This window comes from Paenibacillus anaericanus (genome assembly GCF_003994475.1).
GTDB classification, from domain to species: domain Bacteria; phylum Bacillota; class Bacilli; order Paenibacillales; family Paenibacillaceae; genus Fontibacillus; species Fontibacillus anaericanus.
On sequence record NZ_RZNY01000002.1, the window covers coordinates 115344 to 173014 of the forward strand.

The following is a 57671-nucleotide window of genomic DNA, read 5'->3' on the forward strand; positions in this document are numbered from 1 at the left end:
ACCCTCATTTGTCGGCTGAACTAAGGATGCGTAATTTTGTCTCCTTAACAGTGCTTTGATTCTGGCTATTAATTCTAGAGGGTTAAACGGCTTGGTCATATAGTCATCCCCACCCGTGGAAAGACCTGTGATTTTATCAATATCCTCTCCTTTAGCTGAGAGCATGATGATTGGAATTCCTGAATTCTCTCTGATTTTTAGACAAGCTGAAATCCCATCTAAATTAGGCATCATAATATCCAAAATAATGAGATCAAACTGTTCATGCCGCAGGAGTTCAAGTGCTTTGACCCCGTCCTCAGCCTCCACAACCTGATACCCTTCATTGCGGAGATAAATATGTAGGACATCACGAATCTCCGCGTCATCGTCAACAACTAATATTTTTACGCTCATAAATCGGGTCCCTCCAAGGGTCGAAATGTATCCCTGTAATGAACATAGGATGACAAAATCATTTTATTATTCTATAGAAGATACGGTAAGCTACTCTTATAATGAGCTGCTTACCGAAGCTTTATGCTCTGCTTGTATGCTGAACGGGAGCAATTTGCCTACAATGTAATATAATACTTCAACTATAAATATGGCCCCGGCAATATCTAATACATAATGCTGCTTCACAAAAAGCGTAGAAACAACGATAGCCCCCATCATTAGAGTAATTAATGAACGTGATTTGAACGATAAATCCCTACAATTCGATGAGCCCTTCCAAACTAAATAACTGGTCAGGACATGAATACTAGGAAAACAGTTAAACGGTTGATCCGTCATATATATAAAACGCACAAGAGAATATATAATTCCATTGTCATTCACTTGCGGACGCGGTACTGTTGTCTGATAAAAATAATAGATGATATAAGATACGATTAGTCCAAGACAAAAGGTGAGCAGCGTTCGATAATAGGTGTTTTTGCTTTTCAGAAAAATAACAACCAACATTACAATAATAAAGGGATACCAAAGTATATAAGGAATAATAAACGCTGGTACGAAGGGAATTTGCGCATCTAGTTCAGTCATCAAATTATTGGCGCGTACACCCTCATGGTTTAATAATCCGTAACAAATATTCAACAAAGGAATAACTAATATCCATAATAGCGGACGATATTTCTTCAATTTGGAATTAAGTTCTAGCTTCATCAGCTTACACCTCGTTTTCTACAAACATAAACGAAAGCTGGCGGAAAGTTTAAGGCTACAAATTTAATAGTTTCAATATCGAAACGTTCAGATAATTGCTTTTTCATTTGATGCGAATATTGAAAAGCAATGAATAGTCCGCCGTTCCTCAGTGAACCGACAATTTGATCCATTAACTTATCACGCATTTCTTGGGGGAAATTAAAAAATGGTAGTCCGCTGATGACACAATCGAGCCGTTCCATCTTTTCCACACCCATGGAAAATTGTAATCGGTAAGCATCCTTATAACATGGAAACTCCGAATATTGATATTTTAACGAACGATATAAAGTTGGGTCTTTCTCAAACAGCATTATTCGGGTGTTGCTATTAGCTGCTGACCGAATATATTTCGTTATAGCTCCCGTTCCTGCCCCAAGCTCTGCAACATGGTTGACCTCATCCCAAGGAACTGAATCAACCATTGCTCTTGCTAGATATTTAGAGCTTGGTGTTACACTTCCGATCTGCCCTGGTGACTGAATAAACTTATAGAAAAATGTTATCTTTTCTTGAACTTGCCCACTAATACTCATAATTACGGTGTCTCCCCTCTTCAATTTTCACCATCATACTCAAAACTTCTTCAGATAAAGTCAGGAATAATCTGAATTAATTCTGAAGATATGGAGTGACCATTGAGAGATTCAGAGAAGGACGTAAGGTGAAATGCCTAGTGGTACTTGGCACGTTCATAAATATTTTCCAAAAAAAAAAAAAAAGCAGCTCTACTGAGCTGCTCCGAATTTAACCAATATTCTTATTTAAATATTCCTGCAATGCCGGCTGCCAAAACCACAATAGCGAAGATCATTCTGTAGATGGCAAAAACCTTCATTGGTTTCTTTTGCAAGTAAGCGATAAACTTTTTGATAACGGCTAAAGCAACGACAAATGAAACGATAAAACCAGTTGCCAGCGAAATGAGTTCTTCTGATGAAAGGCCGGAAAAGCCACCCATCTTCATAATCTTCAGAAAACTCATGCCAACCATAACTGGGATGGCTAAGAAGAATGAGAACTCAGCCGCTACTACAGTAGTAAGCCCCGAAACCCAACCACCGATAATGGTTGAAGCTGAACGTGACATCCCCGGTATAATAGCTAAACATTGAAACAACCCGATAATAATCGCTTGCTTTACAGTTACGTTCAGCTCACGGTCTTCACTCAGGTTGTTATTTCTAAACTTCGATTCCGCATACATCATCCAGATCCCACCGCCAAACAATGTGAACGCAACGACAACTGGAGTGAATAAGTATTTGTCAGCCATATCGTTAAATAGTATCCCGAAGACGCCCCCAGGAATACAAGCAATCACAATCATTAGCCAAAATTTAAACCCTGATTTTTCATATCCTACCTTTTTAGGAGAGAAATTAACAAGGGTATCTTTTATTTTCCGCCAATAGAGAATTACAACTGCCAGTATAGCTCCAAGTTGAATCACGTAAGTGTACATCTCAACAAAATTTGGGTGTGTACCTGAAAAGCCCATTAATTGTTCAAAGATAATCAGATGCCCTGTAGAAGACACGGGCAAAAATTCGGTTACACCCTCCACAATTCCAAGTATGATTGATTTAATGATTGCTATAATGCTGTCCATCAAATTCTCCCTTCCCTTTTCCATTCGAAGATTAGTCTTTGTATTTTAACCTACTCTAATATACTATACATTAAACCATTAAAAATTAAGAATTTATTAACTATTCAGAATCAATACTAGTAAATCAATCTCTGTATCAAAAATAAATCGAACGATATATTCCATACTGACCAATATACAGTGTAAGACCAAAGGGGGAATGGCGGTTGAACCAACCACAAGAATATACCAAGCTCATTGCGCTTACGCTTGCCGGCAGTCGTGAATCGTACAGTGAGCTATATGAAATGACTATACAAGATGTTTACAAAACCGTTCATTTCCTCGTTGGAGATCCATCTGATGTAGATGATGTCGTTCAAGAGATTTATATGCAAGTGCACAAGTCTCTAGGACAATTTGACGCTAGTAGACCTTTTCGCCCTTGGTTAATGGGCCTCGTCATACGACAGATTCATGCTTTTCGAAGAAAGAGATGGACGCATCTCCGGACAACTAAAAAAGCACAAAACTATGAGAACCCTATAGCCTATGATTTCTCACATGAAGTCGTGGACAAATTATGTAATCGCGCTCTGCTAGCTGCCGTAGAACAGTTACCTTTTAAGTTAAAACAAGTCGTGATTCTACATTATCTAAATGAATATTCGCAAGAAGAGGTGGCAGGTATTTTGGAAATTCCTCTTGGAACCGTAAAATCTCGTATTCATGCTGCCTTACAGAAGTTACGTAAAAAACAGAACAACAATATTATTTTTATGGGAAAGGTGGAGAACCTTCATGAATCTTGAAGAAGAGTTGCGATCAGCACTTCAACAAAAAAGTACTGAATTGTCGGCTTCACCGGAACTGAAGGAAAGAATAATGAATCAAGTTACCGTAAAACAAGGAGGAAAACGAATGAAAAAGTGGATGTTATCAAGTATCATAGTGGCTGCTCTACTTATACCTACTGGAGCCTTTGCTGCTTATAATTATCTAGCGGACTCCATCTATGGATCACAACAAAATGTTGTTCAGATAGGCGGTACAGTTGAAGCATATGAGAAACTCGAATCTAAACTCCAAGAATCCAAACAACTATTAAGCACGGAAGAATTCACGGTCTTTATGTCCCTGCTTAAACAATTAGGTGAATTTAATCTAAAGATCGCAGATTCTGAGGGTACGCTTCACCCAGACCAATTAAGTGCAGATGAACAACAACAATATACAAAGTTGAATACATCTCTGGAGCCCCTGTTCAACAAAATAAACGAGCAAGCATCATCAAAGACAAATCGTAACCCTAATTCGGTTTATCTAGATCTAGATCTAGACAAAGCTGAAAAAGTATTAAGCGAAGAGGAACTCGCCCAATTTGTTAACCTATTTGATGAGAGTAAGGAGATATCTGTTAAGGCCGTCGATGCAAAGGGGAAATTCCATCAAGATCGTTTATCTGACCAAGATAAATCAAGATTAGAGCAAATCCAAGAACAGCTTCAATCCTATTTAGATAGGTTAGAATAGTAGTAACAAGTTCAAGTAGCAAAAGGCATGCCTGCAAATATGCAGACATGCCTTCTTGTATCTTTTATGCATTTTTCAGGGATGAGCCCTGATAAATAAAGGAAATTAATGGATACTCTTCACCAATTCATTAATTCGTGCGATAGCATCATCAACATGAAGTGACTCTTTTACGTTATGTTTTCGCAGGGTAATTTCAACATGCTCTTGCTCGGCACCTTTACCCACTATGATTCTAATTGGAATCCCGATCAAATCTGAATCTTTGAATTTTACACCTGGACGTTCATCTCTATCATCCATTAACACTTCAATGCCGTTCTCAAGTAAAAGATGATACAACTTCTGAGCTAGTTCGGTTTGTTTGTCATCTTTTATTGAAATCGGAATGAGGTGAACTTGAAACGGCGCTAGTGTTGTTGGCCAAATGACCCCATTATCATCATGGTTTTGCTCAATCACGGCGGACAGTATCCGCGATACTCCAATTCCATAGCAACCCATAATCATTGTCTGTTCCTTACCAGATGGATCTAAGAAAGTGGCGCCTAGTTGCTCACTGTACTTGGTTCCCAGTTTGAAAACATGCCCAATTTCAATACCTCGATTGAATTTTAATATCCCTTCCTCACAACGAGGACATTTCTCACCCTCAGTTACATTACGGAAATCCCCCACATGTGTAAGCTCCAAATCACGTATAGGATATAAATTACGAACATGATGATTTAACTCATTAGCACCTGCTATACCACTCGTCATATGAGCTACAGTGTGATCAACTAATACTGGGAATGGTAAATCCATAGGCCCTATAAACCCAACTGTCACACCAGATATTTTCGCCAATGCTTCCGAATCAGCAATTACAATGTCCTGAGCCCCAAGATAATTCTTCACTTTAATTTCATTGATCTCATGATCACCTCTGACAGCAACAGCAACTACTTTATCGTCTGCTATAAATACAACCGTTTTGATGATATCCATTGGACTGATTTGAAGCGACTGGACAAGTTGTTCAATCGTCTTAATCTCAGGAGTATAGAACTTCTCTACCTCCGTATCATCGTCAGAGATCATTTGACCATCTGGTATATCAGTTGTTCCAGACTCCGCTTTCTCTAAATTTGCTGCATAATCACAGCATGTACAAGCCGCAATCGTGTCTTCGCCTATATCGGCCAATGCCATAAATTCATGTGTTCCACCTTCGCCCCCAATAGTACCTGCATCTGCCTCTACCGCGCGAAAGTTGATTCCAAGTCTAGTGAAAATCCGTTGATAAGCATGAAACATATTCCAATAAGATCTATCTAACCCTTTCCAATCTGTATCAAACGAATAGGCGTCTTTCATTAGAAATTCTCGTCCTCGAAGTAACCCAAAACGCGGACGTCGTTCGTCACGAAACTTAGTCTGAATTTGGTACAAGGTTACAGGTAATCTGCGGTAGGAGTTAATTTCATTTGTCACTAAAGAAGTGATGACTTCTTCATGTGTTGGTCCTAGTGCAAATTCTCGATCATGTCGGTCTCTTAATCGAATTAACTCTGGCCCATACTGGGAATATCGACCCGACTCTTTCCAAAGTTCGGCAGGTTGCATTGCTGGCATTAACAATTCTTGAGCACCTGCCCGGTCCATTTCCTCCCGCACGATTTGCTCTGCTTTGCGGAGTACCCGTCTACCGAGTGGCATATAGGTATAAATTCCCGCAGCTAATTGCCGGATAAATCCTGCGCGTAACATCAACTGATGACTAACTACCTCTGCGTCAGACGGTGATTCACGTAATGTATTATGAAATAATGTACTTTGTCGCATGAATATTTCCCCCCATAATAAGTTGTTCAAAAAAACAAAAAGACACATTCGTCAGGGACGAATGTGTCGTGATACCACCCTATATTTGACCGCAGTAACATTGTATATGTAAGCAGTCCTTATTAAGATAACGGCATATACCGGTAATGGAAAGTAAATTCCATCACAGCTCACAAGATAGGTTAAAGTTCACTCGCTTCAAGAAACCTTTCAGCCCGTGGGTTTCTTCTCTGTACGACGATATATTGAACTCTTTAGTCTTGGTCAAAGCTTTTCATATTATAATTTTTATTTACATTACATGATTAAAATATATTAGTCAAGCAACAGATTGTTTGCAAAATCAATGACCGTTTTGTTTGTTAAGTTAGTTTCATAACATAAGCTCTAGGTGTAGTAAGGGAAATGGTTTGCCCGATCCATCTAGTTCAGAGCACCCAATCAGCTCACAATTATATCGCTTATAAAAAGCATACGCCTGTTCGTTTTGCTCGTTGACGTCAACTTGTAGTTTATTCCCTTTGATTTCTCCTGCATGTTTCACTAAATGAGAACCTATACCCTGACCACGGTACTTTGGATCCACAAATAACATCTCTATTTTAGTTCCATCAAGGCCAATAAATCCTATCGGTTCTTGGTCTGCGTTTATTTCTACCCAGAGCTCAACCTCCTTTAATGCACCATTTTGAACCATATGATGGAAATATTGAATATCCTCTTCTTCTAAAAAAGTGTGGGTCACGCGCACTGCTCTATGCCAAATATCTACCAACTTATCATGGTACTTTTCTTCGAAAGCGACTATTTTTGCTTGCATTATTATCTCCTATTTGTTCTTTTAAATGTTAAACTAATTCAGCGTTAGATTATCTGTAATCGTTCATCTTTTTATTCTTGATCCCATTTAACCACTTCTAATTCAGGCCACTTGGCTGTCCATTTCTTCACCTTGCTATTGTATACAGCTTCACTAATTAAAGATTTATTAGGCCGAATTACCATATTAATAAGATCGTCTAATCCAAACGGTGCATATAACGTCCAATTCTGAGTATGGTCAAGTCTTAACCCCAGTGATGTGGCCGTTGTTGGCCAAGTATCAATCGCTGCCTCAATTGTCTGATACGGCTTAATAGCTGTACCAAACTTTTCTTCATACCATAGATGTACCCTGGCTTGGTTCTTCATATCGATCTGAATGGGGATATCTGAGAGTAGTTCTTTCCCCCACGTAATCATCTCATCTTCAGCTTGATATGAAAGGTCGCTGTCATTGAAATATACAATATCAATATCACTAATTCCATAATTTAAGGGCCGGTTCGTCAGTTCATTCCATACGGATTGTACAATACAACCTGCCCCTACATAGTAAGATTCTAACCCAAGTTCCTGTACACGTTCAAAAACTTGTATTAAGATCGGATTCTTTTCTACAATATTCAACAATCTTTCTTTGTTCTTCATCTAAATAACTCCTCGCTACCTAATCACGAATCACCATTTTCCCTAATTTGTGTCCTAACATGACCAAAGGAAGCAGCACTAACCCTACAGGTGCATAAATAAGAACTTCTTTAAACGATACAAGCCCTTCGCTTACCATTCTATTGAACAAGTAAATCGAATATGGCAAAGTAACGAAAAGCGCAGTTACCACTCCCGGAGTATACGATTTTAGGAAGATAGACTGCCCCAGATGCGTAAATACATGGATGAATAATAGCGCATTAAAGCCGATAAAGAATATGTAGTTTTGATGTTCCACGGCTAGATAAGTAACAGGTACAAATACGATAAACTCTAGACACACAGCTACTGCAAATTGCGCTGATGTTACTTCTGACATGTTCTTTACTAGCTTGCGTGCTGGCCCTGGAATTTTATTACTCATTTTGGGGTAATTTCTCTTCATCCAATACTCTACGAATATGATTTCTTCAAAATCATGGATCATAAAGGTAGCTAGAAATAACCACATAACCGATTGGATTGAAATAATCGACTCAGTCATCACTTTGTATGACATCCCCCTCAGCAAATCTTATGGTTCCAATATCCTTTATAGATAATTCAACTGGAAAGAGTCTTGCTTTCTTATGATTCGAGAAGTACCACTCTCGATCCTTTCTGACCACAATCAACAGCCCATGCTCGTCTCCCAGCGGAGCAAAACCTTCACTACCCTCTCTCCAATGCGGTATCCCCATATCATTTAGCTTCCTAGCTAGTGGAGTGACTTCATCCGCAACAATTCCAACTTCACTTATACAAATGAAATCCTTCGCAGAAAATGAATGAGTAGTACTATTGCCAAGATTGTGCCGAGCTATAAACTCTACAATATTACCCGAGGGATCTTCACAATAAATTGAATCAGCATTCCATGAATCAAAGAAAACCTCATCAGCACCATCCTCTTTGATTAGAGGAACTTTGGTAGAGACCCATTCTTTTACCTCACGGAACATATTCTCAGGAATATTAATTGCTAAGTGATAAAAGGGTTCATCATATTGATTTGTAAGCTTAAATGTTAAGTTTGTCGAACCTATCTTTATTGTAAAATACTCACTATCATCTTCTACTAGGGTGCATTCTAATGTATTCGTATAAAAAAGTTTCAGATCCTGAAGTTGACTGGTCAATAAAGTTATATTCTCTATAATCATTTCTGTCCCTCCCGTTCAAAGCAATCGCTAAGAGCATCATACGTAGTTTTAGTTTTAAGTCATTTTTATTTCAAAAAAATCACAACAATCCCGCAGTGTTCTTGGATTAAAATCTAATTGCTCTATAGGTATTCCATGATCCAGACCATATTGAACAACGTCTTCCCAAGTCTGCGAATCCACTGTGGTTTGAAATACTTGATCTTGATATACAACAACCAGAGCATCGTTCTTAAAGAAGTGGTTATACCAACAATCCAAGTCTACATCAATCATATTAGCTTGGAGTTCAATAATCGTTTCATGTAATTGCTGTTCTCTAACTCTTACAAATAAAAAATCCCACGTACCGATCATTTTATGTGCCACGATATCTAAAATATCGGCAGTCTTGTGATCTTTAAGCGATTGTTGTATTACAATCCCATAAAAGTCTTCCATAGAACCAAATCCTTTCTTAGACAGTTACTTTCATCCGGCTCAGCGTATCCTACTTTTGTTCAATAAACTGAGTCCCATTATAGGTATACATTTTAACCGTTGTTGTAGGCTTCCCTTTAACCGTTACTGTATCATCTTCTAGTTCACTTCGTGTTTCCCAGGCATACATAATATCATTTACGATCTGGAAGCTACCCGCAACTACGTAATAGTTGCCACCAAACATCGCATTCATATCTTTCAAAGTACCTTGCCAAGCTTCAATAACTTCCCCATTTTGAATCTCCAATAAATGAGCTATCTGAACACTAACTCCGGAACCACCTGTCATTTCTATCACTTGGAGCAACTTTTTTTCCGCTACCTCAATAGGTGCACCGAAATTAAGTGATGCTACCTTCCAACTTTTATCAAAAATCAAACTATAATCACCTGAAGATGTTTTATCAAAAATAAAAAAAGCACCCAAATGAGATCCACCATCAATCGCAGCTACAACTTCCGGTTCATCATCTCCATCTAGTTCAACCTCTTCATAGGAAAGTGCCTCCCAATAAAGCTCGTCATTAATCCCTTGTTTCATAAGCAACTCTTTCACTTGTTCAAGAGATATGGCCCCCCCGCTGGACTGTTGTACTTCCTCATTTTCTACGGATTCTTCTGGAACACTGGCGAACGCTTGCCCCTGTGCATTCTCGCCCAACTGCCTGGGCTGATCCTTCTTAAATGGACCTATTACGACGATTACTACAATCGCACAGACTAAAAGTATGGATAATTGTAATACCTTATTATTCCTAGTCATAATATGCCCCCTTCATAGACTCTATCTCTTATTTATTCAAATGTTGTACCATTAACACTTGCTCCATAAATACATTGAACCCTAATTGATCTAACAATTCGATCAAAGTGCGATTTGAAGCACGGATATTATGCACGGTTCGCTTACAATTCCGGGTCGGTTGCCATATTTCCCGCAGTGCTGCCTTAACGATAGATTCCCTATCCAACCGATTAGGCGCAGATTCACATCGAAGGAGAGTAATCCCTGCTAAGTTGCCATAAGAATCAAATGTACGCCGAAATAACCCGTACCCAACTGCCTCATCTCCATCGTAAACAGTCACACTCTCACCATCCTTAAGGCTCGGCAACTGCGATTGCCACACTTCACCGGGGGTGTAGAAAAGCAATGTTCCAACTTCTATAGCTAACCCTCTTGTCACCGTATATGAATGTGAAGACCAATCTGTCATATCCAACTTATGTTCATTCGATAATAAAATAAGTCGATCAACAAGCTCATAGTTCATGGTTTCATATAACCGAATCGCTGACTCGTTTGTACTTATCGCTTCTAAATAGGCTACATCCACTACTAGCTCCGCGTATAACTCAAGATTCCGAGCAATCATTGCTTTGCCTATGCCCTTGCCACGGAATGCTGGAACAACAGCCGTTCCACCATTCCATGCTACTTTCTTACCCGAAACCTCGCGGAACCCTCCCATCACGATCCCCGCTTGTTCACCGTTCACATAACACGCAAACGAATGCTCAAGCGATAATCCTTCACTTGCTACTCGTGTAATGAAGCGATCCAGCGGCATAGATGCGTTCACTATATATCCTTCGAACGCTTTGTTCCATAGCTCAGAGACATCCTTTATTGGAAATTCACTCAGTACTTTATAGGTAATCATGTGGTCACTCCTTCTCTAGAAGATTTTCATATGTAGAAAGCAGACACCCGCTATAATCTCCGGGTGTCTGCCTTCACAACGTCGCTCAATATCATGTTAGTTAGAGAACTGTATCATCCACGCTGTCAAGCCAGCTCTCGATACTGCCGATAACTGATGTTACACAGCCGTCCTCAAACGGCAAGATCAGTCCGGCCACTTTTACCAACTCGGTGAAAGACTTGCTTCCACCTTGACGGCAAAGGTTCAAATAATCGGTCCATGCTGCTTCACGATCCTCGTGCATCTTCTTCCAGAATTGGAAGGCACAAATTTGCGCAAGTGTATAATCAATGTAATAGAAGGGGGTGCTGAAGATATGTCCTTGTTTGTGCCAGAAAGCACCTTGTTCTAAGTATTCGTTGTCTGCATAATCGCGGTGCGGCAGATATTTACGCTCTATTTCACGCCAAGCCTTCTTCCGCTCTGCAGGTGTAGCATCCGGATTCTCATAGACAAAATGTTGGAATTCATCCACTGTTACACCATAAGGAATGAAGATTAGGGAACTAGCTAGATGATCAAAACGATACTTATCTGCATCTTCCTTGAAGAAGAGATCCATCCAAGGCCAAGTGAAAAACTCCATGCTCATGGAATGAATTTCACAGGCTTCATAAGTTGGGAAACTATATTCCGGCACTTGGAAGCTTCTGCTCTCATACACTTGGAAGGCATGGCCCGCTTCATGTGTCAAGACATCAATGTCTCCCGAAGTCCCATTAAAGTTGGAGAAAATATACGGTGCACCGTGCTCGCTAATATATGTGCAATAACCACCGCTCTCCTTGCCTTTCTTACTAACGAGATCCATTAGCTCGTTATCTTGCATAAAGGTGAAGAATTCATTCGTCTCCGGTGATAGCTCAGCATACATCTTCTCACCATTTTTTACGATCCAATCCGGATCGCCCTTAGGAATCGCATTACCTGATTTGAAACTAATGTTCTCATCATAATAATACAATTGATCCACATCAATCCGGCCCCGCTGACGTTCCTTCAACTTCGTTGTAACGGGTACAATATATTTCGCAACTTGATCACGGAAATTAGCTACCATCTCGGCGTTGTAATCCGTACGGGACATTCTTGCGTAACCAAGTTCGACGAAGTTCTTATAACCAAGCTTCTTCGCCATTGTCGTCCGCACTTTAACTAAATCGTCGTAGATGCGATCGAATTGTTCCTCATTCTCAGCCATGAATCCCGTCTTTGCTTCCTCAGCTCTCTTCCGAGTGTCGCGGTCGATGGACTGCGTGAAAGGCAAGATTTGCGAAAGTGTTAGCTCCTCACCATCGAAGGGAATCTTCGCAGATGCTATGAGCTGCTTATATTCTGTAGTTAGCTTATTCTCCAATTGCAAGTCCTCAATAATTTCTGGACTAAACGATTTAAGCGCTAACTCAGCCAATTGAAATAGTTGGACACCCCATTTATTTTGCAACTCGGCTCTGAATTTCGATTGAACTAATGCTTGATAATAATCATTAATGAATTCTTGGACGACAGGTCCAACTTCATCAAAAAAGTCATTCTCTTCCTTATAGAACTCATCCGTAGTATTGATAGAGTGGCGGATACTAACGATAGTCTGCATCGAATCGAATTCACTACGAAGTTTGTTAATTTTCGTCATAACGAGATCCTGCTCTTCGTAACTATTAGCGGAATTAAATGCAGTCAAAAGTTCTTTAAACTTCAACTCGAATGCTTGTACATCTGGACGTTCGTAGTTATACTCGGTGAATTTCATAATGTGCATCTGCCCTCTCTCAAATCAAATTACATGCTTATCTGTCCATTATATGCCACTAAATTAAAAAATTCTATCCCGATGCAAGTTAGAATTAGTGACACTGTTAGTATTGAACTTGTAGTAACCCCCTCCACAGCAGTTCATTCGTTTTCATATCATAATCACAATCCGTGCTTGACTACGTATGTTTCGTGACATGCATGGTGCCCTGAGTCCGTCTGCCCACTTCACTTAAAGTGAATTACTCCTGATAAGTTGTTTAGAGAACCCACCAATTATTTGTTAGCTGGAATAACTCCAGTTATTTCAGTCGCCCACCCTCGCTATGGCTTTAAAAAGCTAAATTAGATGGAGAAATTCCAGATAAGTCCTCCCCTGAGGTTGTGTAACTCATATTAACTGGAGAAATTACTGTTATTCATGCATTAACATATTAATTCACTCAGGCCACATCAAGCTCTGCTATCAAGGTGAAGTCTGTAACCCAGCATACAAAAAGGGATAATCATGAACCCCCCTTTGTTTATATGGGTTCTTCTGATTTATCCCTATCCTAGCTACAACATGATTGTCTATCCTAGAGTCAATTCCTCCACCTCAACACCTTGAGGTAGTAGTTCTAGAATCTTATCTCTAACTTTCGTATCCTTCATCTCTGCTCCAAAAATAGTCACGACACCTTGGTCCTCGCGAGTCCGAATCAGACGCCCAATCCCTTGCTTAAAGCGTAGTAGCATATGAGGCATGTCCACATCATCAAAAGGAGACTGCGTATCTTTGCGTTTCGCGGCGAAGACCGGATCGTTTGGAGGGAATGGTAAGGACCAGATCATCACGTGAGAGAGTGATGGCCCTGGCACATCCAGGCCTTCCCATAAGGTTACAGCACATAATATGCTTGCTTCATCGTTCTGGAAATTTGAAATGAGGTGGCTAATTTCACCCGCTCCTTCAAAGATAAAGCGGAAAGCCGCAGCTTTCGGATGGCTGATAATATCTTGTCTAAACTGCTCCATTTCCTCGCGGGATGGAAATAGAATTAAAGCTCTACCTTCTGACTTCTGCAAAAGATCTAAAGCCAGCTCTATTTTCTCAGCCTGTTGATTATTCGAGATGAGCTTCGGTATAACAACCTTCATCTTCTCTTGATAGTCATATGGGGAATCCACAGAAAAGGAGAGATATTTGGTTATCCCCAAATTGTCTGCAATATAGCCAAAATCTCCATTTAAAGAGAGCGTAGCGGAAGAGAACACGATAGGCATACTCTTGGAGAATACGCGTTCTTCCAGCACTTCTTTGACCAATTTAGGCATGATCACCAAATGGAAACCATCCGAAGTCTCTTCTACCCATGAAATAAGTCGATCAGGGTTTTCGAATAATCCCAATGCGAGATGAATCATCTCCAAATGCTCTTCTACAATCTTTAGTTGATACTCATCTAACGAATAAACTCCACTTTCAAATACCAATTCTTCTTCAACGACAGCAATCGTATCTCGGAAACGATTTACTTCCCGCAATAGTTTTTCGTTATAGTCAATTTCTCTTCGATCTGAAGCAGGTACGCTATGACTGTACTGCTCTAGTGAGGAGAACATGAGCTCACTTTGTGAGATCGCATCCTCAATAGCAACGGCTAATTCCTCCCGTACCTCCCCTTCAAGTAAACGAATAACGATACTTTCAAATACGGAGTGCTTTAATTTATAAGTAAGCGCACTTTGTGCAGCTGTTTCTAATAGATGCCCTTCGTCAAAAACAACGGAACTGTGTTCAGGCAGCAAAGGCAGTTGCCCTTCGCGTTTTCTCGCATCATAGGTCCAGACGTGCTCCATATAGAAGTCGTGAGAGCAAATAACCAAATCCGTTGACTTACGGTAATGTTCTCGGGAGATGGTCTGCCCACAGCGATGACGTCTACTGCACACCATACAGTCCTGAAATACGTCCCAGCCTAATTTACTCCATTGCTCATCATTAAGATTCGGATAGTCCTTACGGTTCCCGTAGGGGTGAAAAGATTGCATCGTATCCGGTGAATTTACAAACTTAGGCAGGCTTCTATAGATTTCCTGGGCAACTTCATCATCATCTTGATCGTCCAGGCTCGTTCTGAAATCGTCCAACTTGTTAAGGCACAGATATTGGTCCGGAGATTTACCTAGTCTAGCATCAATGGTAAAGTCCAGATGTTTGGCTAGCTTAGCAATATCACCTTCTGGCTTCACTAGCTGTTCGATCAATGATTCATCCGCACAAGCTATGACAGCCGGCTTCCGCGTGTACCGCGCATAACAGATCGCATAGAGCAGATAAACCATCGTTTTCCCAGTTCCCACTCCAGCTTCTGCAAAAATGGTCTGTTTCTCGTTGTATGCGCGTTCCAGTTGAAAAGCCATATATATTTGTTCATCCCGCAATTCAAGTCCTGCCTCTGGTAATTTCTCATAAAAAACATCCGCAATCCAGTCGCTAGCCTGCTGAACAAACGGTTGTTTCGGGTCAAATGTAAAAGGATAGTTATTCAATATGTCTTGCCTCCAATTTCATGTCCAAACTACAAATTACAAACCCTAATTATACCGCAAAGCGAGGAATTATGCGAATATTAAAAAGAACATCAAGCTTAACTACACTTGATGTTCAATCCTCTTGAATTCACTAAAGCACTGTATCATCTACACTGTCTAACCAGTTCTCGATACTACCAATAACCGACGTAACACAGCCATCCTCAAATGGTGAGATCAACCCAGCTACTTTTACCAATTCGGTAAAGGATAAGCTTCCGCCTTGACGACAAAGATGCAAATAATGTGTCCACGCAGCCGAACGGTCCTCGTGCATCTTTTTCCAGAATTGGAACGCACATATTTCAGCGAGAGTATAATCGATATAATAAAATGGCGATGTGAAAATATGACTCTGCTTGTGCCAGAAAGCACCTTGCTCCAAATAATCATTATCCGCATAATTACGAGTTGGTAAATATTTTTTCTCAATATCCCGCCATGCTTTCTTCCGCTCAGCAGGTGTAGCATCTGGATTTCCATAAACGAAATGTTGGAATTCATCAACTGATACACCATAAGGAATGAAGGTCAAGGCACTGGATAGATGATCGAAACGATACTTATCTGCATCTTCCTTGAAGAAGAGCTCCATCCATGGCCAAGTGAAGAATTCCATGCTCATAGAATGAATTTCTGCCGCATCATTACTTGGAGATAAGTATTCTGGTACTTGGAAATTTCTGCTCACATATGCCTGGAAGGCATGGCCTGCTTCATGTGTTAAGACATCAATATCTGCGGAAGTACCATTAAAGTTGGAGAAAATGAAAGGTGCACCTTGTTCGAATAAGAATGTACAATAGCCACCAAATTGCTTTCCTTGTTTACTTACGAGATCCATCAACTCATGGTTCTGCATAAAAGTGAAGAACTCGTTCGTTTCTTCAGACAACTCGGCGTACATCTTCGCTCCATTATGAACGATCCAATCCGGATCACCCTTTGGCATTGCATTTCCCGATTTGAAACTGAAATTCTCGTCGTAATAGAGTAATTGATCCACACCAATCCGGATCCGCTGGCGTTCCTTCAACTTTGCTATGACGGGAACGATATATTGATGCACCTGATCACGGAAATTTGCTACCATTTCCGCGTTATAGTCAGTCCGTAACATTCTCGCGTATCCAAGCTCAATAAAATTGCTGAAACCAAGCTTCTTCGCGATCTTTGTCCTTACTTTCACCATATCATCATAGATTCGGTCGAATGTCTCCTCATTCTCTGCCATGAATCCAGTTCTTGCTTCTTCTGCTCGTTTCCGAACATCACGATCCATTGACTCAGCAAATGGAGCTAACTGTGCGATGGTCCGCTCTTCACCCTCGAAAAGGATCTTTGCCGATGCGATAAGCTGTGAGTATTCTGTTTGTAGTTTATTCTCTTGCTGTAAATCCTCAATAATCTCTGGGCTAAATGCCTTTAAGGAAAGCTCTGCTATTTGGAATAGTTGCTTACCCCATTTTTTCTCCAGTTCCGTTCTAAATTTAGACTCTACTAATGCCTGATAATACTCGCTACTCCATTCCTCAAAGTAAGGCATGGCCTCGTCAAAATATTGTTTCTCCGCCTTATAGTATTCATCATTTGTATCAATAGAATAACGAATGTAAGCTAATTGATACATCGTGTAGAAAGAAGTGCGAAGTTCGTTAATGCCAGTCATGGCTAAATCCTGTTCTTCGTAACTTCTAGCAGATGTATAAGAGTTAAGTTGTTCTTTAAACTTGAGCTCGAATTCTTTAACAACGGGACGTTCGTAGTGATATTCGTTAAATTTCATAATGTGCACCTGCCCTCTCTGCATTCAAAATACAATCTTATGTATCCAATAGTCCTCGAAATAGATTATATCTTTTTCATGATCCAGTGAAATCCGTCTACAGATGGATTGCTTATAAGACCTAAGGACATACTTATGGCTACAATGATACAATCAAGGGACTAAATAAACCATAAAGTAGAGGACATAACACATGATGTTTCATATAACGTACCTATCCGACGGGTTGAAAGTAAAGGGATATCTTTGCTTACCGCATGGGTTTGAGCTACCTGAGTCTGCTTTATCTGAATTATTGGAATCGATTTATCCGGCTGTTACTCTACCCATAACACAGATTGCGAGTTCAATTAAGCCAAATAAGAAAGATGTTAGGAAACACAAGTTACCTGTGCTCATCTATTGCCGTGGTGGTATTGGTCGAGTGGGAAGCGTCAAGACGGAATGGCTTGAGCAGTTTGCTAATCACGGACATATCGTCTTTGCTCCATCTTACAGAGGAACGGAAGGTGGTGAAGGTCGGGATGAATTCGGAGGACAAGATATTGAAGATGTTCTTTCTGGATACCGTCTGTTAGAGAATCTACCCTTTGTTGATGCCGATAGTATAGCCGTAATGGGCTTCTCCAGAGGTTCAATCAATGCGACACTTGCGGCAGTTAATATGCCTAGGGTTAACAAATGTATCTTGTGGAGTGGGGTAGCTGACTTATCTCAAACATATGAAGAACGTATTGATCTACGTAAAATGTTAAAACGTGTCATCGGTGGGACACCTATGAAGACGCCAGAATCCTACATTGCCCGCTCCCCCATCGCCATGGCTGAGCAAATTAGGTGTCCTGTCCTAGTGATACACGGTACAGGGGATGCTCAAGTTAACTTTAGTCATGGACTCCAAATGACGAAGAAGCTCCAAGAAATCGGTGCAAATGTTACCTTACATGAATATACGGAACTGGGACATCATTTTCCAAAGGGTATTCACAACATGGCGACTGAACGTATGTTTAATTGGATAAACCAAAGTAACACATCATCCACCAGCAGTCCCGCATCACTTAGCTGATGAACCATAGTCAGTAATATTCAAGTTTACGTCGTACGTAATTTCTGATTTACTAAAAGTCTCGTCCCAATCCTCTTTGACCTTTTTCCAAACCCGTGGGTGTTGTATCCGTAACCGATCACGGAATCCTGCAACATCCACACGGTAATCCTCTTGCATCTTATGAACAATCTTATATATCATATTTTTTAGTTCATCCTCGAAATATTGTTCGGTTTCTTTCAAATACTCTGTGTCCGTGGGATCCTTTGATGTATTCCAGTTCTCCATTAGCCGGCCATCCGATTTTATACTTACATGAAACGAAATATCGTCCCCATCCACTTTTGATTTAATTTTGGTATTTACTGATTTAATTTCATATGCGAGAACTTCTCCCGTCTTATCATAAGTTTTAATTAACCCACCCTTAGCTTTACTTGTAATCCAAGACAGCGCTTCGACCTCTTGCTCATTCAAAGATCCAATCCATTTATTAGTTTTTCCTTTAATAACTCCTGCCCCAGCAAATTCTACTTGTCCTTTGGCAGAAATCACATTTTGCAAAATAAAACTTGCTCCTGAGTTCATAATTCCGTCCAATTTCGTAAGTGTAATCTCCGGCAATATTTTATTCGTTCTATTTTGATTTTCTATTAGGCTTTTGAGATGAAACGCTGGGATATCTCCAGGTTGGTTCGTGATTAGAGTGTCACTTGCTTTTCCCGAACTCAGGAGTACAATACAGCTGGGCCTAATATCGTTATCTCTTAAAATAAATTTTAATAACTTTTCAATATCTATTTTTTGAGAAACCTCTGAAGAGATCACAATAACCTTCAAATGATGCCCAATAATCGTGCGATGTTCACTAAGAGCATGTTGACGCAATAATTGAAAGCCCGAATCTCCTGTTTCCGTTGAATTCGAATACATCGAGGATGTGGATTTTCCCTTTTGTTGGCTATCCTTTCCTTTTTGAACAGGGATAATTTGGATCGTTGAAGTAACTAGGTTTTTCTTAGGATAATCCGCACCCTTCTCAGTCAATTCCTGTTCTAATTCTGGTTCTTTTCCAATATCAAGTGCTAGTCCTACATAAACACCAAGACTTTCAATTTCCTTACTACTCCAGCAACCAGTTAGGCAAAGCATTAACAAAAAGGGAAGTACGATAAGAATAAGACGATTTCTACTATTCATTTCACTTCACAGCTCCCTTTTTGAAGACCTTAGTAATTAGAAGAAGCAGTAAAGGAACTATCCCGAACAAATAGATAGAAATATTACCTATCAGTTCACCAAAATCAAATACTTCATTTATATTTTTGGGAAGCATCGCAATAAGAAAAATGATTGACAACAAGAAGTACATCAGAGGTTTAATCTTTATATTGAAGATTTGTGACAAGCCTAATGATGCAGCATAATGACAAATTGAAAAAGTCGAGAATATTTGCATAATCCAAATCACAAGTAAGAAGAACTCAAATCTTTCAAAAAGGAGACCCGTAATTTCAAAACTACGCATAAGATCTAGTGTTGGCCAAGTACTTCTTACAACCCCGTCAACTGACATCGCACCAATAACCATAATTAAGGTAACCAAATACAGAAATAGAGGGATACTCGTACCTATAATCATAGCTTTCACACCCTTTTTAGGATGTTGCATGACCGCCGTTACAATAAACATGATCTCATAGCCTGCAAAAACAAGGATGGTTGACTTCAATCCTTTAATGACTGGAAGGATTCCATCTCCTAACACAGGCCGTATATTATTAATATCGAATATTTTGTAGCTCAAGGTCATCGAAAATAAAAATACAACAATCGTAATCGGTAAAATAATCTCAAACAAACGTGCGATTGGATTGATTCCACCTGACGTCAAATACAATCCAATCCACATGAAGAACATAATAATCGCCCATAAAGGAGTGCCCTCAAGTAAATAGAGCATGGTAACTTCAGCCATGACCCTAATCTCAAAAGCTGATATACAAATAAAATATAGGATCATCAATATACCTAAACATTTCCCAATCCAATTCCCCACAATTTTTCCCGCGAATTGATAAATCGTTTCGCCCGGAAATTGATGACATAGTTTCACGATACATATTCCTGCGAGCATGACCATTAATCCGCCTAATATAATTGCAATCCAACCATCTGGTGTCTTCATAATCTCTGCCAAAGTTCTTGGGAGCGTAAGAATCCCAGACCCTAGCATAAAGCTACTAATGATTACTACAGCTTGCGCAGTTGTTAGCTTATCATCTTTTCGGACAAACACAGGATCATCATCCTCCCTCCCGTTTATTTTTTGCGATCAGAGTCTTTAGTCTTCATCATGATCGGTCTTAATTTCATCACCCCAATGGGCATACGGAAAATAAAGTCCTTCCAATCTTTTATTCTATAAGGCGTTGCTGGGCTTAGGTACGGGACCCCAAAGCATTTTAGTTTCACTAAATGACTGAATAATAACAAGAAGAACAAAACCGTTCCATATATACCAAACATAGCAGCACAAAACATGGCTACAAATCGCAATATACGCAGTGTTATTCCAGCACTATAGGTTGGTATTGCAAATGAAGAGATAGCAGTTACAGCTACAACAATGACAAGAAATGGACTGACGATCCCCGCATTGACTGCTGCATCACCAATAATTAAACCACCTACGATTCCCATTGCAGGACCGATCGGTTTCGGTAAACGTACTCCCGCTTCCCTTAGTATTTCGATGGATATTTCCATAATTAGCGCCTCAATTAGAGATGGAAAGGGCACTCCTTGTCTAGCTTCGATAATCGTTACAACCAGCTTTGTAGGAATTAATCCAGGTTGGAAAGAAATAAACGAAATATACAAAGCAGGAGCAAATAGGGCAAAAAATGTAGCCATATATCGTAACATTCTTAAGAGCGTACCTGGCACCCATCTTTCATAATAATCCTCGGGTGACTGTAACAACATGTTAAAGGTTACGGGTACAATTAATGCAAATGGACTTCCGTCCAGTAGTATACCCACACGACCTTCCAACAGTGAACTGATAACTCTGTCAGGTCGTTCTGTGTTTTGCGCTTGTTGAAACGGACTTAAAGTATCTTCCTCAATCAATTGCTCAACATATCCTGATTCTGCTATATAGTCCAAGTTGATCGTTTCTATTCGGCGTTTAACTTCTTCCACTAATTCCGAATTTGCAATATCGCTCATATAAGCAACAATGAGATCTCTCTTAACTCTTGACCCCACTTCGAATTTAGTCAGTTGCAAGCTTTCATTCTTACCATGTCGTCTTAATAAAGCAGTATTTTCGCTCAGTATTTCAGTGAACCCTTCACGTGGACCTCTCAACACCCCTTCAGATAAAGGCTCTTGTATACCACGTGATTTCCCCTTAGCAGTACCTAGAAGTAATACTTCTGGTATGCCATCAACCAAAAGTGCAGTAGATCCCATTAATATATCTGGTACTAATTCCTCTAAGTTAAGAGCTTCCTTTATTTCACTGATAGGAAGCATCTTATTCATAAGATGCTTTTTGGTAATCTTGGAGTCATAAGACAGATGCTCAATCTCTACGATATCATCAATCATCAAAGACTTTAGGACTTGGGTATCAACAAGCTCTTTATCATAAAGTCCTTCGATATAAATGATTGCTGCCCGTTTACCAACGCTTTTGATCGTAAACTCTCTAAAATGAACATCACTATTTTGAGCTATTCTTTGTTTGATTGCAGCTAAATCAGCTTCAAATTCACCTTTAAAATCTGAACTAGCTTCTTCTTTTACCTTCGATTTATTTTCTGACGGAGTAGCCTGCCAAATTTGGGTACCCAAAATAGATTGAAGTTTGCCTGAGACAAAGTAAATAACTATAGGAACGATCAATATCACTAACGCTTGTAAAAAAACCTTCCAATCTGGAATATAAGTAACAATCGTATGCCACATGTTCATCACCCTAATAGCTTAAAGCCAGAATTGACATGTATGAGTCATGCCTTTAGTAACTGTAGTGTTTCCATAACTCTCCAAAAAATACGGAATCAACTAAACATAAAAAAAATTAAAAGAACCTATCTGTAAGCGTCGTGCCATCTCGAATAAGTGCTTGATTTATGTATTTATCTCTGAGCAAAAAAAGAAGGCAAGACCGAGTTAATTCGGTCTTGCCTTAAAGGCTTGCTTAGGAGTTCCTGTCCTAGGAGGAACAGGAGATAAAGATTACTAATTAACGAGAGATAACGTGAATTGGATGACCTTCAACAAGTTCAGCGGTTTCCATTACGATTTCACCAAGTGTTGGGTGAGCATGGATCGTAAGGGAGATGTCCTCAAGTGTTGCACCCATTTCAAGGGCAAGACCAAGTTCTGCGATCAAGTTGGAAGCTTCGATACCAACGATTTGTGCGCCAAGAACAACATTGTTCTCTGCATTAGCAACAATTTTGATGAAGCCATCAGGAGCATTCAAGGAGACAGCACGGCCATTACCCGCGAACGGGAACTTACCAGCTTTCACTTTGAAGCCTTTTTCCTTCGCTTCTTTCTCCGTGTAACCTACGCTGGAACACTCTGGATCTGTGAAGCATACTGCCGGCATTCCTTTGTAATCGACAACGGATGGAAGTCCGGAAATTGCTTCAGCTGCCACTTTACCTTCGTAAGAAGCTTTGTGAGCAAGCGCCAATCCAGGAACGATATCGCCGATTGCGAAGATGTTCGGGTTACTTGTACGACCTTGATGATCAACTTTAACCAAACCACGATCAGTCAATTCAACACCAGCAAGATCTAGTCCAAGATCACCATCAGTGTTAGGACGACGACCAACAGTTACAAGCAAGTAATCTGCAGTAACTTCTTTGGTTTCACCTTTTGCCGTATATTTAACGGTTACGCTCTTATCGGTTTGCTCTGCGCTCTCCGCTTTTGCGTCAGTTACGATTTCAACACCAGTTTTCTCCATGTTCTTAGCAACAAGACGAGTCATATCCTTATCAAAGCCAGGAAGAACTGCATCCGCGCCTTCAATGATCGTTACTTTTGTTCCGAATTTGGAGAACATTTGACCAAGTTCAGCGCCGATATAACCGCCACCGATTACGATAAGGCTAGCTGGAATTTCTTGCAATTCCAATGCTTCTGTGGAAGACAAGATACGACCGCCAAATGGGAATGCTTTAAGCTCGATTGGACGGGAACCTGTTGCCAAGATGCAATGTTTGAAACGGTAACGTGGTGATTCGTGATCATTGAACGCACGAGCTTCATTTTCGTTGATGAACATCACTTCGCCGTTGAAGACTTCTACTTTATTACCTTTAAGTAGACCGCCAACACCTTGCGTCATTTTTGAAACAACACCGTTTTTGAAAGCTTGTGTTTTTGTGAAGTCAACTTTCACATTATCAGCAGTAATACCGAAGTCACCGCCATGTTGTGCGGACTCATATTGATGAGCTGCGGAGATCAATGCTTTGGAAGGAATACATCCACGGTTCAAGCACACGCCACCAAGCTCAGATTTGTCCACGATAATAACCTTTTGGCCTAGTTGGGCTGCACGAATAGCAGCCACATATCCACCAGGACCTGCACCAACAACCAATGTATCAATATCTAGAGAAGCGTCTCCTACTACCATGTTGTTATACCTCCATTACAAGAAGCTCTGGGTTACCGAGCAACTGTTTAATATAGTTCATGAAGTTTTGAGCTGTTGCACCATCGATGAGACGGTGGTCAAAGCTTAGTGACAATGCCATAACTGGAGCTACGACGATTTCACCATTCTTCACGACTGGTTTTTCACTGATACGGCCTGTTCCGAGGATAGCCACTTCAGGATAGTTAATGATTGGAGTAAAGAACATACCGCCAGCAGATCCGATGTTAGAGATCGAAATCGTACTACCCTTCATTTCGTTAGCGGATAGTTTACCTTCACGGCCACGAATTGCCAAGTCACTGATAGCATCAGCGATCATCCAGATGCTCTTACGATCAGCGTCTTTGATAACCGGTACGATCAAGCCGTTGTCTGTGTCTGTAGCGATACCAATATCATAATGTTTCTTGTAGACAATTTCGTTGTTTACTTCGTCAATCGAAGCGTTAAGTGCTGGGAATTTACGTGATGCAGCAACCAATGCCTTAACGATAAATGGCAAGTAAGTAACCTTCGTGCCTTTTTTCTCAGCGATTGGTTTCATGCGAGTACGGAAAGCAACCAGATCCGTCACATCAACTTCGTCCATAATTGTAACGTGAGGTGCTGTGTAAGCGGATTTGACCATCGCATTAGAAATTGCTTTACGGATACCTTTGAATGGTACACGTTCTTCGTCCGTACCAGCAGGGATTGCTGTAGGAGCAGAAGTTGCAGGTGCTGTTTGTGCAGCTGGTGCATCAGCATTTGCTGCTGCAGGTGCTACTACGCCGCCACCATTTTTGAATGCTTCAACATCTTCACGAGTCACTTTACCAGCGTTGCCGGATCCAGTTACTTGTGCGATATCAACACCTTGTTCACGTGCAAATTTACGCACGCTAGGTGTAGCCAATACTTCATGATTTGGTGCTGCTGGAGCATTACCAGCGCCACCTTGTTTCGCATCAGAAGGGCTGTCAGCAGCAGGAGAATCTTTAGTGTCAGCTCCGCCTTGAGCAGCGTCAGCTTCTTGATGTTCAGGTGCTCCTTCTTGCTCAGGAACTTCACCTTCTGCATCGATAACAGCAACAACTTGACCCACACGGAAGATCGCGCCGTCAGTACCAAGCACTTCTAGTACTGTACCGTTTACTGGACAAGGAACTTCAATTACTGCCTTGTCATTTTGTACTTCCATAACGATATCATCGTCTGTTACTTTATCGCCGACTTTGATATGCATTTTGATAATTTCGCCTTCGTGTAATCCTTCACCTAGTTCAGGGAATCTATATTCAAACTTTGCCACTTGTAGGACCTCCTAGATTGTAATTATTAAAATTCAAGAACTTTATTGACAGCAGTCACGACACGTGCTGGTGAAGGAAGCCATTGATCTTCAATTTGCGCATATGGATAGACTGTATCTGGACCTGCAACCCGAAGTACCGGTGCTTCCAAATGCAGAATAGCTTGTTCATTGATTTGAGCGATAATTTCTGCAGCCATACCAGCTGATTTCTGTGCTTCTTGCACCACGATCGCACGATTTGTTTTCTTAATGGAATTAATAATCGTATCGATATCAAGTGGAACAAGTGTACGAAGGTCGATGACTTCAGCTTTGATTCCGCTCTTCTCTAATTCTTCAGCAGCTTTCACTGAAGTATGAACCATCATACCGTAAGTAATAATCGTAACGTCCGAACCTTCGCGAACGACATTGGCTTTACCAAGTTCAACCGTATATTCGCCTTCAGGAACTTCTGCACGGAATGCATGATATAGATTAAGATGCTCCATGAAAAAGACAGGGTCATTATCGCGAATAGCCGAAATTAGAAGGCCTTTAGCATCATAAGGGTTGGAAGGGATTACGAGCTTGATCCCTGGAGTTTGAGCAATCAAACCTTCCAAAGAGTCTGTGTGTAGCTCAGCAGCCTTAACTCCGCCACCAAAAGGAGTACGGAATACGATTGGTGCGTTGTAGCGACCACCGGAACGGTAACGCAAACGTGCAGCTTGCACCAAGATTTGATCCATTGCTTCAAAGATAAAACCAATAAACTGAATTTCAGCGATTGGACGGAATCCTTGAATCCCAAGACCTAAAGCCATACCACCGATAGCGGACTCTGCCAACGGTGTATCGAAAACACGTTCTTCACCGAACTCTTTTTGTAAACCTTCTGTTACGCGGAATACACCACCAACATTACCTACGTCTTCGCCAAAAATAATTACATTCTTATCGCGCTCAAGTTCCACGCGCATTGCATCACGGATTGCTTCTTTCATATTCATTTGTGCCATTGCTTCATATCCTCCTCATTAGAACAATTCACTTTGCATATTGCCATACGGCTGTAAATCATAAAATTTTATTGAAAATCAGCTTTTTGCTCTTCTAGATATTTAGGTGTTTGTTCGAACATGCTGTCGATCAGGCCGGAAACCGTCATTTTCTCGGTTTTTTCAGCTTTCTTAATTTCTTCATTTACTTTTGCCTTCGCTTCTTCTTTTACACGAACTGTGTCTTCTTCAGTCCAAAGGCCTTTTTTCTCCAAGAATTTAGCGAGACGAGCGATTGGATCTTTTTCGTTCCATTGTCCTTCTTCTTCTTTCGAACGATATTTTGAAGTATCATCAGAAAGGGAGTGTGGACGGAAACGGTAAGTAACAGCTTCGATCAAAGTAGCACCTTCACCGTTACGAGCACGTTCAGCAGCTTCTTGAACAGCGGCGATTACAGCAAATACGTCCATACCATCAATTTTCACGCCACGGATACCTGCAGCAACCGCTTTGTGAGCGATCGAAAGAGCAGCCGTTTGTTTGGAGAATGGTGTCGTAATAGCATAACCGTTGTTTTGTACGAAGAAGATAGCTGGCAATTTATAAACACCTGCATAGTTCAACGCTTCATAGAAGTCACCTTCAGAAGATCCACCGTCGCCTGTATAAGCGATAGCAACTTGTTTTTGTTTCTTCAGTTTAAAGCCCATTGCGATACCCATTGCATGTAGAACTTGAGCACCGATAATAATTTGTGGCATAAGGACATTAACTCCTGCAGGAATCTCACCGCCGTGTTGATGTCCACGGGAATACAGGAATGCTTGGTAAAGCGGAAGGCCGTGCCAAACGAGTTGTGGAATATCGCGGTAACCTGGGCAGATAAAATCATCTTTCTCCAATGCGAATTCACTACCTACCATTGTTGCTTCTTGACCGGATACTGGAGCATAAAATCCAAGGCGACCTTGACGGCCTAAGTTAACGGCACGATCGTCCCAAGTACGGGTAAATACCATGCGGTACATTAATTCTTTCAATTGATCATCAGTTAAATTAGGGGCTAATTCTTTGTTAACAATTTCACCATCTGGCGAAAGTACGGACAAGGCCTCGACTTCCTCCGTATATACTTCATAAGGAATCTTACTCATTTTCTTCACCTCGACAAATAATTTGATTATCATGTACCTCTGTTATAGAATTATTATACAACTGTTTCACTCGTGAAGTCAAAGACATTGGTCATTTTTCCTCAATTTATTTATTTTTGTTTGTATAACAGTGTCGTTTATCGAGTATAACAGTTTGAATTTTAACTATCTGCCAATCCCACAAAAATGATGTTTATTTATCATCATACCGTGGCAACTATAAACAAATCAAATAACTAGGAGTGTGTAAGTCATGACAGATTCGGCCTATTTAAAACGAACCATTGTTAAAGAGGAAATACAGAGTAAACACTTGGGAGAGAGTCGGTTTCTGCGAATTTACCTGCCTCCCGGATACAATGAAATCCTCAGTTACCCCGTAGTGTATTGCCAGGACGGAGAAGAGTTTTTCAATTTCGGACGTATAGCAACCGTCGCTAACAGGCTAATTCTAGATGAAGGAATCGATCCTTTCATTATTGTAGGTGTTGAAGTCGATACTTCTGTACGAACATCAGAGTATGCACCTTTTGGAGATCGCTTTGAGGCCTATACTTCCAGTTTCGTCGAAGAGATTATTCCCTATGTAGAACGTAATTATCCTGTACGCCGTGAGCCAAGCGAAAGAATTCTTGCGGGTGATTCCCTCGGTGGAACAGTATCACTTCACTTAGCTATGAAAAACCCAAAACTGTTTTCCAAAATCATTAGTTTATCGGGAGCTTACTATGAACCCAGTCTGAAACTTCTTGCCGCTGAGAAGGATCTGTCCTTCCTCTCGCTGTTTATGATCGTTGGTTTACAGGAAGACAACTACACAACCGATACGGGAACGTATAATTTTGTCGAATTAAACCGGACAGCCAAATTACTTCTGGAAGAACGTGGCGCCCAAGTTGTCTATTACGAGAAAGATGGTAAGCATCTTTGGGGATTTTGGCAACAGGAACTCCCCCATGCACTGATTCATTTCTTGAAATAACCAAGTTTTACTTTACAGTCATGTCTCAGTTCCTACTCGTATTCACGTTTGCATTTCCAGATTTGCTCAGAAGAGAGATAGCTTCATATCCCTCTTCTTTTTTCTCCTTCATTAAACTATCCGCTAGACTATCCGCTTTTGGATTCCGTTCTATTGATTGCCCCCGTTTTGAGTGAACGTCGAGGTAATCTCCATTTATAATGAACGGATAACATGCGAAAGAACACAATGAACACAAAGAGTAAGGTAAGTTCCAGTGTTGATTTGATAAATCCAAGCCCAATGGTAGCTCCCGCTAACATCGCCCAAACCGCATAAATCTCATCTCGAAGTACAAGTGGCTTACGACCCGCCAGCAAGTCTCGGATGATCCCGCCTCCAATTCCCGTTAACACTGCAGCAACTAGAACTGCATTTAGCGGGTGCTTCATTTCTGTGGCGTAAAGTGCACCCTGGATCGCAAAAGCAGACAAGCCTATCGCATCAAATAACGCCTCTGTTCTTTTCCAATGCTTAATCCAGGTCAGCGGTAAAATAAACGAGACAATAATTGATAATACAGCAAGCGTGATAAGGTCACCCTGGCTCCATAATGTCGTCACAGGTACACCAATGAGCACATTTCGGATAATCCCGCCTCCGAAAGCGGTTACAAGTCCCAGCACGAGCACACCTAAAATATCATATTCCTCTTCCATGGCCACAAAAGCACCGGACATTGCGAAAGCAATTGTACCAACAATACTGAAAATATCAAATATGTGCATTTATTACGCTCTCCCCTACCCTCTCTTTCGTCTTCTACATTCTGCCTCCATTGTAGTCCTGTGATATAAAATTGTGCAACCCCGAATTCTCCATTATACTGTATTGATTACATTATTTTCAGGGCAGGATGAAAGGAAGAATATTGATGACTAGTAAGCGTGTGTTTATTTATGCTGGGGGAGAAATCGATCCTATTTCTATAAAATCAATAAAACAAGATGATTACATTATAGGCGCTGACCGAGGCGCTCTGTTTCTCGTAGATAATGGAATAAAACCTCATATCTCTGTTGGTGACTTCGATTCTGTTAATGCAGAAGAATTTGCAAGAATCCAAGGTTTTAGCGATGAGATACTTTCTTGCGATGCCGTGAATAAGGATCTTACCGATACCGAACTTGCATTTGATATCGCAATAGAGCAACAACCTACGGAAATCATCATGGTCGGAGTTAGCGGTTCTCGGCTTGATCATACCCTTGGAAACATCCATATGCTGCTGCGAGGGCTGGAGCAACAAATATCGTGCTTCATCTGGGATCGCAATAACTATATTACACTCACAGATTCAACCCATATTGTTGAGGATCGTGGGTACACCTACGCCTCCCTATTGGCACTTTCCCCTGAAGTGACAGGGATTAATTTGGAGGGTTTCCTTTATCCCTTGGAGAACGCAACTTTAAAAATGGGCCAGTCTCTAGGTGTTAGCAATCGTTTGGTAGAAGCAAAGGGTACGATACATATCGCTAGCGGTTTATTGCTTGTCATCCAAAGCAAAGATTAATATTTTTAATATAATACATTTTTGTAACCAATAAATTTAACAAATTTTTAACCTAAAAACCTTGATTAATCAAGGTTTTTTCTTTTGTCCCCTCCACTATTAGCTATCATTTTATTAATAATTTGTTAATTTTAATGATATTTTAATAATCCATGTTAAACCCTTGTGAGACAAGCATTTGAGTGTCTATTAGCAAAAATTAGGTGGTTTCAAACCTGTTATACTTCAATCAAGCCGGACAAACAAACAAAAGATTTTGGAGGTATTACAACATGAAACTACACACTTTATTCCAAAAGGTATTGACGATCGGCATCGTGTCAACCATCGGATTCAGCACTTTACTTGCCAGCGGAGCAGGAACTGCACAAGCCGCATCGGTATCAGCAGAAGTTACAGCCGTATCGAAAGGCACCCAAGTTGTTAACTACGGGAAAAAATATATGGGCGTACCCTATAAATTTGGAGCTTCTACATCAACAACTAAAGTATTCGACTGCTCATCCTTTATGAAACACATCTTTAAGAAATACGGAGTTACACTTCCACGTACATCAGTAGCTCAATCTAAAGTAGGAAAAGCCGTTTCCAAAGCTAACCTAAAAGCAGGAGATTTGGTATTCTTCTCAAGTGGAAGCCGAGCTAACGGTAAGAACGTTACCCATGTCGCTGTATACGCTGGAAACGGAAAAATCCTTCATACTTATGGCAAACCAGGAGTTACAATCTCTAACCTGAATTCTGGAACTTGGAAGAAAACCTATCTTAAAGCACGTCGTGTGTTGTAATCTATCGATTTAGTAATAAGTAGTTTAATAGAATATAATCTATCTATTAATGATCTGTAAGAGAGTTGTATCATGGGTTTGTCCCCCCTTGATGCAGCTCTCTCTTTGAGTTTAATAAGATGCTCTTGAGAAAAGCTCATTATATAATCTCAATTTATTAATTTTTAATCGACTTTTAATAATCAGGTTCAAACCGTTGCTGCACTTGGGTTACAGCTAACTGATCCACAATTTAGGAGGTTACAAATCTGTTACACTCTAATCAAGCAAGGGAAAACAAAATCATATATTCTGGAGGTAATACACCATGAAAATACAGAAAGTATTCCAAAAGATATTAACAGTAGGCATTATATCAACTATTGGATTCACTACTTTACTTGCTAGTGGAGCAGGAACTGTACAAGCCCAATCTTTTGTACCCGCTGCTGAATCAACTGCATCACAATCGGTAGGATCGCAAGTCGTTAAATTTGGCAAACAGTTTATCGGAACTCCTTATGAATTTGGAGCATCTACCACAACAACAAGAGTTTTCGACTGTTCGTCCTTCATGAAATATATCTTTAATAAATATGGAGTTACACTCCCACGTACATCAGCAGCACAAGCTAAAGAAGGATATAAAGTTTCAAAAGCCAACCTACAAGTAGGTGACTTAGTATTCTTCTCTAGCGGCAGCCGTTCCACCGGATCGAATATTACCCATGTTGCTGTATATGCCGGAGATGGAAAAATCCTTCACACCTACGGTTCACCAGGAGTCACTTTATCCGATCTCGATTCTGCAAATTGGAAGAAAACTTATGTAACTGCGCGTCGCGTACTATAACGCGTACTCTAAAATAATAATATTCTTATATAAAATGACGGATTATCAAACCAAGGGCTTAGCCAATTGATAATCCGTCATTTAATTAAGGCTCAATCTAGAAATCAGTGGTTGACTTTACGAGCTAACAGAGCGAAGGGTCGGAGGGATTCTGAAGAAACTACAAGCTTTCCTTAGGAAAGCTACATCGAAAGCATAAGCTGTGTTCGCCTTTAAAGTCCTATTTCAACCGATAATCATTTTTCATTTTAGAAATAGGGCTTTAACAGCGATCGCAAGAACCCTCCGATCTGTAGCGATTCATTTAAGAGACGTCGTGAACCACTGATTTTGGCATTGAGCCTTAATTAATAGACCATACATTATAGAAGAACACTATTGCAACATATACCCCGACCCACGTACCGTATGAATCAACTTACGAATTCTTCCCCGGTCCATCTTCTTTCTGAGATGCCGAATATATACATCAACTACATTCGTATTTGTCAGAAAATCATGTCCCCACACTTCCTGTAAAATCGTATTTCTATGGCAAACGGTATTCACTCGTTTTGCCAAGTACAGTAGCAACTCGTATTCTTTCGGGGTCAATTTGATGGGTTCCTCTCCGCGATACACTTTCCGACTCTTCAGCTCGATCACCAAATCTTCGTAAGTAATATTCGTTACACTTCCACTAATCAGTCGCTCAAACAATCGAAGTAGATTATCAATTCTTGATTTAAGTTCCTCGATGGACAAAGACTTCACAACAACATCATTGGCACCTAGCTCAAGTGCAGAAACAATTTCGCTCGTATCCCGCTTTGCTAGCATGACCATGATGGGGAAGTCTCGTGCTTTTCCTAATTGGCGAACCAACTCCATTTGACTTTGATCTGCAAGTTCTGTACCGAGTAGGACTAAACTTGGTTTTTGAAGATTCAGCTCTCTGAGCATCTCAGTCCCTGATTTGAACCAATGTACATTGTAGCCTGCTTCTTCTAATTGCCTCCACCAACGTTCCCCTAATGTTTCATTACCCTCGGCCCACAATATGTGCTCCTTCATATTTTTACCCACCTCTACCTAAGAAGAAATCATTCCCTTTTTAAACTTTAATACTTCAAAAATGAGCTCTTCTGATCAACTTTCTATAGGATTCTCAAGATGCAAAGAAACCATTCTACAACCTAAGAATGGTTTCTAAATAATCACTGTTTGAAATTATTAATTCATATATCGATCATAAATAGCCTTAGCTTCAGTAATGTCCTTTGTACCATGTATTAATGCCCTACCATCTTGAAACAATACGATGCGAAGTTTCCCGACTGTGTAGGATACTAAGAATGGATTATACTCAACTTTGCCTTCCTCAAGCCGCCTAAATATTTCTGCGATTTCTTGTAAATTTAATCTGCGCTTAGTCACAGGTCGTATCTGCACCGTATCACGCCCACACAACACCTCTGTTTTACGTGTACCTGATTTACTCAAGAAAGGATAAGATGGTTCTGTACCACATGACGGGCAATCCTCACGCTTGGCCGATGATACCTTAATTGAGGCCTGTTCGTTCCGCCATAAGTCAAAGGTAAGGATAGTTCCACGCAATGCTTCCAGTTGACCTGTCAATAGTTTTAACGCTTCTGTCATCTGATGAGCAGTGACTGTTTGAACCGCAGGTGAAATGATACCAGCTGTTTCACAAGTATCTCCACCCACTCCAAAGGGCATGGATTCCAGTAGACAATTCATACAAGGAGTTACGCCCGGAAGAATAGTATAAGTAATTCCGTAACTACCGACACATGCGCCATATATCCACGGAATCGCATGTTTTTGTGAAACATCGTTAATGAGCAAGCGAGTATCAAAGTTATCCGTTGCGTCAACAATTAAATTGACTCCAGGTAACAACGACTCGATCTCATCAAGCGTCACATCCATCACATGTCCCTCTATCTTAACTCCACTATTGATCGCACGCAGGCGGTTCTGAGCCGCAACGGCCTTAGGCACCCTATTCACAGCATCTTCCTCACAGAACAACTGTTGACGTTGCAGATTACTCCACTCTACATAATCACGGTCAGCAATGATTATACTGCCGATACCGGCACGTACAAGACTCTCTGCAATGACTGTACCCAGCGCACCTGCACCGACGATCAGTACGGTAGCTTCGGTCAATTTCCGTTGACCCGTGGAGCCAATTGGACCAAATCGTTCTTGCCGTGAATACCTATTATCTCGTTCCGAAGATTCAGAGTTCTTCAAGTGCGATACTGATCCCAAGTGGTCCTCACTCATTTCAATTCATGCCCCTTTTCATAGACATCACAATATTACTTTGTCGACCAAGCCTCTACGTCCCACACCTTGGTTACCCAATCTTCATAGAAATCAGGTTCATGAGAGACGAGTAGTACTGTTCCTTTAAATTCTTTGAGTGCACGCTTCAATTCTTCTTTAGCTACAACATCTAAGTGATTTGTCGGCTCATCGAACAGAATCCAGTTGGTCTCCCGCATCATAAGCTTGCACAACCGCACTTTGGCCTGTTCTCCACCACTTAATGCCTTCAATTGTCTTGTTATATGATCGTTCTTTAATCCACAACGAGCTAAATGACCACGAACTTCATTCTGTGTTAGATTGGAAAATTCATTCCACACATCATCAATCGGCGTCATATTCCCGGCACGAACCTCTTGTTCGAAGTAAGCAGGTGCTAAAAATTCACCTTGATAGGTCCTTCCACTAATTGGAGGAATTTTGCCCAAAATCGTTTTGAGTAACGTCGACTTACCAACACCGTTACAACCCACAATAGCGATCTTATCGCCCCGCTCAATCATCATCGTCATCTTAGGCAATAACGCACGATCATACCCAATTTCGAAATCGACACCTTCAAATACAGTTTTACTACTAGCACGAGTTTCCTTGAAACCGAAGGTTGGCTTGGACATTTCCTCTGGTTTCTCGATCCGATCCATACGATCTAGTTGCTTCTCCCGGCTCTTAGCCCGTCCAGAAGTAGAAGCACGCGCTTTATTCTTCTGAATGAATTCTTCTTGTTTCTTAATTAAATCCCTTTGTTTCTCGTAGGCTTCAATGTGCTGAATCTTATTCATATCAGCCATTTCTAGAAACTTATCAAAATTAGCTGAATAACGGGTCAACTTTGTGAACTCCAAATGATATATCGCATTTACTACCTGCTTCATAAATTCCGTATCATGCGAAATAAGAATAAATGCATAAGGATAGTTCTGCAAATAGTTCGTTAACCATTGGATATGCTCAACATCAAGATAGTTCGTTGGCTCATCCAACAATAGAACATTGGGTTTCTCAAGCAACAACTTCGCAAGCAGAACCTTAGTACGTTGACCACCACTGAGCGACGTGACACCACGGTCTAAACCAATGACAGACAGTCCGAGTCCGTTTGCCATTTCCTCCACCTTAACATCGATTAAATAGAAATCACCAATATCAAGTTGCTCCTGAATATCTCCCATTCGAACTAATAAATCGTCCAATTGCTCGAGAGTAGCATCGCCCATTTGTTCCGTAATCTCTATCATTTCTTTCTCCAGTTCGAGCAGGGGCAAGAAAGCATCTTTAAGGACATCACGGATTGTTTTACCAGGTGTTAGTTTCGTATGCTGATCTAAATAACCATACCGAACCCTTGGGGTCCACTCTACTTTTCCTTCATCTTTCAATACCTGACCTGTCAAAATATTCATTAGCGTGGATTTACCAGCACCATTTGCACCAACCAGGCCCACATGTTCTCCCGCTAGCAAGCGGAAAGATACATCTCTAAACAACGTCCGGTCTCCAAAATCATGTGAGACTTCTTCTACACTTAATAAACTCATATTATTACGTAAACTCCTCTAGTTTGTTAGTTTGCATCATAGGACAAGCAAAAGCAAACACTAATAAACCATTTTAGCACAAGAAGGAGAGCAATCGAAACCTATGTTTTGAAAATGATGAAAAAAGATGGATGATTTTCACAAACCTTGGCGTTTACATGGCGCCTCGAAATAACCCTTAGCCGCAGCATCTCGCTCACTTACAAATACCTCTTCCATTTTATAAGGTGCTGAACAATCCTCCCTGTAGAAATATTTGATACCCGTCGATTCATCATTCCCACCTATAACTGGATACCTCTTAATGAGTCGCCCACCTCCAAGAGCATAATTGTTATAGTAACGATCACCTACCGGAATACCTTGGAGAAATATGAGAACACCAATATCATTCAGTGTATTATTCCACTCCTCCTGGGAGATAACCGGAAGTGTGAACGTATAGGTTACACCCAGTTTAGCTGCATACTCATTATGACGATTAATATAATCAGCCAGATCATCTTCAATACCCCGTACGATAACAGAACGGCGAACTTGCTGGAACATTTCCGAGTCCTGCAGGAGAGGTATTGTGACTATTGAGCTTAATTCCTCCTGCAGTCCACTCACCCATTCTCCACTCACTGCATCATAAGCAATAACATAACTATCCAGGGTAAACGCAACTTGATTACCGATTTCATCAGAGTAGACATAGGGTTTCTTTGGTCGAAAATGATGCTCTGCTAGCACACTACCATCGCTTGCCGTTGATTCATCTACTGCGTAAATCGAGTAACCGTCATACTCAATGATTACAACAGCAGGAATATAGACCATTAATGACCTTTGTGAGACTTTATCATCCGTAATTCCAAAATTCAGAGACAACGATTGCTGTAAAGCCATAATTGCCCCATTCTTATCCGCACGCATAAATTTGGCCGAGCCATATCCTGTCTCATAGCTTTGCAGCTCGTTTATATTCAGTGCGCTACCCCCGTCCTGAGCCGCTGTCCTTAGGGCTGTTGTATATTGAAGTTGCAGTCGATTCACCTCTCGAAGATCTTCGGTATGCAAATGACTAACCCACAACAGTGGAGAGACTATCAGTAGGAAAATGACCGCCCAGTCAGTAATCTTCATTCAGCACCATACCTCCGTAAGTCAATGAATCTGTCCCTTTACCGGAAACCTGACTATGAAGAAAACTCCCCAGCACTTCATATGTAATAACAGAACGTTTCACTAGAGTTACCGTAAAATAATCCCCAATCTCCAATTTATATTTTCGCTCTGCAATATCCCCGTTCCCCATATTCCCGTTAGCAAAAGTCGAATCAGGAAATAGCACCTTCATTAAATCAGCCGTAAAATAACTATCATATAGCACACTGAAATCATCCTTAAAACTCGTGGCATCTGCTGGGTCCTGATATTCTGGGTGATATTTCTTATGCCGATGTTCCATATCGATATCATACATAAATCCAAATGCCTCAATTTCTCTGGCGAAATCCCCATACATTTGTGATGACAAATAGCCTTTATTCCGAACTGCATCCGTAAACTGAACAAGTGTATTGTAAGCAGACAGAACGCGTATATCCTCCTCACGCTCTGCCGCCTGGGAAGCTGGAACCAAATACAGCAGGAGAATTGCCAGCAGCGCTGCCGTTATTTTAGATAAAACATTCGGCATACCGCCCACCTTACTTCCTATGAAATGTGATCTTATTTAATCGCCCTACATCACTGTAAAGTAAAGAGACCTTATATTCAGCGTCTAAGTCGAGAATGGAAGGATCCCGAATGATAGGTGGAGCTACCAAGTTATCTTCCTCCCTATTCTCAACCTCCAGCAACCTACCATCCACCTCAACCACGGCTCCAAGTGCATGAAAGCTGCGCAAGCTAAACAAGATTTGAAGTCCAGAATATTTCTCGGGAACTATCTCTTCACTTCCGGTTACTACACTCCGCTTCTGAATTTGCGTAAACTGTACTAATCCATCTATAACAGCACCTTGTATAGAGATACTGTAAGTCGTGTACAGCAATGCACCAATACAGAACGACACTGAGCAGAGGAGCCACAACATACTCTTAATATTATTGAACATATCAGCAAATGCTCTCTAAGATTCTAATTTGAAGCGACGGTAGTTTGTGTGAAGATCAGCCCGCGCACTACATTAGAATTATCTTTAATCACTTGCGCTTTGAACTTACCGCTGGGATTTACATATTCTTTCAACTTTTCGTTCCATGCATTATTCGTGTTACCGATCTTTGCACCCACTACCGAACCATAATCTTCTGAGGCATCCTGAGTACCGACACTCAGTGTATATCCATACCATTGTCCATCACTGTTCTTGCCCGTTTTTACTTGAATGCCAAACTGATCCCGATCCTTGAATTTACGAAGCGCATTCGTAACCTGAGAACCACTAATCGTCGTATCTTCGTATACAGTAAACGAGGCTTGAGACAACTCAGTCTGGATATCGGAAAAATTATTCTGTGCCGTCTTGGTCGCTTCCTGTGCAGATACGAACAAAATGACAACAATCGTAATCAAAGCAATTGTTAGAAAAATACCGGCCGCTACTTTAAGTGCAGATGATGCATTATTCATAATAAAATACCTCCTGGTTTTATAATTTTTGAATTTGTTGAAAATAAAGGTCCATCTGTTGAAAGCTCATCCATATGAGCGGTATAACTAAATAAGCAAATATTAGAGCATACATTGGTGTAAAACCAATCATCCTTCCAAGTCCGGCTTTGGTGTCCAATGATTTCTCATAATCAAGTCTTCGCTGCTCGAAATGATAGGCCATATCACTATCCAAATCATCAAAAGCTCTCACAATCGTAATCTTCTCCACAGCCAAGAGTAGCTTATCCGCCAGACGCTGGAATTCCTCTAGCTTAACCTCTTCCTTCATCTGCTGAAGTGCAGTCTCGGCACCATGTCCGTAATGAAGTAAGCATTTCTGGATCGGTATTTTAAAAATAACTGCATAAGTGTGTAGCCACTCCAGAATCTCCTCGACAGAAATACGTTCCAATTCCTTTAAAATGGCGATCATTGTCCCGAATTGGTATACTTCATGCCTCATATCCATCAGAATCATTTTTCTGCGGAACCAGAGCATTCCATAAGGAAGGTGGTACCCAAGACACCCGGCAAACAGCGAGAGAACCACTTCCCACCACTTCAAATACTCACCGTTCCAACGATCTAATTTATCTAGAATTCGCAGCACAACTAGGGTCACTTGTTCGTGGCTTGGCTTGCTTCCGTCAGCTATCATGGCCTCAGATGTCAAATCAGCTACTGTTTCAAAGGTTGCTGTGTCCGACATACCTGCCCCCTTCATCACCTCGGCATCTAAATCTGTGGCTTGTCTAGCCTTCTTCATCTCTTCAACAGACATCTTACCGAAAAAAACATACCCGGAAGGAGCTTCCTTCATGATCCCATTCTGACTCATCCGATGCAGCGTAACAGCAGAACCAAGTGTAAATAACATACAGATCATAAAGAGCACGATCCGCCTAACTTGGAGCCATTCAATCCGAAGATGATGGTTGGTATCTTTGATTAATTGAGATAACCGGTAATATGAACCAGATGAGACCGGTGGGCTAAACCACCTTACAAGTGTTCTTACCCAATGCCACCGATACACCAGTGACTCCCAAGGTGCTCGGTCCTCGCCCGCGCGGTATGCGGTTTCTTCCTCACTCTTTAGCTTCTGAAGTAACACGTATGAAATCAAGATAATCAGTAGCAGAAATATTTTGATGATCATACCCACTTTGCTGAGATAGAATTGATCCATCAGTGGAAAATTACCACGCGCCCACATTTCAATAGGTTTCGTGAAAAAGACGGGAACCAGCGCTATGATATGAAGCCCCTTGAGCAAATAATCCAATTTGTTTCGCTTGATTAAATCCAATTGAACTTCACCTGTTAGGGTGGAAATTCCCTGTAAATACAATGAACCATGATTTCGCTTGCGATCGCCAAACTCCATAATCAGACGTGATATGCCTGCGAAGGCTTTGAGGAAACGGTTCGGCGCTGTTTCATAATATTTCTCAAGCGCTTCATCTGGAGAAGCAGCACTCAAAGCTTCGTAGATTTTATTAGCATGTAGCCCAACTTCCTGCCCTACCGCCTCTCCCGCCTCATCAATCGCATCAGTCACCATACCGTGACGATGATACGAATGACGGACAGCAGCAAAAAACTCTAACATTTCCTCAAGTAGCTTCTTTTCCATTCGGTTAACATAACCATCCAATAGCAAGCCTTGAATTACGACTGCAGCTAATAGTAACGTGAGAAAAAATAGGATAGTAGGATTAAACATCACCAGAACGACAATGCCGCCGCCCAATGTACTAAGCAGCGCATACACGATTTGCATGGTCCGCTGTCTTAATTCAAATTCATCATACATATGCATGACAGCTAACCGCCTCCGCACTTTCAATACGTAATAACGAAGCGGCAAAAGCTTCATAAAAACGGCATATGATCTCATCAGGAATGCTAAACATACTCCCTGAAGAAATTGAATGTGCGACTGCGATTGACCTTCTTCTAAGGAATCCTCCCGCCGTCTCCCTAGTTCACGACCGACTCCATACAAAAGAGCGAAGCATAATAAGGACAGACCTAACACCCATAAAAGGACCGACTTAAGCTCCAATGTATTCCCTCCAATAAGCTTGTAAAAACTTATCAAAACGCTCGGCATCTTCCGGAACCATCTCTCGTGTCATCTCTTCCCGGCAACGATCAGATATCGGCTGAACAGTCACATAAGCTCCATTCTTATATTCAATAATGACACGTTCCTCATACCCTCGAATGGCTGAGTGACCGGAGCAATTTACATTAATTGCTTGTGTCTCTTCTCCCCACGTGCCTTCCTTTCGAGAACACTCTGTTATCCGCTCAATATAACGTTGCCCTGAAATATCCCTTCGTAAATGGACATCAAAATCAATCACGCTCGCTACTTGTAATTCGGCGATCCGTTCGTCTCGGAACATCCCTGTTTTGAGTAACGAATTACGTAGAGACTCCATCAAATCGCGGAATGTTTTAGCATGATGAGTGAACAGTGTGAACAAGCTGGCGACCTGCGCCATTTGTACCATCCATGATGCCACTTCATCCGTAGATACCTCGCCTAGAATGTTGACCGTACCATCCGTTTTCTTTTGCAAATCAAGTCCAGCTTGTCCCGTCACATATTCTGTTTCTCGAAAACTTAGGATATTCCGGGAACTGTACATTTTCCGCAAATTCAATTCGAATGACATCTCCTGAACACGAAGTGTGTAGGAAGCATAGATATGTTTGATCATTGCCATCAGTAGCGTTGTTTTACCTGAACCTTGTGATCCTGTAATTGAAGTAATCCGGCTTCCTTTCATCAGATATTTCAACAAGTTAATTGGTAGTTGGGCATTTTCACCTTGGATGAGTTGCTCCAGAACAGCGCCCTTCACATCAAACTTTCTCACAAAAAATGCCCAAGACTCGGAAAAAGGCGGCCTTACGACAACTACCCGCGAACCATCCTTCATTTCGTTAACTTTATAACCATTGGCCTCAGACAATTGCCCGGGTAAGTTAAATTTATATATATTCTGACAGACACGTTTCAACTCAAATGGACTACCGAAGGAGAGAAAAGAGAGTCGTACACTCTTCCCTTTATAAAAAATCCAAACACTGTCGCACGCACGCGAGTATACTTTTCCATCTTCATCTAATGGAGGATCTCCTAGGCTAAAATCTCCCTGCTTCTCTAGCCAACCTGCACCAGTATCGGAAACTCCACTCACCCCTCCACTTACACCATCAATCCTCTGTTCTCGAATTTCATCCACAACAGAAAAACCCTTATACTCCTGATAGATGCGTTGGACGACGATATCCAGTTTCTCCACAAAAGAAAGCGGTCGATATTCCATATAGAAGATATGGTCAATATCTCCTTCGTCGATGTCATAAGTGTAAGTACCATCCTCATCTATTGAGGACTTTGGAGTATCCAGTTCGTACGTCTCGATCAATGTCGGGAGCGCCTCTTCACCATGTTTTAAAATGAAAATGTACAGGATGATATCGAAGCGATCTTGAACCGTCAACTTATCAGGGTCATGAAACGGCAGGATCTTGTCGATATTCTCTTCGTTCACGTCATACCCATTCAGCAACAAATCACGGATGTAAGATTTCACATATTGCTTATCGTTCTTGTCACCAAACGAACACCCTCTTAATGCTTGTCTTAGTTCAGTTCGAGTTTTCGTTCTTCGCTCCCATAATTGCTCACTCATTCCCCAATCATTAGTGCCTAAGCGGCTTAACTCATATAAACTTTGTTTCACATAACTTATCAATGCAGGAAAGGAATAGCGATCTGCGAAATTCTTAATCTTGGTCTGCGTTCCAACAGACGACCTTGCTCTCATCCAGAGATAGATCAAGCAGATGAATATAATCAATATGATTCCAAATAGATTGCTGTAGGACTTCAATCTTCAAGCCCCCTTCACTTTCCGGTCAGGCCAAGCATTGCTTCCAGTCAATTGCAGAATATTGCGACTGAGTTCGTAATAACTGGAGACCAGCTCTTGTTTCTCAGGCCCTCTTCGGGTCAGTAGTCGATATCTCCTGAAGTAGGATAGAATATCTCGCGCGTTCCATGCATCTATAAACCCCGTATGATACGGAATTCCAAACAAAGGGACCTTGCAACCATAGCGGCGTTTGATATTTTGTATAGTCCACCTGGAAGTTGAATCGTAGTGACAGATCACTAAGGAAAAAGGGATTCCAGCAAATGCCGGGGTCTCTATCTGCTCTGCGAAGAATTGATCCAATTGAGTACGACTTTGGCTCAAGGCCGCAACCAAACCATCGTATTTCAAGAAATAATCATTCTGCTGAGGGCCTCGTTCACCCGTTGATTGCAACAGTACAAAATCGTAGTATTTATCTGCAACCTGAAGAATTTCTTCTATTTCACGCTTAGGTTCTACTACCGCAGACGTACCTCCTAGCCTTAGCTTACATCCCGCTACCAAATCAAGTTTGCCTCGTAAAAGCGAAAGTGTGTAATCTGAGATATTATCTGTTGTAAGCCGCTTACTCGCAGCTAAACGCAATAACGCATCCATTCCGTACTCCTCCAGTAATGGAGAATAATCATTCCTATTGGCTCCAGTCGGAAAACCTTCCTCGAATCCCGTTCCGAATTGGCCTTCGTTTGCTAGTAGCAATCTCTGATTGAATTGAAGCGCTAGAGTTATTGCCGTCGAAGCAGCTATTTGAGAGGAGTATCCATGACCGGAATCCCAGAACAAAATTCTACTCATGCTTCTCTCCTCTTCGCCTGACGAAATGCCCTTCTCGCATCCGTTATTCGCAAGCCTACTAGTTGTTGCAATAAGGTGACCAAGGCTCGTTGGTATGAACGCGATATTCGATTCATCCGTAATAAGTTTGAATGTTCATTTTCTAGTTGTATGGCCATATTATTCTCGTTCCATGGTATCCATATAGGATCTTCATTCCAGACAATGGGTAAGTCCTCCATGAAGCCCATAATATATTCCTCATTTAAGTTACTTTCCACAGTCCGAATGTATAATGGCCGCACTTTCATCCCCTGAAGTTCTGGCCATTTAAGAAACAATCTTCGAAACCATTCGCTACTTCGCTCTACTTCATAGCGATCGAATGAAGTGACCCATAGGATCTCATCCGCGGATAACCAAGGATCAATCGAGCTGAGCATCAGGGAATCCATGTCTAGCAGCATATAATCGTAAACTGCGGATTGTTTTCCAGCTTCCGTTACTTCTTCCTCCCACAGTTCAGTGCTAGAAAGGCCTGTCGTCACGTCAAAACCACAGAATTCAGTCAATTGTAAAGTGGGATCTAGGTTTCCAATCGAATAACTATACCTTCTGCCCTCAGTGGCATCTGTCAGGAGAACACGATACTTCGACACTGTCAGTAGTTTGCATAAATACAGCAGCAAATCTCGTTTATCACTTATACCCGCAAAAATCCAACGTTTCATTTAATCGTCACCTTTCATTTTGTTGATTCCCATTCGAAACTATCTTCAGAATCGGATCGAGGCAGTTTTGATGCAGCTGCTGCCTGTGCACCTGAGAATTCGGCAGCGTTCTGTGGCGATATAACTAATAGATCTTGTTCCAATCCGGCTCTTGCAGAAGCATTTAATGCCTGTTCAGCCCGATTCACAATATTTGGATCCTTCTTTATTAGCAACAATACCGCCTCATTTGCGGGGTAGGTAGGAATTGACTTACTCTGCAATTGTGGTTCTACGTAGGAGAGGGCATAAATAGAAGCCTTGTGCAAATACGCATCAACAACCGCGCTAGACAACGATAAAATTTCTGCCTCATTTAAAGTAACCGTTACTGTACCAGACACAAATCGCTCGATTCTCTTCTTGGATAACAAGATATAATCCTGACCCGTAGGAAATTGAATTCGTATGTCAACAGAATCATAAGGCTCCAGTGCACCAGGTAACTGAACAAAGCTCATCTCACGCCACCTCAAATCATCTGGCGTTGGCTCATCTTCAAACAACATCGTATCTGTTAGTAACGTTTGCGGACGAAGCTTAATTTTGGCGATTTTTCCGGTGATTAGATCTCGCGATTTCACCCAGTCCGACGGGATGCTATCAGCCGGTAGATCAATCGACTTTAGATCTTCGCTGCGTATAAGATGTCCGGCTGGTATTTCTCTTACCGGAGCCCATCCGGTAATTGTTTTGTGTACTGCTTCCTCCTGTAATTTCGCAATTTCTGCTTCATATTTAAGTTCGATTGAACTTCGAGTCTCTCTCACCTGGTTAGCGTGACGAACTGCATAACCGGCAAAGATCAATCCCATCACCGCTGCGCCGACCATCCCGGCATAGATGAGATGCTTGGTCCGTTGCCTGATTTTCGCCATTTAATGATTCCCCCTCCTTCTTTTACCTTTCAGTAGTAAACCCCAACGCCCAGAACTCACCGATTGTGGCAATAGATCGCTATAAAGTGACGATAATGCTATAACCATTTCTTCTCTCGGATCAAATGGATCCGGTTCCAAGGGTGCGCTATACACTCGTTGTATTCCCAATTTTCGTTTGAGTCGTTGCAGAATGGCTGGTGTAGCCATCGGAATACAACAAACTAAGTTCCGCTGTGGCACCTCTTCGGAGAATTCTATAAATTTCTCGAGGTCTTCTTGTCTCCACTCAGCACCTGAACCGATTACGACCTGAACATCAGCGCGAAAAAACTCTTCCATTAGGTCTTTTCTCCGGCTTGAGCCTAGGTCGCAAACGACGTAATTAAAATTACCTGCAAGTAGACTGATTAGTTCGGAACGAGAAGGTGCACGAACATACTGAACTCCTCCAAATCGAAAATTCCTGACTGTAGTTACCTTGGCAGACTCTTTCCCATTAATAATTCCAGAAATCCGCTGAAATGCAGTTGCCTTTAGATCCAACTCCGCAATAGCTACCCGATTTCCAGTACGCGCTATTGAATTGGCTAGTGCAATAGCCGTATGGGTTGTACCTACTCCTGAAGATGCTCCCGCTAAGGCGATCACATAACATCTAGCTCTATCCTCAATCTTTCGGGTATGGTTCGCTTTGATTCCATGATCTGACCGTAATTTACGTAGTTCATTTCCTACCTCAGCTGCAGTACTATATCGCTCTTCGGGATGAAACTGGAGCAGTCGATTGATCACAGGGAGCAGCGCCCCATACCCGTTATTCTGAAAATTACCGGTTGCTTCGATCGACCACTCACTATACTGGCAATCTGTCCCTAAATACATCAATACTGCGCCAAGTGAGTACAGATCAGAACGACCATCGCTTTGTCTTCCCCCGTATTGTTCAGGAGCAGCAAAACCAACTGTACCTAACTTCACCGTATCCTCCGGTTTGTTCTCCTTGTAGTTCCGGGCAATACCAAAATCAATAAACCGGATCTCCTGAGCCTCATCCACGAGTAAATTAGCGGGTTTCAAATCCCTATGAATAACGGGTGGATGATGGGTATGTAGGTAGTGAAGCCCTTCACATATTTGCAGACCAAAGATCAAGAGCGTATCTAGTGGCAATCTGCTACCCTGTTTGTTAAGAAATTGATCCAAGTGAACCCCTTGGATAAAATCCATCACCATATAGGAATATCCCGCTGAATCTAGATTAATAAAGTCAACGATTCGCGGCAGACGATGATGATTCAGCGAGATTAGAATGGATGCTTCTTCTTCCATTGTCATCCCAATACTAGCGTGAGCCACACTCTCCTTCACCGCCCATATTTTCCCCGTGAGTTTCAGGTCTGCAGCTAGGTATACCCGACTCATCCCTCCATCTCCAAGTACTCGCTGAATTTGGTACCTATCCGCCAGCACATCCCCTAGTCCAAGACGGGGTTCAAAATTCAACTGAAGCCCTCCTCTAAAGACAACAAAAAAGGGAAAGTCCCACGTCTCTGTCTTCCGGTAGTTAAACCGTAGACAGAGACATGGGATACTTTCCCTAAATGGCCTTTGTATAATTTTGGAATTAGTATATGGCAAGATCGTCCTAAAAGTAAAGCATTATTTTCTAATGTTAAATTCATATCATTAATATTTAATCATGTATAACGTAATCTCATCACGGTTATGAAAGAGTTGTTTTGCCCGTTGTACCTGCAGCCGTGATCCTTGGAAGATCTCGATAATCTCTTGGATTAGTGTCATCGGTTTCTTGTGAAGTAGCTTCACCGTAACGATGGCTGTTCCACCCGGAGCCAATGCATATAGCAGATCTATGACCAACTTGGCCGTTCCTTTCGGACTCCAACTCATATCACATACCAATAAATCAAATTGATTTTCCTTGAACTTAACGTTATCCGCATTCTTCCGTAAATAGGTCAAACGGGGTGAAGATAGTAGAGATCCATCCATCTTGGCCGGGTCTACAGCGGTTACTTTCAACCCTCTATCCAATAGAAAAGATGTCCATCCTCCAGGAGCTGCCCCAATGTCCAGAGCCTCACGGAATGAAGCAAACGGGATACCGAACGCTACCTCAGCCTCTAGCAACTTGAACTTCGCTCTAGAAAGCTGCCCTTCTTCCTTTTGGAAGCGGATAGCTCCGCCATTCCAATCGGAAATATTCTCGTCTGGAGTTGTAATTCCAGCATATAGTCGATCTTTGCCTGCAAAAACAGAAATGATGAATTCAGCTTCTCTCACAACGAATTCAGCACCCAGTTCAAGCAGTCTACTTTGAACAGATTCCTTAAGTTCAGCAGCAGTCCCATTCCACAAAGAGCCTTCCGATTTCCGTACTTGCAACGCAATTTTTGCCCCAGATAACCGGTCATCTCTGAGAATAAAGGCTTTAAGTCCCTCTTGCCAATCCCTTGTCTCGTCGTCATTCAAACTATACTCCCAGCCTACATGAAACATGTGACGAAGAAAGATAGGTTCGGTTCTACTCATTTGTTCACGAACCGCTTCAGCCGGATGTTGCAGTGTCACAGCAAAGACTTCTCCTGGGACGAGCATGCTACTTTTAACGGAACCAAATAATCTATGCAGTTCTTCTTGTGCATAGGGCGCAAATCCATGATTTGCCGTACATACATATTTAGAAGCTGCTCCGACTTCCTCAACTACTTCGTGATGATTTTCCTTACTCACCTTGCCGACCTCCAAACAAATTATCGCGCTGAGAAAAGTGTGGTGAATGCGTCGGGCAATCGGCGTGCTTCGGACTTACGGTCGTTGTTGCTGCGTGATTGTCTTTAATTAATAACCCCGAATAGGGTTACAATCACACAGCAAAGACGAACGCTACGCTCCTTCAGTTCCGAATCACACCTCTTGCCCTTATTCACCACACTTTTCTTTTTTTAAAAAAGTGCACTTGATCCCTTCGATAGGATCAAGTTAATTTAAGTGAACCTGCATTAAGCAGGTAAGCTTCTTTGCTATGCTTACTTAATCCACTAGCTCTGCTTGCTACTTGTTAACTTTATTACCCGAGGTTTTCTTGGCCGCGTGGGCGATTTCATCTAGGCGTTCGAATGGAATCGGTCCATTATGCAGTACTACGTGCTCAGGTTTGTTTTGATATAGTATTTCGTACATCGCTTTCATGCCGTATATGCTTGAAGTATGCAAATATATCTCACGAGCATATAATCCCTCTTGGGCTATTGCAGTCGCCACTTCGGTTCCCGTCTTCTCCCCTGGACCCATGTCATGATCCAACGACAAAATATCAACCTCCATCACCCGCAGCAGCTCTATACATTCATCGACAGAACGCACCAAGGTGAATCCCTTTGGACATCGGCGCACATCATCCATATATACATGAATCAATATCAGTTCTTCCCTTCCCGCGGTTCCAGCTTAGGTCTCCACCCATCGCTTCACCCGTTGAATATCTTCACTATAAGTTCCGTCTTCTCCCGTTTCACTCTCCAAAATCATCGGCTTATCTTTAACTTTCTCCATTTGCAGGAATTGACGGAATCCAGATTCCCCGATATACCCTTGACCTACTCGTGCGTGCCGGTCTTTACGGGAATGAACCGGATACTTGGAGTCATTTAAATGAATCGATACCAAGCCATCCCAGAATCCTAGACTTTCAGCCTTTAACATAAATTGGTCGTCTAGCTCCCCCATCCACATTCCAGCAGCAAAGGCGTGGCACGTATCAAGGCAATAACCAATTTGCTCAGGAGATTGACATAAGCTGCGAATTTGAACCAGTTCTTCCATTGTCATTCCCATATCCCCGTGATCTCCAGCTTGATTCTCGATCAACAGTTTGGCTGCACCCTGCCAGCCTAAGAGCACTTCATTTATACATTGTATAATATTTTGATATCCTTGTAAGGGGTTTATTTCCTTATATGTGCCAAAATGAACAACAATTCCCAACGATCCACAAGCTTCAGCAATTTCTAAATCATTACGTAACGAATTAATCGTTCGTTCATATTGTTCATGCTTTGATTGTTGTCCTACCGCCAAATTACTGGGGTAAGGAGTATGCGCAATCGAGAGGATGTCATGCTTTATGCACAACTCCCGGCACTTAAGTGCATCCTGTGGATCAAAGGTTTTCACCGTAAGACTTCTAGGATTCTTAGGAAAATATTGAAATGCCCCTTCCCCAAGTTGTAAAGCTAATTTAGCTGCCCCAAAGTAACCTGCTCGGATACTATGATGACCTCCGATTTTTAACTCAGCGGTCATGCTGACATCCCGGGCTATAAAATACCTTACGACCGTTCATTTCACCCTTGATGATCATATCACCACAACGAGGACAAGTTTCTCCTTCTCTATCGTAAACACGGCAAAGATCATTTGAACCACCGGTCAATGTGTCACCACTCATGAACGGCATTTCCATATACCCACCTGCTTCAGTAGCAAAGATTAATACTTCCCTCATAGCGTGGTATAGTCGGGATAGATCTTCTTCATTAAGATATTGAAGTTTAGCAGAAGGTTTTAGTCCAGCTGCAAAAGCGATTTCATCTGCATAGCAATTACCTATACCAGCAATAACGTCTTGATTCAAAAGTGCTGTCTTCAGACTTCCACGGCGTTTGCCAAAGATGGTATTAAATCTAGTCTCATTCATTCTACGATCTAAAGGCTCAGGACCCAAGTGTGACAAAATCTCTTCCACTTCCTTGGCGCTATGCAAATGCAAATGACCTAGTCTAAGTCCTATGAAATATAGCACCATATCCTGACCGAACCCAATTTCTATTTGTGTTGTCCGATCGGGACGATCCTCTCTAGAGCCTAAATACATCAATCCCCCCAGCATCAAATGCAGCATGAGACGACGACCATTATCAAGATGGAACAACAAGTATTTGCCACGGCGTTCCACAAATATAACTTGTCTTCTAGTCAATTCTGAACGAAATGTTTCCGTATCTTTGTTTATTGACTTCTCCCTGTTAACTACAACCTCAGTGATGGGGAGATCTAAAATATGTTTGGATAGTTGTATCCGGTAGTTTTCCATTTCCGGTAGTTCCGGCATGGCAATCATCCCTTTCATTGTGCATATTACTTACAGCCAAAGATCACTTTGATCCACATACTAGATCAAGAATTTCCGTAAGATCTTTACATATTACATCTGGTTTTACACCAGAGGAAGTCATAAAGTAATTAAGATTATCCTCCGTCGTCACACCAGTCAATGTCAGAATCGTACCACAACCAGCATGGATACCCGCCGTAATGTCGGTCAGCATATTATCACCGATAACCGCAGCTTGATCATGGCGCAGTCCCAAACGATCAATCGCATGTTTCATTAGGATACCCGATGGTTTCCCAATTACGATCGGCTTAACACCGGTTGCTGCCACGATCGCAGCAGATATCGTCCCTGCTCCTGGCATTAATCCATCATGCGAAGGGAGTAGCAAATCTGGATTTGTTAGCACGTAGCGAGCACCACCGGTAATCCATCGTGTCGCCTGCGTTAATTTCTCGTATGTAAAAGTACGATCAATCCCTTGAATTACAAAATCTGGATTATCCAAATCAAGCTTCAAACCCGCTGCTTTCAACGCTTCAAGTAAACCATGCTCACCGATCGGTGCTACCTTACAACCAGGCATCAATTCAGCAACATACTCCGCCGCCGCAACTGCGGATGTACACACGTCACGTTCATGCGCTGGAATACCCATATCCTCTAAATGTTTAGCAACATCCTCCTGCGTTCTGGACGAATTGTTAGTTACAAACAAGTATGGAATACCGCGGTCTTTCATCGTATTAATCAAAAGTTCTGCACCTGGTATTATACGGTTTCCATGGTATAAAGTTCCGTCCAGATCAATGAGGTAAGCTTCCCATGAACTCTTCAAATCGCTCTTCACCTCTTGAGGTATCTGTGTTTTAATTTCATTGTACATACATACACAAAGTATGCGCAAGTTTCTTCATTTCCTCATTCACAGCATAAATTTCTGTCTAAATAAGTGTTAATGAAGTTGACTAGCGTCGAACGACATCGAAAGTATTGGATAAGGATGTCATTTCCTGCGCTTTCCCGGAAAATAATCAGCCCTTATCCGGTTAATTACCTTACCTATCTACTGGATATAACACATGCTCAACCGCTAGTGTTGTGTCTTTAAAGATCGCTTCTGCCTCTTGCTGAATACGATCCATTTGCTCATTGTTCTTATATCGTGAGCTGAAGTGAGTGAGGAACAATTCCTTAACTCCTGCGTACTTGGCTGCTTCAGCGGCTTGCCTTGCAGTACTGTGATGGTAGGTATGAGCTATCCCAGCAAGTTCGTGTAGGAAGGTGGACTCATGAACCAACACATCCGCATCCTTCGCGAGCTCAAGTGCTGCTGGACAGGGTCTGGTATCTCCGAGAATGGTGACAATCCGACCCTTTTTGGACTTACCTAATACCTCAGCTGCGTGCACGGTCTTATCATTTGGTGCCTGAACGCTTTCGCCTCGTTTTAGCTTCCCATAAAGTGGACCTGGTGAAATACCATATTTCTTGAGTAAGGCTGTATCCAATTTCCCCGGTTGATCCTTCTCGATGATACGATATCCATAGCTTGGTATTCTATGATCCAGTAAAGCCGCCTCTACGCGAAAAGATTCATCTTCAAACACGGTACCTCCATCATGCTCTACAATGTCCATTTTATAGTTAATCCGTGATTCACTTAGTTCTAGAACTGTAGTGATATAACGTTTCAATCCTTGTGGACCGTATATAGTAAGTGGTGTATCCCCTCCTTGGTAAGCTCGGCTAGAAATCAGACCGGGCAGGCCAAAGAGATGGTCACCATGCAAATGTGTTATAAAAACATTCTCAAGCTTGCTGAGTTTAAGCGGTGAGCGTAGAATCTGATGTTGCGTCCCCTCTCCACAATCAAACAACCAAAAGGATCTTCTCTCATCAAGTAAACGTAGTGCGAGCGAGGTGACATTACGCTCTAGCGACGGTACTCCTGCATTGGTTCCCATGAAATATAAATCCATTTCTCATCCTCCTTCCTGCATTCGCTTTATCCTCACATAATACAATCTTCATTATGAAAGTTCAAAACTCCATCTTTTAACCATATATGATTACCAAAACCCTCCGAAAACTCGGAGGGTTTTGCTTAGCCCTGTGATGGATCAGTAACCTCACTTGTAGCTACGAAATATTCACAACACCTCTTCAATACTAAGCTTTATCAACATTGAAATATTGAGCCTGAGGGTGAGCAAATACCATAGCTGACACGGAGGCTTCAGGCTCCATCATGAACCCTTCGGTCAACTGAATCCCAATCTCTTCTGGTTTCATTAATTCGAATAACGGCGCCTGGTATTCTAGATCAGGACAAGCTGGATATCCATAGGATACCCGTATCCCTTGATAACGTGCTCCATGACGCTGTTTCATCGTCATTTCCTGCGGATCAGGGAATCCCCAAGTATCACGCATCATATGATGTACTCGTTCCGCTGTAGCTTCCGCTAATTCAAGAGCAACAGATTGGAGTGCATGGGAATACAGGTAATCTCCTCTTACTTTTGCCTGTTCTGATAACTCACGTATACCTTGACCCGCCGTTACAATTAAGAAGCCAACGTAATCCATGACCCCACTATCTACAGATTTCAAGAAGTCGGACAAACATAGATGCGGTTCAACCCGTTGTCTAGGGAAGTTAAACGTCTTAAGTACTTTAGAGTGATCAAGCGGATCGTAAATAAGAATATCGTTGCCAGACGACTGTGCTGGGAAGAATCTGTACATGATCTGCGTTTGGATAATACCATCCGTTACGGCTTCTAGCAAAATTTGATCGACAGTTTCTTTCAATTGGACTGCCTTGGGATCACCTGCTGCAAGCAACTGCTCGACAGATCCACGAAGTCCCAAATGGTGTCCTAACAACATCTGCCAATTGATGTACGGAATGATATGACCAATCGGATAGTTACGAAGCACATGCCGTTCCAAATCCGGCGGAGTGTAGACCGGCGCATCCGTCGATATCTTGGAAGACACAGCCCGCGTTAATTCTGGTAGCGGCTCAGCAACAGCAACTTGTACATCAGCTTCTTTTTCTGCTTCCATTTCTAGACGCATTTGCTCTCGACTGCTAGGATCCATCAGCTTGTTCGCCAAATCGAGTCCATCCATCGCATCCTTCGCATATACGACCATTCCGTTATACTCTGGACGAATTCGTGTCTTCGTGAACTTCCGCGTCAATGCCGCACCACCGACCATAATCGGTACATCAATTCCGGCATTACGTAAATCCTGAGCGGTTGATACCATTTGTTGCGCTGATTTCACCAAGAGGCCAGACAAACCGATCGCATCCGCTTTCTCCTCACGATAAGCTTCAATAATGCGCTCCGGTGGTACTTTTATACCCAAATTCACGATTTGGTAACCGTTATTGGACAGAATGATCTCTACGAGGTTCTTTCCGATGTCATGAACATCACCTTTAACGGTAGCAAGTAGAATTTTCCCCTTTACAGAAGACTCGTTCTTCTCCATAAAAGGCTCCAAATAGGAAACGGATGCTTTCATCACTTCCGCGCTCTGTAGCACTTCTGCCACAATCAACTCATTCTTATTAAATAAGCGACCTACTTCAGACATCCCCGCCATCAGCGGGCCGTTAATGACCTCTAACGCACTGTACTTCTGCAATGCTTCATCCAAATCCGGAATAAGTCCCTCTTTGGTTCCTTCCACTACATAAGATCCAAGCCGCTCTTCGAGCGACATATTAACGACTTTCTCCTTTTTCTCCACTTTCTTATTACGGAAAGCTGCTACAAAAGCAGCAAGTGTGTCGTCATTCGTGTTATAAATTAGTTCCTCAGCGAGGCGGCGATCTTGTTCAGAAATAGACGCATACCGCTCCACCTTTTCTGTGTTGACGATAGCATAATCTAGACCTGCTTTTGTACATTCATACAAAAAGACAGAGTTAAGCACTTCACGACCCGCCTCCGGAAGTCCAAAGGATACATTACTAATCCCGAGCACCGTGTGACAAGCAGGTAGCGCCTCTTTGATCATGCGAATTCCTTCAATCGTCTCTTTGGCAGATCCGATATATTGCTCATCCCCAGTACCAACTGGGAATACAAGCGGGTCAAATATAATATCTTCCGCGTTCAAACCATACTTGTTCACCAGTAAATCGTGAGAACGTTTGGCAACGGCCAACTTATCTTCACGAGTGATGGCTTGTCCGCTTTCATCGATAGTACCCACGACGATAGCAGCACCATACTTATGGATTAGTGGTGTCACGACCTCAAACTTATCTTCCCCATCCTCAAGGTTAATAGAGTTAATAATCGTTTTACCCTGGCAATATTTCAATGCAAGATCCAGTACTTTGGGATCGGTAGTATCGATCATGAGCGGAACTTTTACTTTTTTAACAACCAGCTCCAAGAAAGCTACAATATCCTCTGTTTCATCTCGATCTGGATCTTGTACGCAGACATCGATAACTTGTGCACCACTCTTGACTTGAGCGCGGGCAATTTCCGATGCCTCCTCATACTTACCTTCAACAATGAGTCGTTTGAATTTACGAGAACCAAGAACATTTGTTCGCTCCCCAATCATATAGGGACGATTGTCATGTTCAACATAGATCGGCTCAATTCCGGATAAAGCAGGAGGATGATGCCCATCAATCGGTCTTGGTTTATATTCACTCATCACCTTAGCTAATGCTGCAATGTGGTCAGGCGTTGTTCCACAGCATCCTCCCGCTATATTTAGCCAACCTTGCTCGGCAAATGCGGAGAGCTTAAGCGCTAATGAATCCGGGGATTCATGATAATGTCCGTTCTCATCCGGTAATCCTGCATTAGGATAACAACTTACACCGGTCTTCGCCATTTCAGACAAAGTTCGAATATGATCTCTCATAAACTCAGGTCCAGTTGCACAGTTGAGCCCAAATGATACAGGCTTTAGGTGTTCAAGCGAGATATAGAAGGCTTCTATATTCTGACCTGCTAACGTTGTTCCCATCGGTTCGATCGTCCCTGAGATCATTAGCGGCAGTTTCTTACCTGTTATTTCAAAAGCACGTGCGATTCCGATACTTCCCGCTTTAACATTTAGCGTATCTTGCGAAGTTTCCAACATCAACACGTCTACACCAGCTTCAATCAACGCGATAACTTGTTCCTCATAACTAGCGACTAGTTCATCAAACGTAACCCCACCAGTAACAGACAAAGTTTTCGTCGTCGGACCGAGTGCCCCAACTACGTATCTAGGGTGTTCTGGAGTGCTATATTTTTCTACAGCGGCAATAGCAAGTTTAGCAGCAGCAAGATTGATTTCACGCGCCTTGTCTTGAATATCATACTCTGCAAGGACAACCGAAGCTGCTCCAAACGTATTTGTTTCAATTAAATCGGCTCCAGCCTCCAGGTACTTCTCATGTATCTCCTGGATGACATCAGGACGGGTAAGTACCAACATTTCATTACAACCGTCCAACTCTTCACCGCCGAAATCAGCAGGAGATAAATCTACTTGTTGGATCATGGTTCCCATTGCACCATCAAGGATCAATATTCGTTCTTTCATTCTAGATTCCAAGCTTGGTTTACTCATGATCTATCCCCTCCCGTAAAACATTAACTTTTAGTTTATCAGAATGTTGCGTTTTAGAAAAGGGATAATAACAATTCATTTCCTTTCCAATCCCTCTCCACGCTTGGATCAGCCCCTTTAAATTAGATGTCGACAACCAAGGTACCTATCAGATATAATGCAATCAAACCTTTTCGAAAGCGGGGTAATCCCATGGCTCAAATAAGAATAAGAAATACGAACGAAATCATCGCAGGAGAAGAGAAAGTTCGTGAATTCCTGAATCAATATGAAGTTATTTATGAACATTGGGATACGAATAAACTGCCTCAAGAGTTAGCAGATAATTTCTCGCTTTCCGATGATCAAAAGTCCGCCATTCTAAATATCTTTCAATCCGAGATTCAAGAACTCGCCTCACGCCGTGGTTACCGTACCTGGGATGTGATTACTTTATCCGAAGCCACTCCAAACATTGAAGAGCTATTGGCGAAATTCGAACAGATTCATACGCATACAGAAGATGAAATTCGTGTAATCGTGGCAGGTGCAGGTACATTTATTATCAAAGGTACTCCGGACACGGGATACTTTGATGTAAACCTGGAGCCAGGTGACCTAATATCCGTACCGGAAAATACACCCCATTTCTTTACGCTAACTGATGAACGTAAAGTCATAGCTGTTCGCCTCTTCGTAGAGGAGAACGGATGGATTGCGCATCCATATGAGGATCATAGTTTCCAAAAATCATAATTTATCATTCGCAATTCAAAATCGATTTATAACAAAAGAGCTGCTCCCCTTCCACTTTGCGGATGGGAGCAGCTCTTTATGTTAAGTTGAGTTGAACCTTAGTTTCTATTTCACCGTAAATTCTGTCATAGGCATGGAATGCTGATCTCGTGCGGTCACATGAGAAATCACATGATAGGTTCCAGACTCAAGGAATGTTTCCCCTAGTTTATAAAGGCCCTGCCCCTCACTCGTTACAGTAACCTTCTTGTGCTTGGCGTCATCGTCGCCTTCCTTCCAATACTCAAATATGACCTCTTTAGCATCATCCACATTTTTACCATCATAAGTTACCTTAGCTTCAAATGTAACGGGATCACCCTTGCTTATATCACTCGGACTAACAAGAAGCTCTACTAGAATGGGTTGTAGATCATTCACCTCTTCATGCATACTGTGATTCTGAGCATCTTTTTTACTACAACCAACTACAAGAATCAGAGTAATAGCTAATGAAAGTATGGACCAACCTTTTCTATTCACGTGACTTCCCCCTTCCCAACAACATTTATGATCAATCAATTTACTTATTAAGAATTAGGCCTTCGAAGCAATAATGTCGTGAAGCTCCGACAAATGCGTAATTTCGTAATCCGGAATGATTCCTTCACTCCGCGGTCTGTCTTCCCGGTTAATCCAAACGGCAGTCATTCCTACACTAAGTGAACCCTTAATATCCGTTGTTAATTTATCCCCAACCATCATTCCTTCTTCAGGTTTAACCCCAAGCAGATCTAGTGCGTGATGGAATATCGATGAATCAGGTTTTCCTTTGCCATATGTACCGGAAATAATAATCTCATCAAAATAAGGAGCTAATTCCGGTACTCCGTCAATCTTCTCCTGCTGTAGTGCAGGACAACCATTTGTGAGCAACAACAGTTTAAAATTTCTTTCTTTTAACTCATTAAGTATTTTGAAAGTCTCCTCATAAACATGCGGACGTGAACGTCTCTCTTGTGCAAATTGCTCCGCAAGACTTGTCGCAAACACTTCATCATCAACACCAACTGCAAGCAGTCCACGTCGCCACGATTCTGTGCGGTATGCAGGTGCTAATTGCTCCAATTTACGAAATTCGGGTTGCTCCCCCGCCGTGAAGTTAGCCCAAAGTCCCTCAAAAGGGTTGATCCCAATCATTTTCGTAAAAGAAATGGTATCGTAGGATTCATAAAGCGTTCTCGCTTCATTCCGTACTGCTTCTTGCAGTTCGACCGGATCAACACCTTTAACTTCCTGTGCCTTATTACAGGTTGCTTCAAAAGCTTCACTTACACTTCGTCCATCCCAGAGCAACGTATCATCCAGATCAAAACATACCGCTTTAATTGTCATCGTAGCCGTCCTCTCTCCTTTAGACTCATTGGTCCGCATTGGGAACTTTAAGGCTCCCTATTTCTTTTCTATTGTAATGTGATGCGTATTACCATATTGTTCAAGCTTAGGCGCCATAGCTTCCGTGTCAAAACGGTTCCGCATCCGATAGAATACCCATTTTGATTGTCTACCTTTAGGTTCAATTACAATCTTGCCACGGCTTAGAATGATTTTGTTGATATTACTTGCATCGAGATACTTGTCACGGTTAAAAGTTGACGTGTATATCTTGCTCTTGTCGATACGTAGATAAGGCTTTCTTAAGAAGATTATTACGGCAAGCAGCAAATACAACCCGATTGTTAACCAAAAAAGTGTTGAGTTTTCTTCTGCAGCTGGACTTAGTAAACCCACAGATCCATACATTATCGCCAAAATGCTAAGTAGCACAGGCAAG

General features: G+C 41.7%; 54 protein-coding genes (2 of these 54 cut by a window edge). 8 read left to right on the plus strand and 46 right to left on the minus strand.

Features of this window, described 5'->3' with window-relative positions; translation table 11 throughout:
* From EJP82_RS02815 to EJP82_RS02830, 4 genes are all read right to left on the minus strand, one after another.
* On the minus strand, positions 1-396 hold the 5' portion of the coding sequence (locus EJP82_RS02815) for a response regulator transcription factor (RefSeq protein WP_127190509.1). It extends 300 nt beyond the left edge of the window; only the first 396 of its 696 coding nucleotides appear in the window; it begins with the start codon at positions 394-396; its stop codon lies beyond the left edge, outside the window.
* A 96-nt stretch (positions 397-492) separates the two neighbouring features.
* The gene (locus EJP82_RS02820) at positions 493-1152 is read right to left on the minus strand and encodes a phosphatase PAP2 family protein (RefSeq protein WP_127190510.1); all 660 of its coding nucleotides are present in this window, start codon (positions 1150-1152) and stop codon (positions 493-495) included.
* Positions 1152-1733 carry a class I SAM-dependent methyltransferase gene (locus EJP82_RS02825; RefSeq protein ID WP_425464318.1) on the minus strand — a complete coding sequence of 194 codons (582 nt, stop codon included), beginning with the start codon at positions 1731-1733 and terminating at the stop codon, positions 1152-1154. Before EJP82_RS02825 ends, EJP82_RS02820 begins: the two co-directional genes overlap by 1 nt.
* A gap of 221 nt (positions 1734-1954) precedes the next feature.
* Positions 1955-2806, minus strand: a complete 852-nt coding sequence (locus EJP82_RS02830; protein WP_127190512.1) for an undecaprenyl-diphosphate phosphatase — start codon at positions 2804-2806, stop codon at positions 1955-1957.
* Positions 2807-3012: 206 nt separating this feature from the next.
* On the opposite strand from EJP82_RS02830, the gene EJP82_RS02835 reads away from it, so the two are divergent.
* Positions 3013-3597 carry a sigma-70 family RNA polymerase sigma factor gene (locus EJP82_RS02835; RefSeq protein WP_127190513.1) on the plus strand — a complete coding sequence of 195 codons (585 nt, stop codon included), beginning with the start codon at positions 3013-3015 and terminating at the stop codon, positions 3595-3597.
* Entirely contained in the window at positions 3587-4318 is a 732-nt protein-coding gene (locus EJP82_RS02840) for a DUF3600 domain-containing protein (protein WP_170220116.1), read from the plus strand. The genes EJP82_RS02835 and EJP82_RS02840 overlap by 11 nt, the downstream gene beginning before the upstream one ends.
* 105 nt (positions 4319-4423) lie before the next feature.
* Here EJP82_RS02840 and EJP82_RS02845 read toward each other — a convergent pair whose 3' ends face one another.
* From EJP82_RS02845 to EJP82_RS02895, 11 genes are all read right to left on the minus strand, one after another.
* On the minus strand, positions 4424-6145 hold the full coding sequence (locus tag EJP82_RS02845) for a proline--tRNA ligase (protein WP_127190515.1): 1722 nt from the start codon (positions 6143-6145) through the stop codon (positions 4424-4426).
* 373 nt (positions 6146-6518) lie between these two features.
* Positions 6519-6965: an acetyltransferase gene (locus EJP82_RS02850; RefSeq protein ID WP_127190516.1), complete on the minus strand. Its 447-nt coding sequence runs from the start codon at positions 6963-6965 to the stop codon at positions 6519-6521.
* A 71-nt stretch (positions 6966-7036) separates the two neighbouring features.
* Positions 7037-7615: a nucleotidyltransferase family protein gene (locus EJP82_RS02855; RefSeq protein ID WP_127190517.1), complete on the minus strand. Its 579-nt coding sequence runs from the start codon at positions 7613-7615 to the stop codon at positions 7037-7039.
* A gap of 19 nt (positions 7616-7634) precedes the next feature.
* On the minus strand, positions 7635-8177 hold the full coding sequence (locus EJP82_RS02860) for an HXXEE domain-containing protein (protein ID WP_246053956.1): 543 nt from the start codon (positions 8175-8177) through the stop codon (positions 7635-7637).
* A complete protein-coding gene (locus EJP82_RS02865; protein ID WP_127190518.1) occupies positions 8155-8820 on the minus strand; it encodes a VOC family protein in 666 nt (221 codons plus the stop codon). The genes EJP82_RS02860 and EJP82_RS02865 overlap by 23 nt, the downstream gene beginning before the upstream one ends.
* 54 nt (positions 8821-8874) lie before the next feature.
* Positions 8875-9261: a hypothetical protein gene (locus EJP82_RS02870; RefSeq protein ID WP_127190519.1), complete on the minus strand. Its 387-nt coding sequence runs from the start codon at positions 9259-9261 to the stop codon at positions 8875-8877.
* Between the two features lie 49 nt (positions 9262-9310).
* The gene (locus EJP82_RS02875) at positions 9311-10066 is read right to left on the minus strand and encodes a hypothetical protein (RefSeq protein ID WP_127190520.1); all 756 of its coding nucleotides are present in this window, start codon (positions 10064-10066) and stop codon (positions 9311-9313) included.
* Positions 10067-10094: 28 nt separating this feature from the next.
* The gene (locus tag EJP82_RS02880) at positions 10095-10967 is read right to left on the minus strand and encodes a GNAT family N-acetyltransferase (protein WP_127190521.1); all 873 of its coding nucleotides are present in this window, start codon (positions 10965-10967) and stop codon (positions 10095-10097) included.
* Between the two features lie 100 nt (positions 10968-11067).
* On the minus strand, positions 11068-12762 hold the full coding sequence (locus EJP82_RS02885) for a M3 family oligoendopeptidase (protein WP_127190522.1): 1695 nt from the start codon (positions 12760-12762) through the stop codon (positions 11068-11070).
* A 575-nt stretch (positions 12763-13337) separates the two neighbouring features.
* Entirely contained in the window at positions 13338-15299 is a 1962-nt protein-coding gene (locus tag EJP82_RS02890; RefSeq protein ID WP_127190523.1) for an ATP-dependent DNA helicase, read from the minus strand.
* A gap of 133 nt (positions 15300-15432) precedes the next feature.
* Positions 15433-17127 (minus strand): M3 family oligoendopeptidase, encoded by a 1695-nt coding sequence (locus EJP82_RS02895; protein WP_127190524.1) that lies wholly within the window; start codon positions 17125-17127, stop codon positions 15433-15435.
* A gap of 193 nt (positions 17128-17320) precedes the next feature.
* Here EJP82_RS02895 and EJP82_RS02900 point away from each other — a divergent pair, with 193 nt between their 5' ends.
* Entirely contained in the window at positions 17321-18196 is an 876-nt protein-coding gene (locus tag EJP82_RS02900; protein ID WP_127190525.1) for an alpha/beta hydrolase family protein, read from the plus strand.
* On the opposite strand, the gene EJP82_RS02905 is transcribed toward EJP82_RS02900, so the two are convergent.
* The 7 genes from EJP82_RS02905 to pdhA all read right to left on the minus strand — a co-directional run bounded on the left by EJP82_RS02905 (position 18185) and on the right by pdhA (position 27307).
* Positions 18185-19378 carry a Ger(x)C family spore germination protein gene (locus EJP82_RS02905; RefSeq protein WP_127190526.1) on the minus strand — a complete coding sequence of 398 codons (1194 nt, stop codon included), beginning with the start codon at positions 19376-19378 and terminating at the stop codon, positions 18185-18187. The genes EJP82_RS02900 and EJP82_RS02905 overlap by 12 nt on opposite strands.
* Before the next feature lies 1 nt (position 19379).
* Positions 19380-20477, minus strand: a complete 1098-nt coding sequence (locus EJP82_RS02910; RefSeq protein ID WP_281278180.1) for a GerAB/ArcD/ProY family transporter — start codon at positions 20475-20477, stop codon at positions 19380-19382.
* 23 nt (positions 20478-20500) lie between these two features.
* Positions 20501-22156 carry a spore germination protein gene (locus EJP82_RS02915; protein ID WP_127190527.1) on the minus strand — a complete coding sequence of 552 codons (1656 nt, stop codon included), beginning with the start codon at positions 22154-22156 and terminating at the stop codon, positions 20501-20503.
* 280 nt (positions 22157-22436) lie between these two features.
* A complete protein-coding gene (lpdA, locus tag EJP82_RS02920) occupies positions 22437-23852 on the minus strand; it encodes a dihydrolipoyl dehydrogenase (protein ID WP_127190528.1) in 1416 nt (471 codons plus the stop codon).
* A 4-nt stretch (positions 23853-23856) separates the two neighbouring features.
* Complete coding sequence (locus tag EJP82_RS02925) at positions 23857-25167, minus strand: dihydrolipoamide acetyltransferase family protein (RefSeq protein WP_127190529.1); 1311 nt, start codon at positions 25165-25167, stop codon at positions 23857-23859.
* A 26-nt stretch (positions 25168-25193) separates the two neighbouring features.
* Positions 25194-26171, minus strand: coding sequence for an alpha-ketoacid dehydrogenase subunit beta (locus EJP82_RS02930; RefSeq protein ID WP_127190530.1), 978 nt, complete (start codon positions 26169-26171; stop codon positions 25194-25196).
* Between the two features lie 68 nt (positions 26172-26239).
* On the minus strand, positions 26240-27307 hold the full coding sequence (gene pdhA / locus EJP82_RS02935) for a pyruvate dehydrogenase (acetyl-transferring) E1 component subunit alpha (protein WP_127190531.1): 1068 nt from the start codon (positions 27305-27307) through the stop codon (positions 26240-26242).
* Between the two features lie 253 nt (positions 27308-27560).
* On the opposite strand from pdhA, the gene EJP82_RS02940 reads away from it, so the two are divergent.
* A complete protein-coding gene (locus EJP82_RS02940; RefSeq protein ID WP_127190532.1) occupies positions 27561-28289 on the plus strand; it encodes an alpha/beta hydrolase in 729 nt (242 codons plus the stop codon).
* Between the two features lie 128 nt (positions 28290-28417).
* On the opposite strand, the gene EJP82_RS02945 is transcribed toward EJP82_RS02940, so the two are convergent.
* Positions 28418-29056, minus strand: coding sequence for a trimeric intracellular cation channel family protein (locus tag EJP82_RS02945; RefSeq protein ID WP_127190533.1), 639 nt, complete (start codon positions 29054-29056; stop codon positions 28418-28420).
* A gap of 146 nt (positions 29057-29202) precedes the next feature.
* On the opposite strand from EJP82_RS02945, the gene EJP82_RS02950 reads away from it, so the two are divergent.
* From EJP82_RS02950 to EJP82_RS02960, 3 genes are all read left to right on the plus strand, one after another.
* Positions 29203-29844: a thiamine diphosphokinase gene (locus tag EJP82_RS02950; RefSeq protein WP_127190534.1), complete on the plus strand. Its 642-nt coding sequence runs from the start codon at positions 29203-29205 to the stop codon at positions 29842-29844.
* 272 nt (positions 29845-30116) lie between these two features.
* Complete coding sequence (locus EJP82_RS02955; protein WP_127190535.1) at positions 30117-30632, plus strand: C40 family peptidase; 516 nt, start codon at positions 30117-30119, stop codon at positions 30630-30632.
* A gap of 307 nt (positions 30633-30939) precedes the next feature.
* On the plus strand, positions 30940-31464 hold the full coding sequence (locus EJP82_RS02960; protein ID WP_127190536.1) for a C40 family peptidase: 525 nt from the start codon (positions 30940-30942) through the stop codon (positions 31462-31464).
* Between the two features lie 375 nt (positions 31465-31839).
* On the opposite strand, the gene EJP82_RS02965 is transcribed toward EJP82_RS02960, so the two are convergent.
* The 20 genes from EJP82_RS02965 to metH form a co-directional block, all read right to left on the minus strand.
* Entirely contained in the window at positions 31840-32517 is a 678-nt protein-coding gene (locus tag EJP82_RS02965; RefSeq protein WP_127190537.1) for a response regulator transcription factor, read from the minus strand.
* Positions 32518-32676: 159 nt separating this feature from the next.
* Positions 32677-33762 carry a MoeB/ThiF family adenylyltransferase gene (locus EJP82_RS02970; RefSeq protein ID WP_127190538.1) on the minus strand — a complete coding sequence of 362 codons (1086 nt, stop codon included), beginning with the start codon at positions 33760-33762 and terminating at the stop codon, positions 32677-32679.
* Between the two features lie 35 nt (positions 33763-33797).
* Positions 33798-35345 carry an ABC-F family ATP-binding cassette domain-containing protein gene (locus EJP82_RS02975; RefSeq protein WP_127190539.1) on the minus strand — a complete coding sequence of 516 codons (1548 nt, stop codon included), beginning with the start codon at positions 35343-35345 and terminating at the stop codon, positions 33798-33800.
* A gap of 138 nt (positions 35346-35483) precedes the next feature.
* On the minus strand, positions 35484-36473 hold the full coding sequence (locus EJP82_RS02980) for a hypothetical protein (RefSeq protein WP_127190540.1): 990 nt from the start codon (positions 36471-36473) through the stop codon (positions 35484-35486).
* The gene (locus EJP82_RS02985) at positions 36460-37029 is read right to left on the minus strand and encodes a hypothetical protein (protein ID WP_127190541.1); all 570 of its coding nucleotides are present in this window, start codon (positions 37027-37029) and stop codon (positions 36460-36462) included. Before EJP82_RS02985 ends, EJP82_RS02980 begins: the two co-directional genes overlap by 14 nt.
* A 10-nt stretch (positions 37030-37039) precedes the next feature.
* On the minus strand, positions 37040-37450 hold the full coding sequence (locus EJP82_RS02990) for a hypothetical protein (protein ID WP_127190542.1): 411 nt from the start codon (positions 37448-37450) through the stop codon (positions 37040-37042).
* A gap of 23 nt (positions 37451-37473) precedes the next feature.
* Positions 37474-37968 (minus strand): ABC transporter permease, encoded by a 495-nt coding sequence (locus EJP82_RS02995; RefSeq protein ID WP_127190543.1) that lies wholly within the window; start codon positions 37966-37968, stop codon positions 37474-37476.
* A gap of 19 nt (positions 37969-37987) precedes the next feature.
* Positions 37988-40060, minus strand: coding sequence for a hypothetical protein (locus tag EJP82_RS03000; protein WP_127190544.1), 2073 nt, complete (start codon positions 40058-40060; stop codon positions 37988-37990).
* The gene (locus tag EJP82_RS03005) at positions 40050-41906 is read right to left on the minus strand and encodes an ATPase, T2SS/T4P/T4SS family (protein WP_425464313.1); all 1857 of its coding nucleotides are present in this window, start codon (positions 41904-41906) and stop codon (positions 40050-40052) included. Before EJP82_RS03005 ends, EJP82_RS03000 begins: the two co-directional genes overlap by 11 nt.
* 3 nt (positions 41907-41909) lie before the next feature.
* The gene (locus EJP82_RS03010; RefSeq protein ID WP_127190545.1) at positions 41910-42746 is read right to left on the minus strand and encodes a hypothetical protein; all 837 of its coding nucleotides are present in this window, start codon (positions 42744-42746) and stop codon (positions 41910-41912) included.
* Positions 42743-43456, minus strand: a complete 714-nt coding sequence (locus EJP82_RS03015) for a hypothetical protein (protein ID WP_127190546.1) — start codon at positions 43454-43456, stop codon at positions 42743-42745. Before EJP82_RS03015 ends, EJP82_RS03010 begins: the two co-directional genes overlap by 4 nt.
* A gap of 14 nt (positions 43457-43470) precedes the next feature.
* Positions 43471-44373: an SAF domain-containing protein gene (locus EJP82_RS03020; protein ID WP_127190547.1), complete on the minus strand. Its 903-nt coding sequence runs from the start codon at positions 44371-44373 to the stop codon at positions 43471-43473.
* Positions 44374-45879: a serine/threonine-protein kinase gene (locus tag EJP82_RS03025; RefSeq protein WP_127190548.1), complete on the minus strand. Its 1506-nt coding sequence runs from the start codon at positions 45877-45879 to the stop codon at positions 44374-44376.
* Between the two features lie 183 nt (positions 45880-46062).
* Complete coding sequence (locus EJP82_RS03030) at positions 46063-47130, minus strand: SAM-dependent methyltransferase (RefSeq protein WP_127190549.1); 1068 nt, start codon at positions 47128-47130, stop codon at positions 46063-46065.
* Between the two features lie 321 nt (positions 47131-47451).
* Positions 47452-47814, minus strand: coding sequence for a cyclic-phosphate processing receiver domain-containing protein (locus EJP82_RS03035; RefSeq protein WP_170220125.1), 363 nt, complete (start codon positions 47812-47814; stop codon positions 47452-47454).
* A gap of 33 nt (positions 47815-47847) precedes the next feature.
* Complete coding sequence (locus tag EJP82_RS03040) at positions 47848-48702, minus strand: deoxyribonuclease IV (protein WP_127190551.1); 855 nt, start codon at positions 48700-48702, stop codon at positions 47848-47850.
* Positions 48692-49510, minus strand: coding sequence for an Fpg/Nei family DNA glycosylase (locus EJP82_RS03045; RefSeq protein WP_127190552.1), 819 nt, complete (start codon positions 49508-49510; stop codon positions 48692-48694). Before EJP82_RS03045 ends, EJP82_RS03040 begins: the two co-directional genes overlap by 11 nt.
* Before the next feature lie 43 nt (positions 49511-49553).
* Positions 49554-50351, minus strand: a complete 798-nt coding sequence (locus EJP82_RS03050; protein WP_246053957.1) for a TIGR01457 family HAD-type hydrolase — start codon at positions 50349-50351, stop codon at positions 49554-49556.
* 220 nt (positions 50352-50571) lie between these two features.
* Entirely contained in the window at positions 50572-51495 is a 924-nt protein-coding gene (gene rnz / locus EJP82_RS03055; RefSeq protein ID WP_127190553.1) for a ribonuclease Z, read from the minus strand.
* 190 nt (positions 51496-51685) lie between these two features.
* Entirely contained in the window at positions 51686-55123 is a 3438-nt protein-coding gene (metH, locus tag EJP82_RS03060; protein ID WP_127190554.1) for a methionine synthase, read from the minus strand.
* A 192-nt stretch (positions 55124-55315) separates the two neighbouring features.
* On the opposite strand from metH, the gene EJP82_RS03065 reads away from it, so the two are divergent.
* The gene (locus EJP82_RS03065; RefSeq protein ID WP_127190555.1) at positions 55316-55858 is read left to right on the plus strand and encodes a cupin domain-containing protein; all 543 of its coding nucleotides are present in this window, start codon (positions 55316-55318) and stop codon (positions 55856-55858) included.
* A 105-nt stretch (positions 55859-55963) separates the two neighbouring features.
* Here EJP82_RS03065 and EJP82_RS03070 read toward each other — a convergent pair whose 3' ends face one another.
* The 3 genes in view from EJP82_RS03070 to EJP82_RS03080 are tightly spaced (at most 57 nt apart) and all read right to left on the minus strand, a layout consistent with a single transcriptional unit that may run on beyond the window.
* Complete coding sequence (locus tag EJP82_RS03070) at positions 55964-56380, minus strand: FixH family protein (protein WP_246053958.1); 417 nt, start codon at positions 56378-56380, stop codon at positions 55964-55966.
* Positions 56381-56434: 54 nt separating this feature from the next.
* On the minus strand, positions 56435-57232 hold the full coding sequence (locus EJP82_RS03075) for an HAD family hydrolase (protein ID WP_127190556.1): 798 nt from the start codon (positions 57230-57232) through the stop codon (positions 56435-56437).
* 57 nt (positions 57233-57289) lie between these two features.
* On the minus strand, positions 57290-57671 hold the 3' portion of the coding sequence (locus EJP82_RS03080) for a hypothetical protein (RefSeq protein WP_127190557.1). The gene runs 155 nt beyond the window's last position; the window shows 382 of its 537 coding nt (coding positions 156-537); the start codon falls outside the window, past its right edge — the gene reads right to left on this strand; it ends in the stop codon at positions 57290-57292.

Coding starts and splice junctions, on each gene's coding strand:
- rnz (WP_127190553.1), bottom strand. CDS start 51,495: ATGGATTTATATTTCATGGGAACCAATGCAGGAGTACCGTCGCTAGAG.
- EJP82_RS03065 (WP_127190555.1), top strand. CDS start 55,316: ATGGCTCAAATAAGAATAAGAAATACGAACGAAATCATCGCAGGAGAA.
- EJP82_RS02995 (WP_127190543.1), bottom strand. CDS start 37,968: ATGAATAATGCATCATCTGCACTTAAAGTAGCGGCCGGTATTTTTCTA.
- EJP82_RS03045 (WP_127190552.1), bottom strand. CDS start 49,510: ATGCCGGAACTACCGGAAATGGAAAACTACCGGATACAACTATCCAAA.
- EJP82_RS02880 (WP_127190521.1), bottom strand. CDS start 10,967: ATGATTACCTATAAAGTACTGAGTGAATTTCCAATAAAGGATGTCTCT.
- EJP82_RS02950 (WP_127190534.1), top strand. CDS start 29,203: ATGACTAGTAAGCGTGTGTTTATTTATGCTGGGGGAGAAATCGATCCT.
- EJP82_RS02955 (WP_127190535.1), top strand. CDS start 30,117: ATGAAACTACACACTTTATTCCAAAAGGTATTGACGATCGGCATCGTG.
- EJP82_RS02855 (WP_127190517.1), bottom strand. CDS start 7,615: ATGAAGAACAAAGAAAGATTGTTGAATATTGTAGAAAAGAATCCGATC.
- metH (WP_127190554.1), bottom strand. CDS start 55,123: ATGAGTAAACCAAGCTTGGAATCTAGAATGAAAGAACGAATATTGATC.
- EJP82_RS03040 (WP_127190551.1), bottom strand. CDS start 48,702: ATGACCGCTGAGTTAAAAATCGGAGGTCATCATAGTATCCGAGCAGGT.
- EJP82_RS02840 (WP_170220116.1), top strand. CDS start 3,587: ATGAATCTTGAAGAAGAGTTGCGATCAGCACTTCAACAAAAAAGTACT.
- EJP82_RS02820 (WP_127190510.1), bottom strand. CDS start 1,152: ATGAAGCTAGAACTTAATTCCAAATTGAAGAAATATCGTCCGCTATTA.
- EJP82_RS02885 (WP_127190522.1), bottom strand. CDS start 12,762: ATGAAATTCACCGAGTATAACTACGAACGTCCAGATGTACAAGCATTC.
- EJP82_RS02980 (WP_127190540.1), bottom strand. CDS start 36,473: ATGAAGATTACTGACTGGGCGGTCATTTTCCTACTGATAGTCTCTCCA.
- EJP82_RS02860 (WP_246053956.1), bottom strand. CDS start 8,177: ATGTCATACAAAGTGATGACTGAGTCGATTATTTCAATCCAATCGGTT.
- EJP82_RS02830 (WP_127190512.1), bottom strand. CDS start 2,806: ATGGACAGCATTATAGCAATCATTAAATCAATCATACTTGGAATTGTG.
- EJP82_RS02960 (WP_127190536.1), top strand. CDS start 30,940: ATGAAAATACAGAAAGTATTCCAAAAGATATTAACAGTAGGCATTATA.
- EJP82_RS02975 (WP_127190539.1), bottom strand. CDS start 35,345: ATGAGTTTATTAAGTGTAGAAGAAGTCTCACATGATTTTGGAGACCGG.
- pdhA (WP_127190531.1), bottom strand. CDS start 27,307: ATGAGTAAGATTCCTTATGAAGTATATACGGAGGAAGTCGAGGCCTTG.
- EJP82_RS02945 (WP_127190533.1), bottom strand. CDS start 29,056: ATGCACATATTTGATATTTTCAGTATTGTTGGTACAATTGCTTTCGCA.
- EJP82_RS02875 (WP_127190520.1), bottom strand. CDS start 10,066: ATGACTAGGAATAATAAGGTATTACAATTATCCATACTTTTAGTCTGT.
- EJP82_RS03075 (WP_127190556.1), bottom strand. CDS start 57,232: ATGACAATTAAAGCGGTATGTTTTGATCTGGATGATACGTTGCTCTGG.
- EJP82_RS02985 (WP_127190541.1), bottom strand. CDS start 37,029: ATGCCGAATGTTTTATCTAAAATAACGGCAGCGCTGCTGGCAATTCTC.
- EJP82_RS02905 (WP_127190526.1), bottom strand. CDS start 19,378: ATGAATAGTAGAAATCGTCTTATTCTTATCGTACTTCCCTTTTTGTTA.
- EJP82_RS02870 (WP_127190519.1), bottom strand. CDS start 9,261: ATGGAAGACTTTTATGGGATTGTAATACAACAATCGCTTAAAGATCAC.
- EJP82_RS02865 (WP_127190518.1), bottom strand. CDS start 8,820: ATGATTATAGAGAATATAACTTTATTGACCAGTCAACTTCAGGATCTG.
- EJP82_RS02845 (WP_127190515.1), bottom strand. CDS start 6,145: ATGCGACAAAGTACATTATTTCATAATACATTACGTGAATCACCGTCT.
- EJP82_RS02915 (WP_127190527.1), bottom strand. CDS start 22,156: ATGTGGCATACGATTGTTACTTATATTCCAGATTGGAAGGTTTTTTTA.
- lpdA (WP_127190528.1), bottom strand. CDS start 23,852: ATGGTAGTAGGAGACGCTTCTCTAGATATTGATACATTGGTTGTTGGT.
- EJP82_RS02850 (WP_127190516.1), bottom strand. CDS start 6,965: ATGCAAGCAAAAATAGTCGCTTTCGAAGAAAAGTACCATGATAAGTTG.
- EJP82_RS02900 (WP_127190525.1), top strand. CDS start 17,321: ATGATGTTTCATATAACGTACCTATCCGACGGGTTGAAAGTAAAGGGA.
- EJP82_RS03015 (WP_127190546.1), bottom strand. CDS start 43,456: ATGAAACGTTGGATTTTTGCGGGTATAAGTGATAAACGAGATTTGCTG.
- EJP82_RS03020 (WP_127190547.1), bottom strand. CDS start 44,373: ATGGCGAAAATCAGGCAACGGACCAAGCATCTCATCTATGCCGGGATG.
- EJP82_RS02970 (WP_127190538.1), bottom strand. CDS start 33,762: ATGAGTGAGGACCACTTGGGATCAGTATCGCACTTGAAGAACTCTGAA.
- EJP82_RS02940 (WP_127190532.1), top strand. CDS start 27,561: ATGACAGATTCGGCCTATTTAAAACGAACCATTGTTAAAGAGGAAATA.
- EJP82_RS02930 (WP_127190530.1), bottom strand. CDS start 26,171: ATGGCACAAATGAATATGAAAGAAGCAATCCGTGATGCAATGCGCGTG.
- EJP82_RS02895 (WP_127190524.1), bottom strand. CDS start 17,127: ATGAAATTTAACGAATATCACTACGAACGTCCCGTTGTTAAAGAATTC.
- EJP82_RS02990 (WP_127190542.1), bottom strand. CDS start 37,450: ATGTTCAATAATATTAAGAGTATGTTGTGGCTCCTCTGCTCAGTGTCG.
- EJP82_RS02965 (WP_127190537.1), bottom strand. CDS start 32,517: ATGAAGGAGCACATATTGTGGGCCGAGGGTAATGAAACATTAGGGGAA.
- EJP82_RS03010 (WP_127190545.1), bottom strand. CDS start 42,746: ATGAGTAGAATTTTGTTCTGGGATTCCGGTCATGGATACTCCTCTCAA.